This is a genomic window from Micromonospora endophytica (assembly GCF_003236305.1).
Taxonomy (GTDB): Bacteria; Actinomycetota; Actinomycetes; order Mycobacteriales; family Micromonosporaceae; genus Micromonospora; species Micromonospora endophytica.
On sequence record NZ_POTX01000009.1, the window covers coordinates 1 to 53,508 of the forward strand.

At 69.7% G+C, this 53,508-nt stretch carries 46 protein-coding genes and 1 pseudogene; 21 read left to right on the top strand and 26 right to left on the bottom strand.

The window, feature by feature from the left end; genetic code table 11:
- The first annotated feature begins 268 nt into the window (after positions 1 to 268).
- Positions 269 to 2,530 (top strand): hypothetical protein, encoded by a 2,262-nt coding sequence (locus tag C1I93_RS02525; RefSeq protein WP_146603411.1) that lies wholly within the window; start codon positions 269 to 271, stop codon positions 2,528 to 2,530.
- Positions 2,531 to 2,573: 43 nt separating this feature from the next.
- On the opposite strand, the gene C1I93_RS02530 is transcribed toward C1I93_RS02525, so the two are convergent.
- The 5 genes from C1I93_RS02530 to C1I93_RS02545 all read right to left on the bottom strand — a co-directional run bounded on the left by C1I93_RS02530 (position 2,574) and on the right by C1I93_RS02545 (position 4,960).
- Positions 2,574 to 2,969 (bottom strand): PIN domain-containing protein, encoded by a 396-nt coding sequence (locus C1I93_RS02530; protein ID WP_111241569.1) that lies wholly within the window; start codon positions 2,967 to 2,969, stop codon positions 2,574 to 2,576.
- Complete coding sequence (locus C1I93_RS02535) at positions 2,966 to 3,178, bottom strand: type II toxin-antitoxin system VapB family antitoxin (RefSeq protein WP_111241605.1); 213 nt, start codon at positions 3,176 to 3,178, stop codon at positions 2,966 to 2,968. Before C1I93_RS02535 ends, C1I93_RS02530 begins: the two co-directional genes overlap by 4 nt.
- 65 nt (positions 3,179 to 3,243) lie before the next feature.
- On the bottom strand, positions 3,244 to 3,993 hold the full coding sequence (locus C1I93_RS02540) for a YebC/PmpR family DNA-binding transcriptional regulator (protein WP_111241570.1): 750 nt from the start codon (positions 3,991 to 3,993) through the stop codon (positions 3,244 to 3,246).
- A 224-nt stretch (positions 3,994 to 4,217) separates the two neighbouring features.
- The gene (locus C1I93_RS32225) at positions 4,218 to 4,346 is read right to left on the bottom strand and encodes a hypothetical protein (RefSeq protein ID WP_258378253.1); all 129 of its coding nucleotides are present in this window, start codon (positions 4,344 to 4,346) and stop codon (positions 4,218 to 4,220) included.
- A 2-nt stretch (positions 4,347 to 4,348) separates the two neighbouring features.
- The gene (locus tag C1I93_RS02545; protein ID WP_111241571.1) at positions 4,349 to 4,960 is read right to left on the bottom strand and encodes an NADPH-dependent FMN reductase; all 612 of its coding nucleotides are present in this window, start codon (positions 4,958 to 4,960) and stop codon (positions 4,349 to 4,351) included.
- 103 nt (positions 4,961 to 5,063) lie between these two features.
- On the opposite strand from C1I93_RS02545, the gene C1I93_RS02550 reads away from it, so the two are divergent.
- Positions 5,064 to 5,912 (top strand): helix-turn-helix transcriptional regulator, encoded by an 849-nt coding sequence (locus tag C1I93_RS02550; RefSeq protein WP_223256745.1) that lies wholly within the window; start codon positions 5,064 to 5,066, stop codon positions 5,910 to 5,912.
- Between the two features lie 20 nt (positions 5,913 to 5,932).
- On the opposite strand, the gene pdxT is transcribed toward C1I93_RS02550, so the two are convergent.
- The 6 genes from pdxT to pgsA form a co-directional block, all read right to left on the bottom strand.
- On the bottom strand, positions 5,933 to 6,532 hold the full coding sequence (gene pdxT / locus C1I93_RS02555; RefSeq protein WP_111241572.1) for a pyridoxal 5'-phosphate synthase glutaminase subunit PdxT: 600 nt from the start codon (positions 6,530 to 6,532) through the stop codon (positions 5,933 to 5,935).
- Between the two features lie 5 nt (positions 6,533 to 6,537).
- Positions 6,538 to 7,455: a pyridoxal 5'-phosphate synthase lyase subunit PdxS gene (gene pdxS, locus C1I93_RS02560; RefSeq protein ID WP_111241573.1), complete on the bottom strand. Its 918-nt coding sequence runs from the start codon at positions 7,453 to 7,455 to the stop codon at positions 6,538 to 6,540.
- Between the two features lie 124 nt (positions 7,456 to 7,579).
- Complete coding sequence (locus tag C1I93_RS02565) at positions 7,580 to 8,086, bottom strand: hypothetical protein (protein ID WP_111241574.1); 507 nt, start codon at positions 8,084 to 8,086, stop codon at positions 7,580 to 7,582.
- 26 nt (positions 8,087 to 8,112) lie between these two features.
- Entirely contained in the window at positions 8,113 to 9,273 is a 1,161-nt protein-coding gene (locus C1I93_RS02570) for a glycosyltransferase family 4 protein (protein ID WP_111241575.1), read from the bottom strand.
- A gap of 13 nt (positions 9,274 to 9,286) precedes the next feature.
- On the bottom strand, positions 9,287 to 10,165 hold the full coding sequence (locus tag C1I93_RS02575; RefSeq protein WP_111241576.1) for a phosphatidylinositol mannoside acyltransferase: 879 nt from the start codon (positions 10,163 to 10,165) through the stop codon (positions 9,287 to 9,289).
- A 13-nt stretch (positions 10,166 to 10,178) separates the two neighbouring features.
- On the bottom strand, positions 10,179 to 10,811 hold the full coding sequence (gene pgsA, locus C1I93_RS02580; RefSeq protein WP_111241577.1) for a phosphatidylinositol phosphate synthase: 633 nt from the start codon (positions 10,809 to 10,811) through the stop codon (positions 10,179 to 10,181).
- Between the two features lie 242 nt (positions 10,812 to 11,053).
- Here pgsA and C1I93_RS02585 point away from each other — a divergent pair, with 242 nt between their 5' ends.
- The gene (locus C1I93_RS02585) at positions 11,054 to 13,198 is read left to right on the top strand and encodes an elongation factor G-like protein EF-G2 (protein ID WP_111241578.1); all 2,145 of its coding nucleotides are present in this window, start codon (positions 11,054 to 11,056) and stop codon (positions 13,196 to 13,198) included.
- A 54-nt stretch (positions 13,199 to 13,252) separates the two neighbouring features.
- On the opposite strand, the gene C1I93_RS02590 is transcribed toward C1I93_RS02585, so the two are convergent.
- The 4 genes from C1I93_RS02590 to C1I93_RS02605 form a co-directional block, all read right to left on the bottom strand.
- Positions 13,253 to 14,356: an IS30 family transposase gene (locus C1I93_RS02590; RefSeq protein ID WP_111241579.1), complete on the bottom strand. Its 1,104-nt coding sequence runs from the start codon at positions 14,354 to 14,356 to the stop codon at positions 13,253 to 13,255.
- 68 nt (positions 14,357 to 14,424) lie between these two features.
- Positions 14,425 to 14,904 (bottom strand): methylated-DNA--[protein]-cysteine S-methyltransferase, encoded by a 480-nt coding sequence (locus C1I93_RS02595; RefSeq protein WP_111241580.1) that lies wholly within the window; start codon positions 14,902 to 14,904, stop codon positions 14,425 to 14,427.
- A gap of 214 nt (positions 14,905 to 15,118) precedes the next feature.
- Positions 15,119 to 17,167, bottom strand: coding sequence for a S8 family serine peptidase (locus tag C1I93_RS02600; protein ID WP_111241581.1), 2,049 nt, complete (start codon positions 17,165 to 17,167; stop codon positions 15,119 to 15,121).
- A gap of 219 nt (positions 17,168 to 17,386) precedes the next feature.
- Positions 17,387 to 18,847: a CCA tRNA nucleotidyltransferase gene (locus tag C1I93_RS02605; RefSeq protein WP_111241582.1), complete on the bottom strand. Its 1,461-nt coding sequence runs from the start codon at positions 18,845 to 18,847 to the stop codon at positions 17,387 to 17,389.
- A 125-nt stretch (positions 18,848 to 18,972) separates the two neighbouring features.
- Here C1I93_RS02605 and murJ point away from each other — a divergent pair, with 125 nt between their 5' ends.
- The 7 genes from murJ to C1I93_RS02640 all read left to right on the top strand — a co-directional run bounded on the left by murJ (position 18,973) and on the right by C1I93_RS02640 (position 27,302).
- Positions 18,973 to 20,724 (top strand): murein biosynthesis integral membrane protein MurJ, encoded by a 1,752-nt coding sequence (murJ, locus tag C1I93_RS02610; RefSeq protein ID WP_111241607.1) that lies wholly within the window; start codon positions 18,973 to 18,975, stop codon positions 20,722 to 20,724.
- Positions 20,725 to 21,155: 431 nt separating this feature from the next.
- A complete protein-coding gene (locus C1I93_RS02615; protein WP_111241583.1) occupies positions 21,156 to 22,757 on the top strand; it encodes a protein kinase family protein in 1,602 nt (533 codons plus the stop codon).
- A complete protein-coding gene (gene sigM, locus C1I93_RS02620; protein WP_420811731.1) occupies positions 22,682 to 23,431 on the top strand; it encodes an RNA polymerase sigma factor SigM in 750 nt (249 codons plus the stop codon). The genes C1I93_RS02615 and sigM overlap by 76 nt, the downstream gene beginning before the upstream one ends.
- Positions 23,428 to 24,456, top strand: a complete 1,029-nt coding sequence (locus C1I93_RS02625) for an RsmA family anti-sigma factor (RefSeq protein WP_111241585.1) — start codon at positions 23,428 to 23,430, stop codon at positions 24,454 to 24,456. The genes sigM and C1I93_RS02625 overlap by 4 nt, the downstream gene beginning before the upstream one ends.
- Positions 24,457 to 24,630: 174 nt before the next feature.
- Positions 24,631 to 25,581, top strand: a complete 951-nt coding sequence (gene trxB, locus C1I93_RS02630; protein ID WP_111241608.1) for a thioredoxin-disulfide reductase — start codon at positions 24,631 to 24,633, stop codon at positions 25,579 to 25,581.
- A 31-nt stretch (positions 25,582 to 25,612) separates the two neighbouring features.
- The gene (gene trxA / locus C1I93_RS02635) at positions 25,613 to 25,936 is read left to right on the top strand and encodes a thioredoxin (RefSeq protein ID WP_111241586.1); all 324 of its coding nucleotides are present in this window, start codon (positions 25,613 to 25,615) and stop codon (positions 25,934 to 25,936) included.
- 199 nt (positions 25,937 to 26,135) lie between these two features.
- Complete coding sequence (locus tag C1I93_RS02640; protein ID WP_111241587.1) at positions 26,136 to 27,302, top strand: N-acetylmuramoyl-L-alanine amidase; 1,167 nt, start codon at positions 26,136 to 26,138, stop codon at positions 27,300 to 27,302.
- Between the two features lie 15 nt (positions 27,303 to 27,317).
- On the opposite strand, the gene C1I93_RS02645 is transcribed toward C1I93_RS02640, so the two are convergent.
- Positions 27,318 to 27,983: a GNAT family N-acetyltransferase gene (locus C1I93_RS02645; RefSeq protein WP_111241588.1), complete on the bottom strand. Its 666-nt coding sequence runs from the start codon at positions 27,981 to 27,983 to the stop codon at positions 27,318 to 27,320.
- A 319-nt stretch (positions 27,984 to 28,302) separates the two neighbouring features.
- On the opposite strand from C1I93_RS02645, the gene C1I93_RS02650 reads away from it, so the two are divergent.
- Together C1I93_RS02650 and C1I93_RS02655 are read left to right on the top strand one after the other, a co-directional pair.
- A complete protein-coding gene (locus C1I93_RS02650; RefSeq protein ID WP_111241589.1) occupies positions 28,303 to 29,616 on the top strand; it encodes an aminotransferase-like domain-containing protein in 1,314 nt (437 codons plus the stop codon).
- A gap of 8 nt (positions 29,617 to 29,624) precedes the next feature.
- Positions 29,625 to 30,614: a D-alanine--D-alanine ligase family protein gene (locus C1I93_RS02655; protein ID WP_111241609.1), complete on the top strand. Its 990-nt coding sequence runs from the start codon at positions 29,625 to 29,627 to the stop codon at positions 30,612 to 30,614.
- A 113-nt stretch (positions 30,615 to 30,727) separates the two neighbouring features.
- Here C1I93_RS02655 and C1I93_RS02660 read toward each other — a convergent pair whose 3' ends face one another.
- The gene (locus C1I93_RS02660) at positions 30,728 to 31,828 is read right to left on the bottom strand and encodes a hypothetical protein (protein WP_223256315.1); all 1,101 of its coding nucleotides are present in this window, start codon (positions 31,826 to 31,828) and stop codon (positions 30,728 to 30,730) included.
- Positions 31,829 to 32,278: 450 nt separating this feature from the next.
- On the opposite strand from C1I93_RS02660, the gene C1I93_RS02665 reads away from it, so the two are divergent.
- Positions 32,279 to 32,473, top strand: a complete 195-nt coding sequence (locus C1I93_RS02665; protein ID WP_111241590.1) for a hypothetical protein — start codon at positions 32,279 to 32,281, stop codon at positions 32,471 to 32,473.
- A 193-nt stretch (positions 32,474 to 32,666) separates the two neighbouring features.
- Here C1I93_RS02665 and C1I93_RS02670 read toward each other — a convergent pair whose 3' ends face one another.
- The 8 genes from C1I93_RS02670 to rpmH all read right to left on the bottom strand — a co-directional run bounded on the left by C1I93_RS02670 (position 32,667) and on the right by rpmH (position 38,931).
- Positions 32,667 to 33,683, bottom strand: coding sequence for a ParB/RepB/Spo0J family partition protein (locus C1I93_RS02670; protein ID WP_111241591.1), 1,017 nt, complete (start codon positions 33,681 to 33,683; stop codon positions 32,667 to 32,669).
- A gap of 27 nt (positions 33,684 to 33,710) precedes the next feature.
- Positions 33,711 to 34,775: a ParA family protein gene (locus tag C1I93_RS32880; protein ID WP_420811729.1), complete on the bottom strand. Its 1,065-nt coding sequence runs from the start codon at positions 34,773 to 34,775 to the stop codon at positions 33,711 to 33,713.
- Positions 34,776 to 35,404: 629 nt separating this feature from the next.
- Positions 35,405 to 36,118, bottom strand: a complete 714-nt coding sequence (rsmG, locus tag C1I93_RS02680) for a 16S rRNA (guanine(527)-N(7))-methyltransferase RsmG (protein WP_223256314.1) — start codon at positions 36,116 to 36,118, stop codon at positions 35,405 to 35,407.
- Between the two features lie 115 nt (positions 36,119 to 36,233).
- Positions 36,234 to 36,818, bottom strand: a complete 585-nt coding sequence (locus tag C1I93_RS02685) for a Jag family protein (protein ID WP_111241594.1) — start codon at positions 36,816 to 36,818, stop codon at positions 36,234 to 36,236.
- Positions 36,819 to 37,040: 222 nt separating this feature from the next.
- On the bottom strand, positions 37,041 to 38,027 hold the full coding sequence (yidC, locus tag C1I93_RS02690) for a membrane protein insertase YidC (protein WP_111241595.1): 987 nt from the start codon (positions 38,025 to 38,027) through the stop codon (positions 37,041 to 37,043).
- A gap of 3 nt (positions 38,028 to 38,030) precedes the next feature.
- Positions 38,031 to 38,270 (bottom strand): membrane protein insertion efficiency factor YidD, encoded by a 240-nt coding sequence (yidD, locus tag C1I93_RS02695; RefSeq protein WP_111241596.1) that lies wholly within the window; start codon positions 38,268 to 38,270, stop codon positions 38,031 to 38,033.
- 77 nt (positions 38,271 to 38,347) lie between these two features.
- Positions 38,348 to 38,758, bottom strand: coding sequence for a ribonuclease P protein component (rnpA, locus tag C1I93_RS02700; protein ID WP_111241611.1), 411 nt, complete (start codon positions 38,756 to 38,758; stop codon positions 38,348 to 38,350).
- A 35-nt stretch (positions 38,759 to 38,793) separates the two neighbouring features.
- Positions 38,794 to 38,931, bottom strand: a complete 138-nt coding sequence (gene rpmH, locus C1I93_RS02705; RefSeq protein ID WP_013736606.1) for a 50S ribosomal protein L34 — start codon at positions 38,929 to 38,931, stop codon at positions 38,794 to 38,796.
- A gap of 671 nt (positions 38,932 to 39,602) precedes the next feature.
- On the opposite strand from rpmH, the gene dnaA reads away from it, so the two are divergent.
- The 5 genes from dnaA to C1I93_RS02735 all read left to right on the top strand — a co-directional run bounded on the left by dnaA (position 39,603) and on the right by C1I93_RS02735 (position 46,019).
- Positions 39,603 to 41,468: a chromosomal replication initiator protein DnaA gene (gene dnaA, locus C1I93_RS02710; protein WP_111241612.1), complete on the top strand. Its 1,866-nt coding sequence runs from the start codon at positions 39,603 to 39,605 to the stop codon at positions 41,466 to 41,468.
- 753 nt (positions 41,469 to 42,221) lie between these two features.
- On the top strand, positions 42,222 to 43,355 hold the full coding sequence (gene dnaN / locus C1I93_RS02720; protein ID WP_111241598.1) for a DNA polymerase III subunit beta: 1,134 nt from the start codon (positions 42,222 to 42,224) through the stop codon (positions 43,353 to 43,355).
- A 43-nt stretch (positions 43,356 to 43,398) separates the two neighbouring features.
- Positions 43,399 to 44,271, top strand: a complete 873-nt coding sequence (gene gnd / locus C1I93_RS02725; RefSeq protein WP_111241599.1) for a phosphogluconate dehydrogenase (NAD(+)-dependent, decarboxylating) — start codon at positions 43,399 to 43,401, stop codon at positions 44,269 to 44,271.
- A gap of 16 nt (positions 44,272 to 44,287) precedes the next feature.
- Positions 44,288 to 45,421, top strand: coding sequence for a DNA replication/repair protein RecF (gene recF, locus C1I93_RS02730; RefSeq protein WP_111241600.1), 1,134 nt, complete (start codon positions 44,288 to 44,290; stop codon positions 45,419 to 45,421).
- Positions 45,411 to 46,019 (top strand): DciA family protein, encoded by a 609-nt coding sequence (locus tag C1I93_RS02735; RefSeq protein WP_111241601.1) that lies wholly within the window; start codon positions 45,411 to 45,413, stop codon positions 46,017 to 46,019. Before recF ends, C1I93_RS02735 begins: the two co-directional genes overlap by 11 nt.
- A gap of 35 nt (positions 46,020 to 46,054) precedes the next feature.
- Here the strand turns inward: C1I93_RS02735 and C1I93_RS02740 are convergent, their stop codons facing one another.
- Positions 46,055 to 46,636 carry a hypothetical protein gene (locus C1I93_RS02740; protein WP_111241602.1) on the bottom strand — a complete coding sequence of 194 codons (582 nt, stop codon included), beginning with the start codon at positions 46,634 to 46,636 and terminating at the stop codon, positions 46,055 to 46,057.
- A 540-nt stretch (positions 46,637 to 47,176) separates the two neighbouring features.
- Between C1I93_RS02740 and gyrB the strand changes: the two genes are divergently transcribed.
- From gyrB to C1I93_RS32230, 3 genes and pseudogenes are all read left to right on the top strand, one after another.
- Complete coding sequence (gyrB, locus tag C1I93_RS02745) at positions 47,177 to 49,123, top strand: DNA topoisomerase (ATP-hydrolyzing) subunit B (protein WP_111241603.1); 1,947 nt, start codon at positions 47,177 to 47,179, stop codon at positions 49,121 to 49,123.
- Positions 49,124 to 49,251: 128 nt separating this feature from the next.
- Positions 49,252 to 53,031: an intein-containing DNA gyrase subunit A gene (gene gyrA, locus C1I93_RS02750; RefSeq protein ID WP_111241604.1), complete on the top strand. Its 3,780-nt coding sequence runs from the start codon at positions 49,252 to 49,254 to the stop codon at positions 53,029 to 53,031.
- A 4-nt stretch (positions 53,032 to 53,035) separates the two neighbouring features.
- A pseudogene (locus tag C1I93_RS32230) lies at positions 53,036 to 53,508 on the top strand (DUF3566 domain-containing protein); the annotation flags it as partial.

A 53,508-nucleotide genomic window follows, 5' to 3' on the forward strand; every position in this document is an offset into this window, starting at 1 on the left:
ACCCTCCACCCTCTTCCCCGCCCCGCGCGCCCACGCATCGCAGACCTTGGAAAGTTCCCGTTCGCACTGAACGCCAGATTTCCAAGATCTGCGACAGGGCGGCGGAGGAGGGCAGGCGTACGGCCGGCGTGGTCACCGCCCGCGGCAGGTCGACAGATCGCGCCTACACGGCGCTGAGCTGCGGTTATTCTGCCGACAAGTCGGTTCGCCGAAGGTTCCAGCCGAGCCCGAGCCCCGCCCAGCCCGACAGTGCACCAGGAGGATGAGCGTGTGCCGTAAGGACTGGAGCGATTACCTCGGGTTCAAGCCCAGCCCGCAAGAGCACGGAGTGCTCGATCAACTTGCCGCCGGCAAGCAGGTGAATGTCAACAGCTCGCTGTCCGCCAGGCTGCTCACGACCATCTGCACTGATCCCGGCGATCGGTTCAAGGACCCGATAGTCCTGATCGGTGCTCATGTAGCAGAACGCCTGGATCTGTCCGGCCTTCGCCTCAAGCGCGCCTTGTCGTTCCGCGACTGCCGGTTCGACAACGGCGTCGACCTGTCCAGAGCGGTGTGCGGCGAGACGATCGAGTTCATCGGTTGCACGATCGACGGCCTCACCGCCGACAACATCCACAGCTGCAAGGACATCAGCGCCGTCGACTGCGACATCACCGGCGTCAGTTTCGCCGACGCCCATCTGGAAAAAGACCTGAGGCTCACCAAAAGCCGGCTGACCCACCGACCCAGCTGCGCAGCGTTCTACGGCCCCGACATGGTCATCGAGGGTGGGCTGTTCCTGAACCACACCAAGGTGACCGGCAACGTCACGCTGGATTCCAGCCACATCGAGCACGACCTCGACTGTCGGGCTGGCCACTTCGGCGACGATTCGCCCGTGGCCATCGATGCGACAAACACGTTCGTCGGCTGGGAACTGCGCTGCGACGAACGGTTCCACGCCGAGGGAGAGGTACGGCTGTGCTGGGCACGGGCCGGCTCTGTCTCTTTCCGCAACGCCACCCTGCACAACCCCAACGGGCTGGCACTGCGCGCCGACTCGCTGCGGGCCACCATTGGCTGCTACCTCGATCAGAACCTGCACGCCACGGGCGGCGTACGCCTGGTCGGCGCGCAGATCGACGGTGAGCTGAGCTGTAGTGGGGGCAGCTTCGACGGTCGCGGCGGCGTGGCGATCGAGGCGGAGCGGCTGACGGCCAAGGACGTGTACCTCGACCGGGGCTTCGTGGCGCACGGCACGGTGCGGCTGGTCGGCGCGATGCTGGCGCGCCAGCTCACCTGCACCGGGGGACGCTTCGACAACCAGTCCGGTAGTTCCCTGGACGCCACCGGACTGGCCTGTCAGGGCAGCGTCTACCTTGACAAAGATCCCAATCAGGAGACAGGTTTCCACGCCAACGGTCAGGTTCGGCTGTGTGGTGCCAGCGTCGCCGAGGCGGTCGTCTGCACGGGAGGAGTTTTCGAGTGCGAGGCGGACACCGCGCTCGCCGCAGACGGCCTGACCACCGAGGGAGACGTGATGCTCAACGGCGACTTCCGGGCGGTTGGTGGAGTCAACCTGGCCCGGGCCACCGTTGGCCGGCAACTCGACTGCAGCGGTGGGTCCTTCCAGGCCCTGGGATACGCCGCTCTCAACCTGAGCGGCGTGGTCGGGCGCGGCGACGTGCTGCTCACCAACGGCTTCCAGGCGACCAGCGAGGTATCGCTCCGGGACGCGGACATCGCCCGGAACGTCGACCTGACCAAGGGCCACTTCACCGGAATCGGCGATAAGTCGCTCGACGCGTACGGACTACGAGTGGGCGGCACACTCGTGCTGTTGCCGGCAGAAAAACCCACCCAGACCGTCGACCTACGATACGCCCGCGTAGCGCGTCTTCATGACAGCGAGGTGGCCTACCCGGAGAACCGCGTCGAGCTGGAAGGTCTCACCTATGAAAGCCTGGAGAGCGACCTCGCGTACCAACAGCGCATCCAGATACTCGGCCGTATGCACAGCTATTCACGCCAGCCGTACCTGCAACTCAGCAAAGTCTACCGAGATGCCAGCAAGGACGAAGCAGATCGCGAGGTGGCGGTCGCCGGCCTGAAGCAACTTCGCAAGCGGGACAAACTGCGACCCCATTCGAAGGCGTGGAACTTTTTCATGTGGGCGACCGTCAGATATGGCTACCGCCTTTATCAACCGCTCCTCATCGCCCTCCCTTTAGCCCTGCTCAACATAATCTTCTTCCACACCGCCGAGCACCACGGTCTTATGGAACCGGTGGGGGCGGATACCGACGACAAGCCGCACACCGATGCCACGCACTGCCCGGAGAACTACCCATGCTTCAACCCGCTCGCCTACTCCCTGCAGCTCCTGATTCCCGCGATAAACCTGTATCAGATCGATAAGTGGGTGCCCGACGCCACCAAATTCTGGGGCACACCGCTACTGTTCTGGACCTGGTTCATGATCATTGTCGGGTGGGCGCTCGGCTTCGCGCTCGTCGCCGCGATCACCCAAGCGATTCGCAAGGAATAAGGAAGACCGCGACGGGCATCTCCCGGACTCTCGCCTGTGGCGGTCAGGTGATCCGCTCTTGACTCAGTTGCGGGACGAGCCGAGATGCGGTCTCGAAGTCGGCGTCCTGGTGCAGGACCACCAGCTTCAGCCGAATGGCGGTGGCCGCCACAAGGTGGTCGGCAACGGAAAGCCCCTGGTGGGCGCTGTGGCTGGCGAGTTCCTGCCGCACCGCCCGCACGACCTGCCAGGCGTCGTCCGGCACCGGCACCCACGGGTACAGGTCGCGGAGTCCGCGCTCGACCCGGTCGTATGCCTTCGCGTCCGCGATGGTCAGAGTTTCCACGAGCACCGGGTCGCAGATGGCGATCAGGCCACGGGAGGCCAGGTCGGACCAGTGCGGTTCGACCTGACGGCGAACCATACGGACCAGCGCGCTGGTGTCGATGAGGTACTTCACTTGTCGATCTCGTCGAGTTGATCGAAGTCGAAGCCCCCCGCGTCAGCGACGTCCTGAAGGTCAGCCAGAGCCCGCTGTCGCCGCTCCCGGCTGGACTCCACCGCCTGCCGGAGCGCCTCCGTCACCGTCTCCTTCTTGGTCGTGGTGCCGAGCGCAGCAGTCGCCTCCGCCAGAAGATCCTCATCGAGGTCGAGCAGGGTTTTGGCCATGAGATACACCTCCCGGACAAGAATATATCCGGGAGGTGCGTATATCGAACGAACGAAGCCGGTCGTCAGCCGACGGCGGCCATGACCTCGTCGGAGACGTCGAAGTTGGCGAAGACGTTCTGCACGTCGTCGCTGTCCTCCAGGACGTCGATCAGCTTGAAGATCTTGCGGGCGCCTTCCTCGTCCAGCGGCACGGTGACGCTGGGGATGAGCGAGGACTCGGCCGACTCGTACTCGATGCCGGCGTCCTGGAGCGCGGTGCGGACGGCCAGCAGGTCACCCGGCTCGGAGACCACCTCGAATGCCTCGCCCAGGTCGTTGACCTCTTCGGCGCCCGCGTCCAGGACGGCGAGCATCACGTCGTCCTCGCTGGTGCCGGCCTTCGGCACGATCACCACGCCCTTGCGGGAGAACATGTACGACACCGAGCCGGCGTCGGCGAACGAGCCGCCGTTGCGGGTCAGCGCGGTGCGTACCTCGGTGGCGGCGCGGTTGCGGTTGTCGGTCAGACACTCGATGAGCAGCGCGACGCCGTTCGGGCCGTACCCCTCATACATGATCGTCTGGTAGTCGGCGCCACCGGCCTCCAGGCCGGAGCCGCGCTTGACCGCGCGGTCGATGTTGTCGTTGGGTACGGAGTTCTTCTTGGCCTTCTGGATCGCGTCGTAGAGGGTCGGGTTGCCGGCGGGGTCGCCGCCGCCGGTCCGCGCCGCGACCTCGACGTTCTTGATCAGCTTGGCGAACATCTTGCCGCGCTTGGCGTCGATGACCGCCTTCTTGTGCTTGGTCGTCGCCCACTTTGAGTGGCCGGACATCTGTTACCTCCGTTGCTACCCGCCGTCTGCATCGACCGCACCGCGCACGCCCCCGCTCCCACCGGCGCACACGGTGGTGCCGGTCAGCTCTCTGGTGGAAGCCGTGACGGCCAGATGGCCCTGCCGAATCTCGACAATCCTACCGACGTGCGGCGGGTGGCCGTCACCCGCCGCACGCCGGCAGCCATGCCGATACCCGCAGATCACCGCATAGCGGGCTAAAGTCACTCCCCCATGCCGTACGACCCCTGCACGGTGAACTCCGCGACATCGCGCTGCTCGCAGCGCTCCTCCAGGGCAGCCCGGTAGCTACGGTCCGGCCGGACCCGGTACCTGATCAGGATCCTCTCCATGCTCATGCCACCGCGGCGACGTCGCGGGCCGCGTCGAGGAGGTCGGTGACCATCGCCCGCACCGCCGCCGCCCGGTCCTCGCCGGGCGCGATCCGCCCGGTCGCCGTCGGGTCGGAGGGGTCCTCGCCGGTCCAGTCGAAGTCGGTGAAGAGCGCCAACTCGACGGACTCGCGGAGAACCTCCATGCCCACCTCGGTCAGGATGTCCCGCAGGTGCCCGGTCACCCGCTCGGCGCCGCGCACCCCATAGCTGAGCAGGCCGGCGGGCTTGCCGCGCCACTCGGCGTCGAGATAGTCGATCCCGTTCTTGAGTACGGCGGGCACCGACCTGTTGTACTCCGGTGAGACGAAGACGAAGGCGTCGCAGGCCGCCACCGTCGCCGACCAGGCTCGGGTGTGCTCGTTGCGGTAGTCGCCGAACCTCGCCGGCACCGGCTCGTCCAGCAACGGCAGGTGGTGCCGCGCGAGGTCGATCAGCGCGACGGTCGCCTCACCGTCGCGTACCGCCGGGTGTTGGGCCATCACCTCGATGGCCCAGCCGGCCACCACCGGCGCCCGCCGGCCCGGACGGCTGCTGCCCACGATCACGCCGATGACGAAGGGTTGTTCTCTCATGCCCCCATCTCATCGACGGGCCGGCGTGCCCGGGAGGCCGCCGGGAGGATAGCCCCGGCGGGGACACCCTGGCCGGCGGCGGAGAATGCAGACTGGGTACGTGATGGACGGGGAGTTGGGCGCGTTCCTGCGCAGCCGACGGGAGGCGCTGCGGCCCGAGCAGGTGGGGCTGCCGGCCGGCCCGCGACGGCGTACGCCAGGGTTGCGGCGGGCCGAGGTCGCGACGCTGGCCCAGGTCAGCGTGGAGTACCTGACCCGGCTCGAACAGGGCCGCGACAACCGACCCTCGCCGGAGATCCTCGCCGCGCTGGCGAGGGCGCTGCGGCTGGCGGAGGCCGACCGGCGGCATCTGCAACAACTGGCGTCGGTCGACCACCGCCGGCAGTTGTGCACGGGACGGCGGCCGGCGGTCTCGCGTACCGTCCGCCCCGAGGTTCGGGGGCTGCTGGACGCGGTGCGGGACCGGCCTGTGTACCTGCTCAACCGGATCGGTGACGTGCTGGCCTGGAACGATCCGTTCGACCGGCTGGCCCGCCCGCTGGGACTGCTCGATGGTGACCGGCCCAACCTCTTGTGGTTCGTCTTCACCGACGAACGTGCCCGCGCGCATTTTGCCGACTGGGCTGAGCTGGCCGACGAGCAGGTCGCCGAGCTGCACCGGCTACGCCAGGGTGATCCCGCCACTGACGCGTTCGCCGACCGGCTCGGCCGTACCGTCGGGTCGGTCTTCACCTCCCGGTGGGGGCGGCGTCCGGTCGCGGCCCAGGCCAGCGGCGTGCGCTGGTTGCGGCATCCGGAGGTCGGGCCGCTGCGCCTGGCATACGAGACCTTGGAGCTCGCCGACGACCAGCAGCGACTGGTGGTGCACCTGCCGACCGACGCGGACAGCGCGGCGGCGCTGGACCGCCTGCTGGGGCGGCGACCCGGCGGCCTGCGCTCGATAGCCAGCTGAGGTCCCCACACCGGGCACTGTCAGGTGCGGACCAGGTCGACGAAGTAGCGGTGCAGGCGGAGGTCTCGGGTGAGTTCGGGGTGGAAGGAGGTGGCGAGCAGGTTGCCCTGGCGGACCGCCACGACGCGGCCGGCGGCGGGGCCCTCGGTCACCGTGCCCAGCACCTCCACTCCCGCGCCGACCCGCTCGACCCAGGGGGCGCGGATGAAGACCGCGTGCAGCGGGCCGCCGTCGATCCCGGTGATCTCCACCGGCGCCTCGAACGAGTCGACCTGCCGGCCGAAGGCGTTGCGCCGCACGGTCATCGTGATGCCGTCGAAGCCGCGCTGGTCCGGTCGACCGTCGAGGACCTCCTGCGCCAGCATGATCATGCCGGCGCAGGAGCCGTAGACCGGCAGGCCGGCGGCGATCCGCTTGTCGATCGGTTCGCGCAGCTCGAAGATGTCCACCAGTTTGCTGATCGTGGTGGATTCGCCGCCCGGGATGACCAGGCCGTCGACCGCGTCCAGCTCCGCCGCCCGACGGACCGGGCGGGCCTGCGCGCCCACGTCGGTGAGCGCGGTGAGATGTTCGCGTACGTCGCCCTGAAGGGCGAGCACACCGATCACCGGTGCCGTCACACACCTCACCAGCCGCGGTCGGCGAGGCGGTGCGGGACGGGGATGTCGTCGACGTTGATGCCGACCATCGCCTCGCCGAGACCCCGGGAGACCTTGGCCAGCACGTCCGGGTCGTCGTGGAAGGTGGTCGCCTTGACGATCGCGGCGGCCCGCTGCGCCGGGTTGCCGGCCTTGAAGATGCCGGAGCCGACGAAGACGCCCTCGGCGCCGAGCTGCATCATCATCGCCGCGTCGGCCGGGGTGGCGATGCCACCGGCGGTGAAGAGCACCACCGGCAGCTTGCCGCTCTCGGCGACCTCCTTGACCAGCTCGTACGGCGCCTGCAGCTCCTTCGCCGCGACAAACAGCTCATCGGTCGGCAGCGTCTGGAGGCGGCGGATCTCCTGCCGGATCTTCCGCATGTGGGTGGTGGCGTTGGAGACGTCACCGGTGCCGGCCTCACCCTTGGAGCGGATCATCGCGGCGCCCTCGGTGATCCGCCGCAGCGCCTCGCCCAGGTTCGTCGCGCCGCAGACGAACGGGACGGTGAACGCCCACTTGTCGATGTGGTTGGCGTAGTCGGCCGGGGTGAGCACCTCGGACTCGTCGACGTAGTCGACGCCGAGCGCCTGGAGGATCTGCGCCTCCACGAAGTGGCCGATGCGGGCCTTTGCCATCACCGGGATGGAGACGGCGTTGATGATGCCGTCGATCATGTCGGGGTCGCTCATCCGGGACACCCCGCCCTGGGCGCGGATGTCGGCGGGCACCCGCTCCAGCGCCATCACCGCGACCGCGCCGGCGTCCTCAGCGATCTTGGCCTGCTCGGGGGTGACCACGTCCATGATCACGCCGCCCTTGAGCATCTCGGCCATGCCCCGCTTGACGCGGGCGGTGCCGACGACCGGACCGGCGTCGGGATTCGGGGAAGTCGTCTCGGACACGGATCATCGCTCCTCGGGCGGCGCGGGACGGGACGGCGAAATGCTACGTCCGGCCGACGGCCGTTCCGACAGCCAATCGGATCCGTGGTGGCCTGCGGTGTGGCCGCCGTCACCGACGGCGTGATCACCTGGTGGTGGCGTCCACCGGGGGTACGAAGAGAGTCGGATCGTCGATGTCGAAATAGCGCGGCCAGGTGTGCTGGCGGCCCATCCGCAGTAGGCGGACCAGCGGTCGGCTGCGGGCCGTACGGGCATCCCGGACCAGATCGGTGTGCACCTGCCGGGCCAGGGCCAGGCGCCGACTGGCGGCGATCACGGCGTCACAGTCGGGATCGGTGGGGTCCAACTCGACCGCGCGCAGCTGCCTGGTCAGGTCGTTCTCGGCCGCTTCCCGCTCCTCCGGGCGGGCGTCGAGCGCGATGCGCGCGGCCGCGTACAGCTCGACGCCGTAGCGGCGTTCGGCGAGCACCGCCGCCGCAGCCGCCCGGCGCAGCAGGTGCGCGTCCAGGGCACGGGCGGCAAGCTGCGCGCGGGACTGGAGCCGCTCGACCCGGCCGGCGGTCCAGATCAGGTACACCGCCACCAGGGCGACGACCACCGTCGCGCCCACCACCCACCACATGCCCGGCATCGTAGTGCTGCTCCCGTTCCTCCCGATCAGTCCGGCCCCACCCACTCCTGGTCTATCACCCGCCCGTCGGTCGCTTCGATCGCCGCTGCGTATACCTCAAGAACCCGGCGGGCAACCACGGGCCAGTCGAAATTCGCCACCACCTGGTCGCCGCAGGCGGTCAACTCCGCCCGTTGGTCCGGATCGTCCAGCAGTTCGGCGATCGTCCGTCGCAGCGCCACCGCGTCACCGGTGGGGAACAACCGCCCGGCCCGGCCGCCGTCGAGCACCCGGCGGAAAGCGTCGAGGTCGCTGGCGACGACAGTGGTGCCGGCGGCCAGCGCCTCGGTGAGGATCATGCCGAACGACTCGCCGCCGGTGTTGGGTGCGACGTACAGATGCACGCTGCGCAGCATGCGCGCCTTCTCCGGCTCGGGTACCAGACCGAGGAAGGTGACCCGGTCCCGCAGGTCGGCCGGAAACCTGTCGAACAGGTCGTCCGGGTCGCCGGGGCCGGCGACCAGCAGGCGCAGTCCGGGCCGCTGCCGGGCCAGCTCGACGAAGGCGTCGCGCAGGATCGGGAACCCCTTGCGGGGCTCGGTGAAGCGACCCAGGAAGCCGAGGGTGCCGCCGCTGCTCGCGGTCACCTCCCCCGGCCAGCCGGGCAGCGGCTCGACGCCTGCGTACTTCGCCACCGCCACCCCGTTCGGGATCTCCACCGCGCCGCCGTCGAGGTGCTCGACCTGCACCTTGCGGGCCAGCGCGCTCACCGCGATCCGTGCGGTGATCCGCTCCAGCAGGATCTGGAGCATGCCCTGGGCCGCCGACAGCACCCGGGATCGGGTCATCGCGGTGTGGAAGGTGGCCACCACCGGTCCTCGGGCGGAGAGCACGGCGAGCATGGACAGGCTCAACGTCAGCGGCTCGTGCACGTGCAGCACGTCGAAGTCGCCACGGGTGATCCAGCGGCGGACCCGGGCGGTGGAGACAGGGCCGAACGCGATCCGGGCCACCGAGCCGTTGTACGGCAGCGGCACCGCCCGCCCGGCCGGCACCACGTACGGCGGCAGCGGCGAGTCCTCGTCCGCCGGGGCGAGCACACTCACCTCGTGACCCAGCCCGATCAACGCCTCGGCGAGGTCCATGACGTGGTTCTGCACGCCGCCCGGGACGTCGAAGGAGTACGGGCAGACGATGCCGATCCGCATTACGCCCGTCCCCTCAGTCCAGCCACATCCGCTGCAACATGTGCCAGTCTTGCGGATGCCGGGCGATGCCCGCCGCGAGACCGTCGGCGATCCGCTGGGTCAGCGACCGCACCCGTGCGTCAAGCGTGCCCTCCTGCGGACCGGGCACCGGCAGCGGGCCCTCGATCGAGGCGCACGCCGCGTCCGGTTCGTACCACATCGAGGTGACGTAGAGCGGCGCGCCGGTGCGCAGGGCGAGCAGGGCCGGGCCGGCCGGCATCCGGGTCCGGCCGTCGAAGAACTCCACCTCCACGCCCCGGGCGGAGAGGTCCCGGTCGGCGAGCAGCGGCACCACCGCCCCGGCGGTCACCCGCTCGGTGAGCACGTCGAGCGGGGGCCGGACGCCTCCGGTGGTGGGCAGGATCTCCATCCCCAGCCGCTCCCGGAACGCCACGAACCGCTCGTAGACGCCCTCCGGCTTGAGCCGTTCCATGACGGTGGAGAGCGGCCACTCGTTGGCCACCACCCACGCGCCGGCCATGTCCCAGTTGCCGGCGTGCGGCAACGCCACCACCGCACCCCGTCCGGCCGCCACGTCGGCGGCGAGCAGTTCGGCGCCGTCCAGCCGGAACCCGGCGAGAACCTGTTCCCGGCTCAGCGCCGGCAGCCGGAACGCCTCCATCCAGTACCGGGCGTACGAGCGCATCCCTCGCCGGACCAGTTCGTCCAGCTCGTCCTCGGGCAATTCCGGCCCGACGACGCGCCGCAGGTTGGCCCGCAGCCGGGTGACGCCGGCGCCCCGACGCCGGTGGGCCCGGTCCGCGACCGCGTTGAACGCGGTAGCCGCGACCGGTCGGGGCAGCGCGCGGACCAGCCGCCAGCCGGCGATGAAGCCGAGTTCGGTGAGGTTCACCGGCGGGTGCCGCTCACCGCTGGCCGCCCGGCACGTCTACCTGCTGGGCCTGCTGGTACACGTGCCGCATCCGCTGACCCACCGTGAACAGCGACACCGCCGCCAACAGCCAGAGCGCGATCGGCAGCGCCGCCGGGTGGACCAGGGCGGCGAGCAGGCCACCGACGCCGACGATCAGCAGCCGTTCGGTACGTTCGGCGACGCCGACGTTGGCGCTCATGCCGAGCCCCTCGGCGCGGGCCTTGACGTACGAGACCAGTCCGCCCGCGGCCAGGCAGATCAGCGCGGCGGCCATGCCGGCCCGGTCGCCCTCGCTGGCCAGATAGAAGGCGACCGCGCCGAACACCGCGCTGTCGGCCACCCGATCCATGCTGGAGTCGAGAAATGCGCCGAACCGGGTGGAGCCGCCGCTCATCCGGGCCATCGTGCCGTCGAGCAGGTCGGTGAGCGCGAAGACCGTCACGATCAGCGCACCGGCGACCAGATGGCCGCGGGCACCGAAGCCGAGCGCACCGACGAGCACGCCGATGGTGCCCGCGACGGTGACCGCGTTGGGGGACACGCCCGCGCGCAGCAGGCTACGGGCGATCGGCTCCACGACGCGGGTCATCCCCGCGCGGGCCGACACTTGGAAGATCTTCGCCATGGCGGTCCCACGATAACGGTCGGCTGCTGGCCGACGACAGCGCCGGTCCGTGTACAGAGGGTTGTTTCGGTCCGCCATCGGGTGTGAGATCGAGCCAGCAAGTGATCCGGCTCACCCGACCGCCCGTTGATCGCCCGGTCCGGAACGTTGCACCGGAGGATATCGCCGCAGTACCCGTCCGGGCCGCATCCCCGTCGCGCGCGGCGGTCGCCACCACCACCGGCTTGAGGGAGGTGCGCCCGATGGCGCAGAGGAATCACGACAAGGGGGTCACCGGCGCACCTGCGGTGACCGATCCGGCGAAGATCCGCAACGTGGTGCTGGTCGGGCACTCCGGGGCGGGCAAGACCACACTTGTCGAGGCGCTGCTCGCGGCGACCGGCACGATCACCCGCGCCGGCTCGATCGCCGACGGCAACACCGTCTGCGACCACGACCCGGCGGCCGTACGCCAACAGCGGTCGGTCTCGCTGGCCTGCGCTCCGTTGTGGCACGACGGGTTCAAGGTCAACCTGCTGGACACGCCCGGCTACGCCGACTTCGTCGGTGAGCTGCGGGCCGGCCTACGCGCCGCGGACGCCGCACTCTTCGTGGTCTCCGCCGTCGACGGGATGGACGCGGCCACCGCCGCGCTCTGGGAGGAGTGCGCGGCTGTCGACATGCCCCGGGCGGTCGCGGTCTCCCGGCTGGACCATCCCCGCGCCGACTTCGACGAGGCGGTGGCGCTGTGCCAGCGGGTCTTCGGTGACAACGTGCTCCCGCTCTACCTGCCGATGCTCGGCGACGACGGGATCTCCACCGTCGGTCTGCTCGGTCTGATCACCCGTCGGGTCTTCGACTACACGGGTGGTCTGCCGCCGCTGGTGCGCGAGCCCGACCCGGAGCACCTGCCGGCCATCGCTGAATCCCGGGACGAGCTGATTGAGGGGATCATCGCCGAGAGCGAGGACGAGACCCTGATGGACCGCTACCTCGGTGGCGAGGAGATCGGCACCGATCTGCTGATCGAGGATCTGGAGAAGGCCGTCGCCCGGGGGCACTTCTATCCGGTGGTGCCGGTCTGTGCGGAGACCGGCGTCGGGTTGGACGCCCTGCTGGAGGTGCTCACCGCCGGCTTCCCGTCGCCGCCGGAGCACGCACTGCCCGCGGTCACCGGGGTGGATGGTTCGCCCCGCCCGCCGCTGACCTGCGACCCGGCCGGTCCGCTTGTCGCCGAGGTGGTCAAGACCACGATCGACAGGCACGTCGGGCGGGTCTGTGTGGTCCGCGTCTTCTCCGGCACCCTGCGGCCCGAGCAGACGGTGCACGTCTGTGGGCACGGTCTGGCCGACCGTGGCCACCCGGACCACGACGCCGACGAGCGGATCGCCCACCTCTACAGCCCGCTCGGGGCCACGCTGCGCGAGGTCGGTGTCGCGGTGGCCGGTGACATCTGCGCGATCACCAAGTCCGGCAGCGCGGAGACCGGCGACACCATCTCCGCCAAGGACGACCCGTTGCTCATCGCACCGTGGGAGATGCCGGAGCCACTGCTGCCGGTGGCGATCGTGGCGAAGTCCCGCTCGGACGAGGACGCTCTGGCCCGCAACCTGGCCCGGTTGGTGGCCGGTGACCCGACCATGCGGCTGGAACGCAACCCGGACACCCACCAGTTGGTGCTCTGGTGCATGGGCGAGGCCCACGCCGATGTGGTCCTCGACCGGCTGCGCGCCGGCGGGGTGGAGTTGGACACCGAGCCGGTCAAGGTGGCGTTGCGGGAGACCCTGGCCGCGCCCGCCCGTGGGCATGGCCGGCACGTCAAGCAGTCCGGCGGGCACGGTCAGTACGCCGTCTGCGACATCGAGGTGGAGCCGCTGCCGCGCGGTGCCGGTTTCGAGTTCGTCGACCGGGTGGTCGGCGGCTCGGTGCCGCACAACTACATCCCCTCCGTGGAGAAGGGGGTGCGCGCCCAGATGGAACGCGGTCTGGTCGCCGGCCATCCGGTGGTGGACCTGCGGGTGACCCTTGTCGACGGCAAGGCGCACAGCGTGGACTCCTCCGACGCGGCGTTCCAGACCGCCGGTGCGCTGGCGTTGCGCGACGCCGCCGAGCAGGGCCAGCCGACGCTGCTGGAACCGATCGACGAGGTGACCGTACGGGTGCCCGACGGCAACGTGGGCACGGTGATGGGCGACCTGTCCGGTCGGCGCGGCCGGGTGCTCGGCACCGAACCGGACCCGGACACCGAGGGACGCACCCTGATCCGCGCCGAGGTACCCGCCCTGGAACTGCTGCGCTACGCCGTCGAGCTGCGCGCGATGACCGCCGGCGCCGGCACCTTCCGCCGCCACTTCCTCCGCCACGACCCCCTCCCCGACCACCCGACCACCACCCACCAACGTGGTTGATCATGAGGTTAGCGGCAGTATCTGATCGGCCCGGTCAAGGGGTGAGTGCAATCGTTAGGCAGTGATGAGTTGTGCGAGGCGTTGGGCTGGGGTGTCCCAGCCCAACGTTTCGCGGGGTCGGGTGTTGAGTTCGTGGGCGACTTCGTCCAGGCCGGTCTGGTCGATGGTGCGGAAGTCGTAGCTGCTCTTGGGGAAGTACTGGCGTAGCAGGCCGTTGGTGTTCTCGTTGCTGCCGCGTTGCCAGGGGCTGTGGGGGTCGCAGAAGTAGACCGGGCAGCCGGTGGCGATGGTGAACACCGGGTGGGTGGCCATCTCCGCGCCTTGGTCCCAGGTCAGTGACCGGCGTAGGTGCGCCGGCATTCGGGTGGCCAGGGTGGTGAGCACGTCGATGACGGCTTCACTGTCGCGGTTGTTGGGCAGTGCGCCGAGCATGACGTATCGGGTGGTGCGTTCGACCAGGGTCACGATCGCTGAGGCGCCGGCCTTGCCGATGACCAGGTCGCCTTCCCAGTGCCCGGGCACCGCCCGGTCGGCGGCCTCGGCGGGCCGGTTGCTGATGTGCAGATCCCCGATCCAGGGCCGTCGGCTGCGGGCCGCGCCCGCGGCGCGTGACTGCGGGCGCCGCTGGGTGCGTCCGGACCGTAGCGCCACCTGCCGGGTCAGCTCTGCCCGCAGGTTGCCCCGCGACTGCACGTAGATCGCCTGGTAGATCGTCTCGTGGGACACCTGCAACTCCGGACGGTCGGCGTACGTGGCCCGTAACCACGCGGCGATCTGTTTCGGAGACCACCTACGCGCCAGTTTCCCCGCCACCGCGCCCCGCAGCCGCGTGCCCGGCCGAAGCTTCGACGCCTTCGGCCGCCGTCGGGCCGCGTCAGCCCGCCGCTGCGCCCACTGCGCCTGATACCCCCACCGATACGGCCGACGAGCCCGCCCGGGCGGCAACGACCGCCCGAGCGGATTCTTCGTCCCGTGCCGCGCACTGTTGTTCCGCGCCACCTCCCGCGACACCGTGCACACCGGCACCCCGAGGATCCCCGCGATCTGCGAGATCGTCCGCCCCGAAGCCCACAGATGCTCCAACACCTGCCGATGCCCGAACGTCAACACACCCGGCCTCGCCACCAGCACCTCCAGCCCAACCAAGATCAGTTGCACTGAAGCCTAGAAACCGCCTCTCTGGAACTGCCGCTAACCTCATGATCGACGGGGTGGGGGCGGGGGGGTTAGGACCAGGTGTGGGAGAGGGTTACTCGGGCTTCGAGTTCGAGGAGCTTGATTTTGCGGGGTAGGCCGCCGCCGAAGCCGACGAGTTTTCCGCCGGCGCCGATGATGCGATGGCACGGCACGATCACCGGAATCGGGTTGCGGTTGCAGGCCACCCCGACCGCGCGGGCCGCACCCGGGTCGCCGACCCGCCGGGCCACCTCGCCGTAGGTGAGCATTTCGCCGTACGGGATGCGGGTCATCTCCCGCCACACTGCCCGCTCGAACTCTGAGCCACGCGGCACCCTCACCGGAACACCGAACTCGGTCAGCTCACCGGCGAAGTACGCCCGCAACTCCGCCACGGCCTGCCGAGCCACCTCGTCGACCGGCTCGGCGGTGGCCTCCTCGACCTGACCAAAACGGGTTCCACACACGCTGTCACCATCGGTGGCCACGGAGAAGACCCCGATCGGCGAATCCACGAAAGTCCACCGCACACCCCATCATCCCCCACCTCCCTGACCGATGCGATCGCTCTCACCCCCAAGTCATGCGCCGATCTTGCACTTTTGGTCGCCTTTTAGTAACTTCTGCCCCGTTTTGCCGCGACCAAAAGTGCATGATCGGCGGGGAAGAGGGGGAAAGGGGGCGCCCGCCGGAGCGGTCCCTGGGTGGGAGCGCTTCGGCGGGCGCCGGGGTTGTTCAGGTGCCTCAGGTGGCGGAGAAGAAGAACCGTTCGCCGTTGCCCACGCCGACGAGAGCTCCAGTGTCAGGGTTGTAATCCCAGACCTTGCTCGCGATCAACTGCTTGGTGCCAGCGGACCCTGCGGACACCGCCTTTTGGTTAGGGCCCAGGAAGAAGACCGAGCCGTCGCGGTTGTAGTTGAGGAAGAGGAACTCCTCCCAGTAACCGGCGGACGACTTGTTGGCGATCAGGGCCTTGCTGCCGCTACCCGGTGCCGTCACGTACTTGCCGTTCGCCTGGGCCTTCAGGGCGAACCAGCCGTAACTGCGGTTGACGATCTCGAACTTCGTCGACTTGGTGACCGACTTGCTACTGGCGACCAGCGGCTTGCTGCCGGCCACGACGTACTTGCCGCTGACCTTCGACTTGATGGTGACCACCGGAGCCGGCGCGTCGATGGTGAACTTCTCCGACGTGCCGATGCTGGTCTTGCTCGCCTTCAGCGACGACGTGCCGGACGTCGGCGCGGTGACGTACTTGCCGTTGATCTTCGCCTTGAGGCTGACCGTACCGTCGGTGTGGTTGATGATCTGGAACTTGCCCGACGTGACGATCGTCTTGTGGCTGGCGATCAGCGGCTTGGTGCCATTGCTCGGCGCGACCACGTACCGGCCGGTCGACTTGGAGCGCAGCGCCACCAGGCCGCTTCCGGCGTCGACGAAGTCGTACCGCTGGGCGGTGCCCAGGCTCTTGCCGTTGTTGACGAGCGCCTTCGTGGTGCTGGCGGCGGTGACGAACTTGCCGTTCGACTTGGCCTTGAAGCCGTGCGAGTAGCGCTTCGGCGTGATCGAGCCGACGGTCAGGAGCCGGTCCATCGAGCCCTTGGTGTCGTAGACCGCGCCGGCGAGGCCGGTGGTGACGATGCGGTCGCGGACCTGCTTCGGGGTCCAGCTCGGGTTGCTCTGCAGCAGCAGCGCCGCCGCGCCCGCCACGTGCGGAGCGGCCATCGAGGTACCGCTGAACCCGACGCTGCCGGTGTTGTTGTCGTGCCGTGCCGAGACGATGCTCACGCCGGGGGCGAAGATGTCGAGGCACTTGCCGTGGTTCGAGAAGTTGGCGCGCATGTTGATCTGGTCGGTCGCACCCACGGTGATCGCGTCGGGCACCCGGGCCGGCGACACCTCGCAGGCGTTCCAGTCTTCGTTGCCGGCAGCGAGCGCGTAGGTGATGCCGGAGTCGATGGAGCGCTTGACGGCATCGTCGAGCACCGGGTCGGCCGAGCCGCCCAGGCTCATGTTGACCACGGCCGGCTGTTGCGCGTTCGCCGTCACCCAGTCGATGGCGGCGACGATACCTTCCGTGGTGCCCCCGCCATCACAGTCGAGCACCCGTACGGCGACGAGCTTGACGCCCTTGGCCACGCCGTACTTCGTGCCACCGATCGTGCCTGCCACGTGCGTGCCGTGACCGTGACAGTCCTCGGCGACGTCGTCCAGGTCGATGAAGTCGTAGCCGTGGCTGGCCCGGCCGCCGAAGTCCTGGTGGTCGATGTTGATGCCGGTGTCCAGGACGTACGCGGTGACATTGCTGCCGGTGTTCGGGTACTTGTAGGTCTGGTTCAGCTTCGGCGAGGCCTGGTCGATCCGGTCCAGACCCCAGGACGGCGGGTTGGTCTGGGTGCCGCTGGCCGAGACCCGGCGCACCGGCTCGACGCGGGCCACGGCGGCGTTCTTCGCGAGCGCCTCCGCCTGCTTGGCGTTCATGGCGACCGAGAAGCCGGTGAGCGCCTTGCCGAACACCTGTCGAACGGTGCCACCATTGCTCTTGGTCAGCGCCGCAGCGGTGGCCCGGACGCTGGTGTAGGTGGCCCGCTGGTCCTTCAGGACCACGATGTAGCGATCCGGCACCACGCTTGCGCTCGCGCTTGCGCGTGCGCTGTCGCGCGCCTCAGGACGCGACCGGTCCGACGGTTCGGCCGCGGCGGCACCGGCCGAGGCGACGGTCAGGATGGACGAGGCGGTGGCGAGGGCGAGCCCTGCCACCGCTGTGCGGCGCAGCACGCCACGGCGTTTCACTTGATGAACTCCCCGTTCGTCATCGACCAACCGCTGGCGGTCGGACGGATAGTGGATCGTCCCGCGTCGACAGTCGAGCGATTGGACGTCCCAACATCATGTGACATCGACGCAACGAGGCGCGTCAACCTTTCGGTCGAAACGTCGGCGTTTCGGCGTAGCGACCTCCGCCGAGTGACCCTCCACAGTGGGAATACCACGAGGTCAGGCGGGGGTCGGTCAGCCGAGAATGCCCTCGTCGCGGGCCCAGCGCAGCAGTTCGGCCTCGGCGGTGTCGCGGTCCAGCGGCCCGCGCTCCAGCCGCAGGTCCTTCAGGTGCTTCCAGGCCCGCCCGACGATCGGACCCGGCGGTACGCCGAGCAGCTCCATGATCGCGTTGCCGTCGAGATCGGGACGAACCCGGGCCAGATCCTCCTCGGCGGCGATCCGGGCGATCCGCTCCTCCAGGGCGTCGTAGTCCGCCGCCAACTGCGCCGCCTTGCGGCGGTTGCGGGTGGTGCAGTCCGACCTGGTCAGTTTGTGCAGCAGCGGCAGCAGGTCACCGGCGTCGGTGGCGTACCGGCGCACCGCCGAGTCGGTCCACTCGCCCCGGCCGTAGCCGTAGAAGCGCAGGTGCAACCCGACAAGAGCGGTCACCTTGGCGGTGACCTCCTTCGGATAGCGCAGCGCCTTCATCCGCGCTTTGGTCAACCGCGCGCCGACCACCTCGTGGTGGTGGAAGCTGACCCGGCCGTCGGAGCCGACCGCCTTGGTGGCCGGTTTACCGACGTCGTGCATCAAGGCTGCCATCCGGAGGATGAAGTCCGGCCCGTCCTGCTCGTACGAGATCGCGTTGCGTACCACCGTGAGGGTGTGCTCGTAGACGTCCTTGTGCTGGGCGTGCTCGTCGATCTCCAGCTTGAGCCCGGTCAACTCGGGCAGGAACCGCTCGGTGAGTCCGGTGTCGACAAGCAGGCGCAGCCCGGTGATCGGATCCGCGCCGCAGAGCAGCTTGGTGAACTCGTCGCGGATCCGCTCGGCGGTGATCCGGTCCAGGTCCGCCGCCATCCGGCTCATCGCCGCGCGGACGTCCGGATGCACCGCGAAGCGCAGTTGCGCGGCGAACCGGGCCGCCCGCAGCATCCGCAGCGGATCGTCACCGAACGACTCGGCGGGCGTGCCGGGCGTGCGGATCACCTTCGCGGCCAGGTCGGCCAGCCCGCCGTACGGGTCGGTGAAGCGGTGCTCGGGCAGGCTGACCGCCATCGCGTTGACGGTGAAGTCCCGCCGCCGCAGGTCCTCGATCAGGCTGGTGCCGTACTCGACCACCGGGTTGCGGGTGACCTGGTCGTATGACTCGGCACGGAAGGTGGTGATCTCCAGCCGCAGGCCGTCGCGCTGGCAGCCGATGGTGCCGAACTCGCGGCCGGTCTCCCAGATCGCCTCGGCCCAGCCACGCAGGATGTCCAGCGTGGCGTCGGGGTGCGCGTCGGTGCAGAAGTCAAGATCCTCGCCGAGCCGACCGAGCAGGGCGTCGCGTACCGAACCCCCCACGAGATGCAGTTCGTGGCCGGCGGCGGCGAACCTGCGGCCCAACTCGTCGGCGACCGGGGAGACCCGGAGCAGTTCGGCGACGGCGTTGCGCTGCGCGGCGGTGAGTTCGCGGCGGTCGGTGGCGTGGGATGCGGCGGCTTCGGACATGGGAGCGCCAGCCTATCGGTCCTGGCCGGCATCTCCTCCGCCGGGCGCGGGTAACGGGTCTACGTTGACTAAGGTCTGTGGCGTGTGAGCCGGTGCCGGCTCCGGCGTACCCCTTGGAGGCACAGATGAGCGGCGGGCTCTACCGCAGCGCGAACGCCGCACAGGGCGGCGCACAGGGCGGCGCGCCCGGTGACGGCGCCACGTTCATCTCCGCCGAGCCGCTGAACCAACCGGCGATGGAGTCGACCGCGCCGCCGCAGGAGCAGGTGGCGGAGGCCAGCGCCGCGACCAACAGCGCGGTCATGGCGATCGGCAGCCTGGTCAGCCGGGGTACGGGTTTCCTGCGCAACCTGGTCATCGGTGCCGCGTTGGGCGGCGCGCTGGTGGGCGACGCCTACACCACGGCGCAGATCCTGCCGGGAATGGTCTACGAGTTCCTGCTCGGCGGCATCCTGACGAGTGTCCTGATTCCGGTGCTGGTCCGCCGGCGCAAGCTGGACAGCGACGGTGGACAGGCGTACGCCCAGCGGCTGCTGACCCTGGCGGTGCTCGCGCTCGGCGTCGCCGCCGTGCTCGCGGTCGCCCTCGCCGCGCCGCTGACCTGGCTGTACGGGGCGGACGAGTCAGCGCAGGGCTACTCCAAGCTGGTCACCGCCCTGGCGCAACTCATGCTGCCGATGATCTTCTTCTCCGGCCTGAGCGCGCTGATCAGCGCCGTGCTCAACACCCGGGGCCACTTCGCCGCCCCGATGTGGGCGCCGATCCTGAACAACCTGGTGGTCATCGGCACCGCCGGCCTGTACATCGCGATCTTCGGTACCGACATCGTCGGGCCGGAGGACATGACCACCGGCCGGATCCTGCTGATCGGTGGCGGCACCCTGCTCGGGGTGGCCATCCAGGTCGGCGGCCTGTTGCCGGCCCTGCGCAAGGTCGGCTTCCGGTGGAAGCTCCGCTTCGACTTCCGCAAGCTCGGGCTGGCCGAGCTGGGGCGGCTCGGAGCCTGGATGATCTGCTACGTCGCGGTCAGCCAGGTCGGCCTCATCGTGCTGTTCAACCTGCTCAACCGGGCCGGCAAGGAGAACGCCGCCGGCCCCCTGATCTACAACAACGTGTTCCTGCTGTTGATGACCGCGCACGGCATCATCGCCGTGTCGATCATCACCGCCCTGATGCCCCGGATGAGCGCCGCCGCTGCCGACGGCCGCTTCGCCGACCTCGCCGCCGACCTGTCCCGGGGCACCCGCACGGTGTCGGCGGTGCTCGCCCCGATCGCGGTCTGCTATGCCGTGCTGGCCTCCCCGATCGCGTTCACCCTGTTCCGCTGGGGGGCGTTCAACGAGGACAACGCGACAGCCACGTCGCTGGTGCTGGTCGCCGCCGCGCTCGCGTTGGTGCCGTTCGCGATCAGCCAGCTCTTCACCTTCGCCTTCTACGCGCTGCCGGACACCCGCACCCCGGCGCTGATCAACATTCCGGTGGTGGTGCTCCGGATCGGGGTGCAGGTCGCGCTGTTCCTGATCTTCTCGGCGAGCTTCGCCGGGGCCGGGATGATGATCGGCAACGCGGTGTCCTACCTGGCCGCCGCCGTCATCTCCGCGTGGCTGCTGCGGCCCCGGGTGGGACGCATCGGGCTGGGCGCGATCCTGCGTACCCTCGGCCGGGTGGCGGTTGCCGCGCTCGGCGCCGCAGTGGCCGGCCTGCTGGTGGTGGCGCTGCTCCCCGGCGACGACACGCCGACGAGGTTGCAGGCGATCGTGCAGCTGGTGGTCGGCGGAGCGGTGATCGGTGGCAGCTACCTCGGCCTGGCCATGGTGCTGCGGATATCGGAGATCACCGAGGTGGTGGGCATGGTCCGCCGCCGGCTGGGGCGTTGATCAAACGCTTTGTACGCAGAGTGACAGAGGATCACCAGCCTGGGGACTAACCTGTGGATAACCGGGCGCGTCGCCGCTCAACTGGCGGATCATCCTGTGGATAACCATCCGTACGGCCGAGTATGGTCAGCCGATCGACGGGAACTCGGCCTGACGTCGGATCCGCAACCTGTTCCGTACCGCCCGTGCGGAGGCCGATTGTGGACAGCCTCTAGATTGGCGTGGTGCATGTGCCAGCAACACGGCGGACCGGGGCCGTAACGGGACGAGCGCGCCCAAGGTGTGAACTGCGCCCCGGTGACGGCGGGAAGATGACATGTCGGGGAGACGGCCAACCCAGGTAAGGTCGCTCTCGACGGGAACGACAGGCACCGGCGCGCGCCGTGCCGAGCCGGTCGCCCGGTGCCAGACGAAGGCGGAGCGGGAATCAGATGCCCAGCAGCGCGGGTCCATCGATCGACAAGATCACCGAGGGAGGACGGGTGACCCAGGTCGGCGAGGGTCAGGACGCGGACGAGAGCGCTCCGCCGGTCATGACCTTCGGTGCTCCGGTGGCCGGTGAGATCCTCGCCGAACGGTACGAGCTGGTCGAGCACATCAACAACGACAGCGCGGGCCGGTTGGTCTGGCGCGGTGTCGACGTCGTGTTGCGTCGGCCTGTCGCGGTCGTCATGCGCTACCCAGGCGGCGATTCCGCCACCGAGATGCTCCAGGCGGCCGTCGCGGCCAGTCGGGTGGTCCACCCCAACCTCGTCGGCGTCTACGACGCGATCGACGAGGCCGAGCGCGCCTACGTGGTGCGGGAGTGGGTCGACGGACGTTCGCTGCGGGAACTCGTCGCGGACGGGCCGCTGGACGCCGGCCGGGCCACCGCGGTCGGCAACGCGGTCGCCAGCGCACTGGCCGCCGTGCACGCCACCGGCATGGTGCACGGCAACGTGCACCCGGGCACCGTGATGATCAGCGACGACGGCCGGGTGGTGCTCGCGGACGCCCGCACCGATGGCGCCGACAGCCAGGAGAACGACGTCCGGGCGGTCGGCGGCATCCTCTACCACGCCCTGACCGGGCACTGGCCGCACGCCGAGGCACCGCTGCATGGTGCCACCGCCGGGCACGGCCGGGCCGCCATCCCCGACGCCGTACGCGACGCGAACGGCGCGGCGGCGGCGCCGCGTCAGGTCCGGGCCGGCGTGCCGGCCTATCTCGACGATCTGACGATGGACCTGCTCGACGACAGTGTCGCGCCGCCCTCGTCGGACGTGTTGGCAGCGGAACTGGCCCGGCTCGACGTGCCCGCCGACGACGACTACCTGGACAGCAACGGCCCGCTGCGCTTCGCCGCCGAGCCGGGTGAGGAGCCGTCGCCGCTGGCCGCGGCAGGTGGGCGCAAGGTCGCCTTCGGCATCGCCGGCCTGCTGGCGGTGGCCCTGATCGGCCTGATCATCGGTATCAGCACGTTGGGCGGCGAGAGCGACGACCCGAAGACCGATCCGGTGGCCGCGCCCAGCCAGAGTCCGTCGGCCAGCTCGGCACCGGCGGCACCGGCCGTCCGGGACCTGAAGATCAGTGCTGCCCGGATCATCGACCCGGACAGCCGCAACCGCAGCGAGGTCCGCGACGCCGAGAAGGTCTTCGACGGCAACCGGGACGAGGGCTGGTCGACCGAGACCTACCCGACCAGCAACTTCGGCGACTTCAAGCGGGGCATGGGCGTCTGGATCGACCTCGGCGAAGAGCGCACGATCAAGTCGGTGCAGGTCAACCTCTCCGCCCCGGGCGCCTCGGCGGAACTGCTCACCGGCACGGTCACCGGCCAGTCCAACGAGAGCGGCGACAAGCGCGTTCTGGACGAGTTCAAGAAGAACCGGATCGGGCAGCCCTTCGAGGAGCACGACGGCACCACGATGACCTTCAACGGTTTCGACGCCGATCAGAAGTACCGCTACCTGCTGTTCTGGATCACCGAGCTGCCCTCGAACGGAAACGGCTACAAGGTCGGCGTCCAGGAGATGACGGTCCAGGGGTCGTGACGGTCAGCGACCTCGACCTGTTGCACGCCCACGTGGCTGGCGACCGGGACGCGTTCGCTGAACTCTTCCACCGCCACCGCGACCGACTCTGGGCGGTCGCCCTGCGTACGCTCGGTGACCGCGAGGAGGCGGCGGACGCCCTCCAGGACGCGCTGTTGTCCGCGCACCGTGCCGCCGGACGGTTCCGAGGTGATTCCGCCGTCACCACCTGGCTGCACCGGATCGTGGTGAACGCCTGCCTGGACCGGATTCGGCGCCGGCAGGCCCACCCCACGGTGCCGCTGCCCGACGGGGCCCGTGACGCGGATGACAGCACCGGTGGCGTCGAGCCGGCCGCCCCGGTACGCGACCACGACACCGCGATGGTGGTACGCGACGCCCTGGCCACGCTTCCGGTCGAACAACGAGCCGCTCTCGTCCTGGTCGACGTGCAGGGGTATCCGGTCGCCGACGTCGCCCGGATGCTCGGCGTGGCCGAGGGAACGGTGAAGAGCCGATGCTCGCGGGGTCGGGCCCGGTTGGCGATCCTGCTCGGGCACCTGCGCACCGGCAGCGAGGACTTTCCCGGTGTCGTCGGGGTGCCGGCGGTCACCCCGGGGAACCCGGGAGCGTCCCACGGCGTCCGATCAGGGTCGGGGCGCGCCCAGCCGGGTGCCAGTCAGGAGGAAGCGTGAGTACCGGGGAGTTCAGCGGGGTCGACCTCGACCTGCTCGCCGACTACCTCGGCGGTGCGCTGGAGGGCACCCCGGAGGAGGTCGACGTCGCCCGCCTCGTCGCGGAGGACCCGGCCTGGGCACGGGCTCACGCGGCGCTCGCCCCGGCGGTCACCGACACCCGTGCCGACCTCGCCACGTTCGGCGAACCGGCGCTGGAGATGCCGGCGGAGGTCGCCGACCGCATCCTCGCCGCCCTGGCCACCGCCGAGCCGCCCGAGTCGGCGTCGAGCGAGACTCTCACGTCGGCGTCGACCGATGTGAAGCCAGCCCCGGTTCCGGCCCAGCCACTCGGTGGACCCCGGCGACCGGGCCGCACCCTGCGGCCGAGTCACGAGTGGAAGATGCCCACGCACCCGGGCCGACGCCGCCGGTGGGCCCGGGTCGCCGGCCCGGTCGCGCTCGCTGCCGCAGCCGTGGTCGGGCTGGGCGCGCTGCAACTGTCCGGGCAGCACCAGAGCAGTAGCGGGCAGGCGGACACCGCCCTGAGCGATCACGGCACCGGTCCGGTCCGGGCGGAGGAGAACGAGCCGCAGATCGCCCGCGAGGGAACGTCGGCATCCGGCGGGCTGCCCGCCTCGGGGGGCAACCACACCCCCTACCGGATCGCCGCGCCGCCGGAGCGCACCGGCACCGACTACACCGCCGACGAACTGACGAAGGCGAATGCCCTGCCGAAGATCACACAGTTCTCCAGCAGCGAGGCGCAGGCCGCTACGCCGGACGAGCGTACGGCCGACGGCGGTGACCTGGCCCGGCTCGACGACCAGACGGCGTTGAGCGCCTGCCTGGCCGAGATCGGCACCGAACACGGCGGTGGGCCGGTCACCTTCGACGTCGTCGACTACGCCCGCTTCCAGGGGCTGCCGGCGCTGGTCGTACGCTTCACCGACAGCTCCGGCGCCCGGTGGGCGTGGGTCAGCGGGCCCGAGTGCGGTGTCCCCGGGTCCGGCTCGGACACCCGTTACCGCACGCGGGTAGGGTGATTTCGTAGTCACCGGACGTTTGGCCGTCCACGTGACGTGACCCACCGGATGACCGGCTCGGGAATTCCCGGTTCGTACGATGACGTTCTGCACATCAGTTGCCGCCGCGTCGGCACTCGGATCGTCACCGGCGTGGCCGCCGGTGACGACAGTCAACACGTTTGGGAGACGGCAGTGGACGAGGTCCGCAACCTGATCATCATCGGCTCCGGGCCGGCCGGATACACCGCGGCGGTCTACGCGGCCCGAGCCAACCTCAAGCCCCTGATCATCGAAGGCGTACAGTCCGGCGGCGCGCTGATGACGACGACCGAGGTGGAGAACTTCCCCGGTTTCGCCGACGGCATCCTCGGCCCCGAACTCATGGACAACATGCGCAAGCAGGCCGAACGCTTCGGTGCCGAATTCCTGACCGACGACGTCACCCGGGTCGAGCTGGCCGACACCGGCCATCCGGGTGCCCTCAGCACGGTCTGGGTGGGCGAAACCGCGTACCAGGGCCGCGCCGTCATCCTCGCCACCGGTTCCGCCTGGCGGCCGCTGGGTGTGCCGGGCGAGCAGGAGTACCTCGGCCACGGCGTCTCCTCCTGCGCCACCTGCGACGGGTTCTTCTTCCGCAACCAGCACATCGTGGTTGTCGGCGGTGGCGACTCGGCGATGGAGGAGGCCAGCTTCCTCACCCGCTTCGCCGAGTCGGTGACCATCATCCACCGTCGGGACTCGTTCCGGGCCAGCAAGATCATGGCGGAGCGGGCCCTGGCCAACGACAAGATCAAGGTCGAGTGGAACACCGTGGTCGAGGAGGTCCTCGGCGCGGACGGCAAGGTTTCCGGCGTACGGGTGCGCAACGTGCACACCGGTGAGAGCAAGGTGCTCGACGTCACAGGCGTCTTCGTGGCGATCGGCCACGACCCGCGCAGTGAACTTTTCCGCGGGCAGGTGGAGCTGGACAACGAGGGGTACGTGAAGGTCGAGGCGCCCAGCACCCGGACCAGCATCCCCGGTGTCTTCGCCGCCGGTGACGTGGTCGACCACACCTACCGGCAGGCGATCACCGCGGCCGGTACGGGCTGTGCGGCGGCGCTGGACGCGGAGCGTTTCGTCGCCACGTTGCCGAACGACTGAACGAGACACATCTGAGGAGGAGGGGTCAACAGTGGGAACAACGAAGTCGGTAACGGATGCGAGTTTCGCGGCCGACGTACTCAAGTCCGACAAGCCGGTTCTGGTGGACTTCTGGGCTGAATGGTGCGGACCGTGCCGTAAGGTGTCGCCATTGCTGGAGGAGATCGCCGGCGAGATGGGCGACCAGGTCAGCATCGTCAAGCTCAACATCGACGAGAACCCGGAGACGGCCCGCGCCTACCGGGTGATGTCGGTGCCGACCCTCACCGTGTTCAAGAACGGCGAGCCGGTGCAGTCGATCGCGGGCGCCAAGCCCAAGGGCGAGCTGGTCAAGCTGATCCAGTCGGCGCTCTGACCGCCAGCCACGCAGTCGCCTCGACCCCGCGCCGGACCTGATCGGCGCGGGGTCGAGGCGTTTGGGCATCCCGACGGATCGCCAGCGCCTAACCTCGAACGCGGGGGCGCCGGACGCCGGTGACCACCTGGTCCCCGTCGCGGTGCCACGCGCCGCTGGCGGGCCCGACCAGCCACCGACCGTGCAGAGGGGGTCGTGCGTGCGTCCGATCCGTCCCGGCGACCGGGGACCGGCGGTGACCGAGATCCGTACGGTGCTCACCGGCCTCGACCTTCTCTCCAAAGCCACCGGCCCACACCATGACGAGTTCGACGCCGCCACGGAACGTGCCGTGCGGGCCTTCCAGCAGTCGCGCGGGCTCAGCGTCGACGGCCGGGTCGGCGCCGAGACCTGGCGGGCCCTGGACGCCGCCCGGTGGCGCCTCGGTGCCCGGACGCTCTATCACGCGGTGCCGGTCCCGCTCACCGGCGAGGACGTCCGGTCGTTGCAGGAACGGCTGCTGGAGATGGGGTACGACGTCGGCGGGGCCGACGCCGTCTACGGCGTACGCACCTCCCGGGCGGTGGCCCAGTTCCAGCGCGAGGTGGGACTGGCCCCAGACGGCACCTGCGGACCGCACACCATGGGTGCGCTGCGCCGGCTCGGACGCAAGGTGGTCGGCGGCCGGCCGCAGTGGCTGCGCGAGTCCGACGCCATCCGGCAGTCCGGTCCGACGCTTGTCGGCCGGACCGTGGTCATCGACCCCGGCCACGGCGGCACCGACCCAGGCGTGGTGGTGGCCGACGGCCCGTTGCGGTGGACCGAGGCGGACCTGGTGCACGACCTGGCCAATCGACTGGAGGGACGGCTCGCCGCGTCAGGCGTACGGGTGCAACTCACCCGGGGACCGGTGCCGGAGACCTGCCTGCCCGACATCGACCGGGCCCAGCTGGCGAACTCCCTCGGCGCGGACGTGTTCATCTCGCTGCACGCCGACGGGCACGCCAACCCGGAAGCCGAAGGCGTCGCGACCTACCACTACGGCACCGACAACGGTGTCACCTCGGCCACCGGGGAACGGCTGGCCGGCCTGGTCCAGCGGGAGATCGTGGCGCGGACCGGGCTACGGGACTGCCGGACCCATGCCAAGGCGTGGGAACTGCTCCGGCTCACCCGGATGCCGGCGGTACGCGTCGAGGTCGGCTACCTCACCTCGCCGTCGGACCGGAGCCGCCTGGTCGATCCCCGCTTCCGCGACAAGCTCGTGGAGGCGATCGTGGCGGCGGTGCAGCGGATGTACCTGCCGATCGAACGTGACGTGCCGACCGGCTCGATCGACGTCAGCGAGCTACGGGCGGCGGTGGCCGCCGGCACCGTGGTCGACTGAGCGGCCGGGCCGGTCTCAGCCGGCGGTGGAGCGGGTGGCCGGGGTCGGGCGCACAGGACGCAGCAGCGACTCCGGGCTCATCGAGCCGAGCAGCTTCTCCAACGCGTACTCGACGTCCGACTTCCAGCTCAACGCCGTCCGCAGCTCCAGCCGCAGCCGGGGAAAGCGGGGGTGCGGACGGACGGTCTTGAAGCCGACCGAGAGGAAGAAGTCGGCGGGCGCAACGCAGGTGCCGCCGGGATCGGCGGCGTCACCGAACTTCGCGTCACCGAACGCCTCGATCGCCTTGATCCCCCGCTTGGTCAGGTCGCGGGCCACCCCTTGGATCAACATCCGGCCGAGCCCGCCGCCGGCGAAGGCCGGCACCACGTTCGCGGTCATCAGCAGCGCCGCGTCGGCGGAAACCGGCGAGGTGGGGAACGCCATCGAACGCGGCACGTACGCCGGCGGGGCGTACATGACGAACCCGGCGGGCATTCCGTCGACGTAGATCAGCTTGCCGCAGGAGCCCCACTCCAGCAGCGTCTGCGAAACCCACGCCTCCTTTTCGAGGCCGGGATCGCCAGCCGCACAGGCCCGATCGGCGGAAACCGGATCAAGCTCCCAGTAGACGCACTGGCGGCACGGCCGGGGCAGATCCTCCAGGGTGTCGAGGGTCAGACTGACCAGACGTCGCGACATAAGGCGCTTCCCCACACTAGGCTCGGCAGTGGGACCGGCCCGGACGGCAACCGCCGCCGCAGCGGCCCAGACAGCACCGCCGCACTCCTGCCCCCCGACGAGCGATCGTACGCCGCCGATCGCCGCCACGGGAGAGTATGCCCGAAGGGCACCTCAGCACCGCCGCGTCGCGGCCCGGCATGTGGACGCACCGATAATCGGCAGCTCCAGGCTGCCGACTGGCGGCTAGGATCGACATCCGGCGCGCCGTGCCGCCCATGGTCGCCGGAGTCCCGGGTATCCGGGACGGAGCCGTCCGAGCAGCCACCGAGGTGATGTGATGACCGGCACGACACTCGACGACTACACCGACCGGTACGCCCGCCGGGTGCGCGGCATGACCGCCTCGGAGATCCGCGCACTGTTCGCCGTCGCCAGCCGGCCGGAGGTGGTCTCCCTCGCCGGCGGCGCGCCCTTCATCGCCGCCCTCCCGCTGGACGCCGTCGGTGAGATGCTCGGCCGCCTCGGCGCCGAACACGGGACCACCACTCTCCAGTACGGCATCGGCCAGGGCACCCTGGAGCTGCGCGAGCGGATCTGCGAGGTGATGGCCCTCTCCGGCATCGACGCCGCGTGCGGGGCCTCGCCGGAGGACGTGGTGGTGACCGTCGGCGGGCAGCAGGCGCTCGACCTGGTGGCCCGGCTCTTCCTCGACCCGGGTGACGTGGTGCTCGCCGAGGGGCCGACATACGTCGGCGCGCTCGGGGTGTTCCAGGCCGCCCAGGCACAGGTCGTGCACGTCCCCATGGACGACGACGGCCTGATCCCGGAGGCGCTGGAGACGGCCATCGCGGAGCAGGCCCGAGCCGGGCGGCGGGTGAAGTTCCTCTACACCATCCCGACCTACCAGAACCCGGCCGGCGTGACCCTGACCGAGGAGCGTCGCGAACGGGTGCTCGACATCTGCGAACGCGCCGGGCTGCTGGTGGTCGAGGACGACCCGTACGGTCAACTGGGCTTCGAGGGGGAGGCGCCGGCGCCGCTGCGGGCGCGCCGCCGCGAGGGGGTCTTCTACCTCAGCACCTTCTCCAAGACGTTCGCTCCCGGGCTGCGGGTGGGTTGGATCCTCGCTCCGCACGCCGTCCGGGACAAGCTGGTGATCGCCAGCGAGGCGCAGATCCTCTGCCCCAGCGCGTACGCGCAGTCCGCCGTCAGCACGTACCTCAGCACCATGCCGTGGCGCGAGCAGCTGAAGGTCTACCGTGAGGTCTACCGGGAGCGGCGGGACGCGATGCTCGACGCGCTTGCCGACCTGATGCCGGACGGGACCAGGTGGACCACCCCGGCCGGCGGCCTGTTCGTCTGGGCCACCCTGCCGGACGGTCTCGACGCGAAGGCGATGATGCCGCGGGCCATCGCCGCTCGGGTGGCGTACGTCCCCGGCACCGGCTTCTACGCCGACGGCACCGGCACCGGCCACATGCGGCTCAACTTCTCCTTCCCCGCGCCGGAGCGGATCCGGGAGGGCGTCCGCCGGCTGGCCGGCGTCATGGAGCAGGAGATGGCCATGCGCCGGGTGTTCGGTGCGGTCACTGGCCCGGGTCGCCGGCGTGGTGGGGCCGGCTCGGACGTCCCCGGGCCCGACTTGGCATGATGCCCGGCATGGGTGCCAACACCGCCGAAGAAACCCCCGAGTCCGGAACCACCGCCAGCGAACTGCACGTGCTCGTGCTCGCCGGTGGCCTGTCCTACGAGCGTGACGTGTCGCTGCGCTCCGGCCGCCGGGTGCTCGACGCGCTGCGGGCGGTCGGGATGCAGGCCGAACTGCGCGACGCCGACGTGGCCCTGCTGCCGGCGTTGGACGCCGATCCACCGCACGCCGTGGTGATCGCACTGCACGGCGCCACCGGTGAGGACGGCTCGCTGCGCGGAGTGCTCGATCTCTGTGGTGTACCGTACGTCGGCTGTGACGCGCGGTCCTCCCGGCTCGCCTGGGACAAGCCGTCGGCCAAGGCGGTGCTCCGCGAAGCCGGCATCGCCACCCCGGACTGGGTCGCGCTGCCGCACGACCGCTTCAGTGAGCTGGGAGCGGTGGCCGTGTTGGACCGAATCGTCGACCGCCTGGGACTACCGCTGATGGTCAAGCCCGCCCAGGGTGGTTCCGGGCTCGGCGCCGCCGTGGTCCGGGACATGACGGCGCTGCCGGCCGCCATGGTCGGTTGTTTCGCGTACGACTCGACCGCGCTTGTGGAACGCTACGTGGCCGGCATGGACGTGGCGGTCTCCGTCATCGACCTGGGCGACGGCCCGCAGGCCCTACCGCCGGTCGAGATCGTGCCCCGCAACGGCGTGTACGACTACGCCGCCCGCTACACCGCGGGCCGGACCACCTGGCACACTCCGGCCCGGCTGGATCCGGCCGTGACCGATGCGGTCTCCGCTGTCGCATTGGCCGCCCACACCGCACTCGGCCTGCGTGACCTCAGCCGAGTCGACCTGATCGTCGACGCGGCCGGCCAACCGCACGTACTCGAGGTCAACGTCTCTCCGGGGATGACCGAGACGTCGCTGCTGCCGCTCGCGGTGCAGGCCGCCGGAATGGACTTCGGCCGCGTGATCGCCGCCCTGGTCGCCCGCGCCGCCACCCGCTGACTGTGCAAGGAGGGGCCCCCTATTAACGCCTAGCGTTGTATAGGGGGCCCCTATTAACACTCTCAGGCGTGTGCGGCCGGTGCGGCCACCCCGTCAACGGACCTCGGTACGGGCTACTCGGCCTTCTGCTCATCAGACTCTGAGGTCGCGCCGGCGGCCGGCAAACCAGCCGCCGCTCGGCCGCCTGCCGCCGCCTTCTCCGGCTCCGTCGTTGCCGTGCCGGTCTCCGCAGCTTCGCCCGCGAGGCTGGACTGCCGTCCGGACACTGGGACCGCGGATTCCGCTGCGCCGGCCTGCCCCTCCGGCGACCGTCGCGGCGACGGTACGACAGCGGCGGCGGCCCCCGAATCCTCCGCGGTAGCGACCGAGGTTTCCTCGATTGCCGAAGCGTTGACCTCCGAAGCGTCGACCTCCGGCGCATCGGCCTCGGGAGCGTCGACCTCGGGAGCGTCAGCCTCGGGAGCGTCGGCCTCCTGGGCGTCAGGCGACGAGTCCTCGACCGGGAGCAGTGATTCCCTGAGAGCCACGCCATCCACATCCGGCGGCACCGCTGTCTCTCCCATGACGTCCAGGAGCGAGCCGCCCTGCGGCGCATCAGCCGCGGACGGCTCAGGCGCGGCGAAGCTGGAGGGCGCCTGCCACTGGATTCGGGGCGGCTCAGCCAGCGGCCGACCACCGAAGTCGGCGAGCCACGCCGCCACCAGCGCCAAGTTCTCCCTCCACTTGTCCTCGGAGATGGGCGGCAGGATCGAGTCCCATAGGGAGAGGAACGTGCCCCGGAGTTGGAGCCGCCCGTACGGCCGGGCGAGGAACCACATGTGCAGGTGAGCCGAGCCGTCACCCCAGCGGTTGACGTGCACCCGGGCCACTCCGTCAAGCGACCGGATCGCCCGTTCGAGACGTACCGTCATCACGCCCAGTTCGGCGGCGAGCAGGTTCGGCAGGTCGCCCAGGTCGAGATGAGACCGCGACTCCAGGATGAGAACCATTGGCAGGCCGGTGGGGCGGTCCATCGCGCGTACGCGCCACCGCTCGCCGACCCAGATGTAGGCCTCGTCGGGTGCCTGGCAGGCGGTGCATTCCCGATCGCCCTCACCCTTGCGGGGCGGTTCGACCGGAACAGGCTCGTCGAGCGGTTTGACACGCAGCTCACCCTCGAAGGGGAAGGACGGCCACTGGGTGAAGTCCGGGACTGAGGGAGAGATGTCGCGCACGAGGCTGACCCTAACCGAGTCGAGCAGCACTGTCCCTACCTCAGTGACCTTTGAGTCAGTCGGGCTTCAAGGACGTCCACAGCCAGACCTCACAGGTTGTCCCCAGAGATATCCACAGGCTCGGGCGCCTCCACACAGTGGCCGCCTTCCCGGTCTAACGAGGGATTTCGGCTCAGGTTTCACGTGAAACGAGATCTGCCTGTGGAAAACCGGTGTGGATAACTTTGGCTCACTGGAAGCCGCCCCCGCCCGGTCCCGTTTCACGTGAAACGGGACCGGGCGGGGGCGGGTCGGCTGGCGCCGCGACCGGGGGCGGCACAGCGAAGTACGGTACGGATCGACCTCGGCGGCAGATCCGACTTCCCTCCCGTCAGAGCACCTCGCGATTGCTCGACCGGCTGCGGGCTCGCCCTTGAGGGAGCCGGCAGCGGCACCGGGCCTGCTGCCTCGATGCGGGCGCCAACCCGGCCGGCGGGCCGCAACCCGCCCGTCGGCTCGACCCGGGCCGACGCGCGCTTCCTCTTCAGCCGAGGCCCGGCCAGCGTCCCGGACCTCGTCGCGATCCGGCGATCCGCCGCCGAGCAACAGATTTCGTACGCGGCGCAAAGCGAGGGTTGCCTGCGGTCGATGAGCCGCCTGGGCTGACGACCATGCCCAGCTGGTGATTTCGGAGGACGGGCGACGGTGGCGTTTCACGTGAAACGCCACCGTCAGACGCTGCCCGCAAGCAACCACGCCCTGGTACGCCATCCGGCAATACGGCCGGACCTCGGCGCTGCCGGAGCGGCGTTAAAACGGGGCCCCTTTACTACGCTAGGCGTTAACAGGGGGCCCCTCCTTACACCTCAGGTGGGGTGCGTTCGACGCCGATGATGTCGACGATCCGCTCTAGGTCGTCAACCGTGGCGAACTCAATGGTGATCTTGCCCTTGCTGCGACCGATGTCGACCTTCACCCGGGTGTCGAAGCGGTCGGAGAGCCGATCGGCAAGATCGCTCAGTGCGGGTGCGTGCGGCTTGGAGCGGCGCTTGGCCGACTCCTTCTTGGCCGGCCCCTCGGTGAGGGTGAGCGCGACGATCTCCTCGGTCGCCCGGACCGACAGGCCCTCGGCGACGATCCGGAGCGCGAGCTGCTCCTGCGTCTCCGAATCCTCCACGCTGAGCAGAGCCCGAGCGTGTCCGGCGGAGAGCACCCCGGCGGCCACCCGACGTTGCACCTGAGCTGGCAGGTTCAGCAGCCGGATGGTGTTCGAGATCTGTGGCCGGCTGCGCCCGATTCGACGGGCCAGTTCCTCGTGGGTGGCACCGAACTCCTCCAGCAACTGCTGATAGGCGGCAGCCTCTTCCAACGGGTTCAGGTTCGCCCGATGGATGTTCTCCAGCAGCGCGTCCCGCAGCATCGCGTCGTCGCGGGTGTCGCGGACGATCGCCGGAATCACCTCCCGGCCCACCGCCTGCGCCGCCCGCCATCTGCGCTCACCCATGACGAGTTCGAACTTCTCGTCATCGAGCTGCCGCACCACGATCGGCTGGAGGAAGCCAACCTCCTGGATGGAGGTCTTCAGCTCCTCAAGCGCCTCCTCGTCGAAGACCTGCCGGGGCTGCTTGGGGTTGGGCACGATCGAGTCGACCGAAATCTCGGCGAAGCGTGCCCCGGGCACGGGACTGAGAATCGGATCGGGCGCGATCGGTATGACCGGTGACGCCACCGCGACCGACATGCCGTCGCCACCGTCACCGCCGTTACCGCCACCAGCTCCACCCGGCGCCGCACCGGCGCCCGCATCCGGAGCTGGTCCGGTTGGGATGAGCGCCCCAAGGCCCCGCCCCAGACCACCCCGAGGACGGTTCTTCATGCCATGCCTCCAAGCGCCTCGTCCGCACTACGCATTCCGGCTCACCGGCTCCTTGACCCCTCGCTCAGCGATCTCCTGGGCGGCCTCGAAATAGCTCGTGGCCCCCCGTGAACCGGGATCGTAGGTCATCACCGACTGGCCGTAGCTGGGTGCCTCAGAGACCCGGACGTTACGCGGGATCACCGCCTGGAGCACCTTGTCACCGAAGTGGTTGCGCACGTCCTGTTCGACCGCGTCAGCGAGCCGAGTACGTCGGTCGTACATGGTGAGCAGGATCGTGGAGACCGCGAGCCGGGGGTTGAGGTGCTGGCGAACCAGGTTGATGTTGTTGATGAGCTGGTTCAACCCTTCGAGCGCGTAGTACTCGCACTGGATGGGGATGAGCACTTCCTGCGCGGCGACCAACGCGTTCACGGTCAACAGTCCGAGCGAGGGCGGGCAGTCGATGAAGACGTAGTCGAAGTGCCCCGGGTATGCCTCGATGGCACGGGACAGCCGCGACTCGCGCGCCACCACCGACACCAACTCGATCTCCGCGCCGGCCAGGTCGATGGTGGCCGGTACGCACCAGAGGTTGGGGATGCCCTCGACCGCCTGGGTCACTTCCTCAAGCGGCACACTGTTGATCAAGCACTCGTAGACGTCGGGCACACCGGTGTGGTGCGGGACGTTTAGTCCGGTGGAGGCGTTGCCCTGCGGGTCGAGGTCGATCACCAGGACCCGGTTGCCGTGCAGGGCGAGTGCCACCGCCAGGTTCACAGTGGTCGTGGTCTTGCCCACGCCGCCCTTCTGGTTGGCGACGCACATGACCCGGGTCCGCTCCGGCCGAGGCATGTTCACCTCGCCACTGGGATTCAGGATCTGCACGGCGCGCATCGCCTCCATAGCCAACGGTGGATCATCCTCTTCGCGCGTCGGGGTTTCATGTGAAACGTACGCGGGGTCAGTAGCGGCCGAACCGTACGACTCCGCCGGGGAGACCGACGGGTCGGCCACCGACCGGGGTTCCGGTACCCCGGTAGGGGTCTGCTGCTGCGGTGCGGCGGCCTCGAACCGAGCCGATGCCGAGGTGTTCCGGCGGATGGGGATCACCCGCGCATCAGGCGTGGCGTTCGCCGGCCGACCGGTCGGGTCGGACGCGTCACGCGTCGATGACCACGGGACGCCCGACGTCGGTGCCCGGCCCGACTCGGGAGGGCTTTGCGGCGCCTCGGCGGACCGCCAACCCGGATATTCGGTTTCACGTGAAACAGGGTCGTCCGCAGACCCGGTCACCCGTGGGTCGTCGTACCTGCCGTCGTCATGCACCTGTCATCCCTGCCCGCTTCGGATGGTCGGTCCGCACCCCGTCAACCGGGCCACTCGCGCGCTCTCCGCAGAGGTACCGCCCGGCGGAAGCGGCCGGGTCCCGGAGGACACCGCCGCCCGCTCCACACTATCGACGCGCGGTCAGCCTACGGCGGATGGGCGCGGCCGGTCCACGTCGGGTTCGCAACCCGCCGAACACACCCAGGGACCGGCACGTCCAAATCGGCCACTCACCACCGCCGGCCGGGCTCATCACCGCGGCCGGCCGGGCTCACCACCACGCCGGCTCGGCCCGCGTTACCACCGCCACCGCCGGGCCATCGGCCGGGCTCGCCACCATCGACGGCCGGGCTCGCCCCCGCCACCGGCCGGGCTCGCCGCCATCGACGGCCGGACCGCTCATCGCCCGTCGTTCACCGACGGCGGGCGCGGCTCGACCTGGACTTCTGGGATGCTGCCGTGGCCTTTGGGGTGCCGACGACCCGCTCCCGGACGATCTCCACCACCGTCGTCGGTGGGTCCACCACGCCTTCGCCGCACCGGTGCAGTACGGGTGTGCCACCACCGACGCGGTACACCGCCTCCTCGTGCTCGACGATCTCCTCCGCCGCCGAGGCGCCCTTGAGGGCGAGCAGGCGGCCGTCCGGCACCGCCAGGGGCAGGCACCAGGCGGCGAGCCGGTCCAGCGGCGCCACCGCGCGCGCCGTCACCACGTCGCCGCGTACGGGCTCCGGGCCCGCGGTCGCCTCCTCCGCCCGGCCCCGGAACACCCGGACCGCCCCGTCCAGCCCCAACGCCTGCACCGCCTCCTGGAGGAAGGCGGTACGGCGAGCCAGCGGCTCAATCAGGGTCACCGTGAGGTCGGGCCGGGCGATGGCGAGGACCAGCCCCGGCAGGCCGGCCCCGGATCCCACGTCCAGCACGGTCGCGCCGATCGGGACGAGTTCCGCGACCGCCGCGCAGTTCAGCAGGTGACGGTCCCAGATCCGCGGTGCCTCGCGCGGACCGATCAGACCACGTACCACCCCGTCGGTGGCCAGCAGTTCCGCGTACGCAGCGGCGACGTCGAGCCGGGCACCGAAGAGTTGCCGCGCCGCCTCGGCAAGTTCGGGCGGCAACACCGCCACGCCCGGATCCGCCGACCGTACCGTCGGGGGTGACCCGGGGGTTGCGGGCCGGGCAGCCACCGGCCCGGGTGGCGTGCCACCCGGGCCGGACTGCGTGTCCTCCTGCGCCACCCGTTCAGTCCGCCGGGCGGACGATGATGCGCCGGCTGGGCTCGACACCCTCGGACTCGCTCTCCACACCGTCGATCGCGTTGACCACGTCGTGCACGCACTTGCGCTCGAACGCCGACATCGGCTCCAGCCGCACCGGCTCGCCGTGCTCCTTCACCTTCTCCACGGCGTTGCGGGCCACCGCTCCGAGTTCCTTACGGCGGTTGGCCCGGTAGCCGCCGATGTCGAGCAGCAGCCGGCTGGGCGAGCCGGTCTGCCGGAAGACGGCGAGCCGGGCCAGTTCCTGGAGCGCCTCCAGGGTGGCACCGCGCTGGCCGACCAGGTTCTGTAGGCGGCCACCGACCACCTCGACCACCGGCCGACCGGCGGACACCAGTTCCTCGATGTCACCGTCGTAGTCGAGGATGTCGAGCAGTCCTTCGACATAGTCGGCAGCGATCTCGCTCTGCCGGAACAGATCGCTCTCGCCGGCGGCCTTGCCCGTCGTCGATTCCGCTTCGGTCTCCTCCGGCTCGCCGTCGGCCGCAGCCGTCGCGGCCGGCTCGTCGTCCAAAGACTGGTCAGCGCGGGGGATGCTGGTGTCGGTCACGGTGTCATCTCCGTACTCGCTCGGCTGGACCCTGTGAGGGTCCGCTGGTTTCCCGCGGCCGGCTGGACGTCGCCGGATGCCCACGGGCACGTCTTCATCAGGGGCAGTGTCGCCCGTTCGCTGCGGCAGGGGCGGCGGTTCGCGCTTCGGGCTCCGGCCTCACGGCGGTGCCGCAGTTGCGCAACGGGCCGCCACCGGCTTCCCGGTGGCGGCCCGGACGATTCAGCCCTTCCGCTTGGCTGGGCGACCCTTCTTCGGGTTGGCCGGCTTGGCGCCCGGCTTCGGCCCGGCGACCTTGGGCGCGGCCGGCGCCGGCGGCGCCGCGGCGGGCTTGTTCCGGCTGAGCAGGCCACCACTCTTCGCCGGCTGCGCACCGCTGCGGCCGGCGGTGCCCGCCTTGCTGGTCGCGGTCACCGGCGGCGGGAACTTGCGCAGCACCCACTGCTGCTGGCCGAGGGTGAAGAGGTTGTTCGTGACCCAGTAGATGATCACACCGATCGGGAAGATGGCACCGGAGATCAACAGCGACAGCGGGATGCCGTAGAGCATCAGCCGCTGGATCATCCGCTGCTGCGGGTCCTCCGCCCAGCCGGTCTTGAGGATCATCTGGCGGCTGGTGAGGTACGTGGTGCCCATCATCACCAGCACCAGGACACCCGCCATGATCTTGACCACGGTGCCGTTCGCACCGAGCTGCGCCAACTCCGCCGCCGTGGAGCCGAACTTGCTGGCGATCGGCGCGGTGAAGAGGGTGGCGTCGGAGGCGCTGTTGAACTGGTCGACGGACCAGCCGTAGATGTCCTTGTTCGTCTTGGCCGGGTCAGGGTTGAGCCGCCGAAGCACGTGGAAGAGGCCGAGGAAGACCGGGATCTGGAGGAACATCGGAAGGCAGCCCATGAGCGGGTTGGCCTTTTCCTTCCGATAGAGCTCCATCATCTCTTTCTGGAGCGTCTCCCGGTCACCCTTGTGCTTCTCCTGGAGCGCCTTGACCTGCGGCTGGAGCGCCTGCATCGCCCGCTGCGACTTGATCTGCTTGACGAAGACCGGGAACAGGATCACCCGGACGGTGACCACCAGGAAGAAGATCGCCAGGATCCAGGACCAGTTCGTGCCGAGGACCGCGCCATCCGGCACCCCGACCGCGTCCCAGGCCGAATGCCAGGCCAGCAGGATCCACGAAATCGCGTAGTAGATCCAGTCGAGACTCAATTCTCAGGCTCCAGTCACGTCGGCAGCTCGGCGGCCGCCCGGCTCTGGCACCGGGTCGTATCCACCAGGATGGAAAGGGTGGCAGCGCGACAGCCGCCGGACCGTCAGCGCGGCTCCCCGGAGCGCGCCGTGCCGCGCCACCGACTCCAGGGCGTACGCACTGCACGACGGGTAGAACCGACAACGGGCCGGCAGAGCCGGACTTATCCACCGACGGTACGCGATGACGGGCAGGACCAGCACGCGGGCACCGGCGCTGACCGGGCGGGGCGGCGGTCCGGACGAGTGTGGTGTAGCTGCCGTCGACGTCGGGTCCACGTTCACCGCCGCCGTCCCCGGTGCTGCCGGGCAGCGGAGAGCGCGGCATCCAGGTCGGTGCCGAGCCGCTGGTAGGTGGCTTCGGCGGCCGGCGGCAGGGCGCGTACGACAAGGGTGCTTCCCGCCGGCAGCGTGTCGAGCCGTTCCCGGACCAGGTGCCGCAACCGGCGACGGACCCGGTTCCGGACCACCGCGGGCCCGACGGCCTTGGAAACCACGAAGCCGGCGCGGGGTTCCGGCGCGGAGTCGGCCTCCGTGCCACCCCACGCCGGCTTTGGCGCGGTGTCGGTGGTTCCGGCTGTGCTCGGAAGGCTCAGATGGACGACGAGCGTGCCTCGGCCGGCTCGACGGCCACCGCGAACCGCTGCGGCGAAGTCGCTACTGCGCCGCAGTCGTTGCGCGGCTGCCAGCACGACTGCCACGTCCTCCGGAGCGGACCCGATCGGCCTCAGGCCGACAGGCGGGCGCGGCCCTTGGCACGACGGGTCGAGATGATGGCGCGACCGGCCCGGGTGCGCATGCGCAGCCGGAAGCCGTGGGTCTTCGCGCGCCGGCGGTTGTTCGGCTGGTAGGTGCGCTTGCTCACGTCAGGCTCTCCGTTGTCGGACGCCCCGGGCGAGGTCGCCGGGGTCGTGGCGGTCCAGGCCACCGCTGTGGTGGCCCCGATCGGTGCTGCCCAGGCGGGTGCGACGCCAGTCGAACTCAGACGCCGTTCCCGACTGCGACGCCGCCCCGAACTCCGCGATGAGCGGGGAACGGACCGCGGGCAGCAAGCACCCATCACCCTAGCAGAGGGCGTGAGAGCAGCCCCTCCAGCCTAGGTCGGGGTGCAATCAGCGTCAAACCACCCACACCCACGATCACCTGCGGCGCGGCACCGCCGTGACTGTGGTTTCGTGCGGGCCGACAAGGATCAGGTGCGTCGGCGGTTGATGAGCCGACGACATCGCTGTTACCGTGCCCGATTGCGGTAAGCGTCTCCAGGTCCGGAGATGTCGCCGGCAGGCAAGACCGGACACGGTGGTGAGTCGTTCGGCACGGTGAACCCGCTTCAGCGCCCGGCAACGGCAGGGGGCAGATCCGACCCGCGTCCGGCGGGCGGTCACAATCGGTCGGCACACAGGCTGTGGATAACTTGTGGAGGACGGCCGGTGGGACGGCCGGGTGGGTGACGAGGTGATGCCCGCTCGGCACGAGGCCATCCAGACGGCCGGCGACGGCGTCGTCCGGGAGCAGAGGCGAGGGGGTGGCACGACGGTGGCCGGTACGACCGACCTTGCCGCGGTGTGGACGGCGACCACGGAAGAACTCGCCGACGAGATCATCTCCGCGCAGCAGCGAGCGTACCTGCGGCTGACCCGACTACGCGCCATCGTCGAGGACACCGTCCTGCTCTCGGTGCCCGACGCCTTCACCCGGGACGTGATCGAGTCGCGGCTGCGGCCGGCCATCACCGAGGCGCTCACCCGCCGGCTCGGCCGGCCGGTGCAGGTCGCCGTGACTGTCCGCGTACCCGACGACGGCCGTGCCGTGGGCACCGTCTATCGCAGCGCCCCCGAAATGGCCCCCGCCGACCACGACAGCTACCCACCGGGTCCGGACCTCCCGGCCGACGGACGGCAGCAGCTCCCGCTCATACCCGAGCAGCAGCACGCAGGCCGGTTCGATCGTTCCGCACCCGACGACCAGTTCGACCCCGCCACCCCCGACGGCCGCTTCGACCGTCCCACGACCCACACCCCACCGGCGGACAACACCTCCCGTACCGGCCCTCGGGTGGCCGACGGCCAGGAACCGCTCTTCGGCACCGGGTTCGTCGAGCCGCCCGCCTCCCCTGACCGGTCGGGTGAGGCACCCCGCCCGCCCGCCGACCGACTCGGATTCGCCGACCACGGTGGCCGTCTCGACCCGACGGACACCGGGCCGCGAGGCTTCGGGGGGCGGTTCGGCGAAGGTCCCGGCGCCTCACCCCGCGACCAACACGTCATCCGGGCGCTGCCCACCGACGGCGGCACCGACAACGGACCGGGGCGCAGTGGCGCGGATCACCGGCCCCGGGACGACCGACGCCTGCCGACCGGCGCGGACAGCGGCGGCAACCGGTTGAACCCGAAGTACATGTTCGAGACGTTCGTGATCGGCTCGTCCAACCGGTTCGCCCACGCCGCCTCCGTCGCGGTGGCCGAGTCACCGGCGAAGGCGTACAACCCACTGTTCATCTACGGCAGTTCCGGGCTGGGCAAGACCCACCTGCTGCACGCCATCGGCCACTACGCCACCACGTTGGGTAACGCCCGCTCGGTCCGGTACGTCTCGACCGAGGAGTTCACCAACGACTTCATCAACTCGCTGCGTGACGACAAGACCAGCGCGTTCCAGCGCCGCTACCGCGACGTCGACATCCTGCTCATCGACGACATCCAGTTCCTGGAGAACCGCGAGCGGACCCAGGAGGAGTTCTTCCACACCTTCAACACGCTGCACAACGCCAACAAGCAGATCGTGATCACCTCGGACCGGTCACCGAAGCAGCTGGCCACGCTGGAAGACCGGCTACGTACCCGGTTCGAGTGGGGCCTGCTCGCCGACATCCAGCCGCCGGACCTGGAGACCCGGATCGCGATCCTGCAGAAGAAGGCCGCCCAGGAACGGCTGTACGCCCCGCCGGACGTGCTGGAGTTCATCGCCTCCCGGGTGTCGAACTCGATCCGGGAACTGGAGGGGGCACTGATCCGGGTCACCGCCTTCGCCAGCCTGACCCGATCGAACGTGGAGCTGGCGCTCGCCGAGGAGGTGCTGCGGGACTTCATCCCGGACGGCGCCGGCCCGGAGATCAACGCCGACCAGATCATGGTCGCCACCGCCGACTACTTCGGGGTGAGCCTGGAGGATCTGCGCGGGCACTCCCGCTCCCGGGTGCTGGTCAACGCCCGCCAGGTGGCCATGTATCTCTGTCGCGAGCTGACCGACCTGTCGCTGCCGCGAATCGGCCAGGCGTTCGGCGGCCGGGACCACACCACGGTGATGCACGCCGACCGCAAGATCCGCCAGCAGATGGCCGAGCGCCGGTCGCTCTACAACCAGATCGCCGAGCTGACCAACCGGATCAAGCAGAACACCTGAGCGGCGTACGACAGGCCCGGCCTCCGCCGGGCTTTTTTCGTGCCCCGAGCTTGACCCTCGACGAGGTGTAGACCACACCATCCGAGGCGTGTCCATCACAGCCGGCGATCGTTGTCCACAGCCAGCTATCCACAGCCTGTGGATAGCTACCCATTGTCAGCACCTAGTTACCCACAGGCTGTGGAGAAACCCTGGGGACAACCCTGTGGACGCCTGTGGACGGCTGGGGAAAACTCACCGCGTTATCCACCGATCACGCCACCCCTGTGGGCGAGCTGTTGAAGGTTCTGGGGATAACTGCCGTCCGGGCCGGTCCGGCCGTCCACAGGTCTGGGGAGAAAGTCGGTGGATAACCGGTGGATAACCGGTGGACGACTGTGGACAACCTGGGGCCACCACAGGGCCTGTGGACCGACGGCCCGGTTATACCCCGGGTTCTCCACAAGAAAAACACCTGTGCATAACGCCCTGACCTGCACCGATGCGAGTTCTCCACAGTTTGCACAGGTGCTACGAAGACGATGGGTTATCTCTTCTAAAAGAACGAAAAACCAATCATCGGCGTTGGGCTTCCTGTGGACCGAGTCGTAGCTGCCGAAGACACCCGTCAGCACCGACGCGATCCGAGGGGTCGGGCACACAGCCGATACCCTCGCGCCCTAAGGTGCGAGGGGCACCCGCACACCAGGCGGGTCGGTGGGCAGCGTCCGGCATGAGAGAGTTGACGACGTCGACGTCGACGCGGAGGCAGTGATGAAATTCCGAGTGGAGCGCGACGCGCTCGCCGAGGCCGTGGCCTGGACCGCCAAGAGCCTGCCCAACCGGCCATCCGTACCAGTGCTGGCCGGAGTGATGCTCCGCGTCACTGACGGCAGCCTGCAGGTCTCCGGCTTCGACTACGAGGTCTCCAGCCAGGTGACAGTCGAGGTGCAGGGCGACGCGGACGGTGCCGCCCTGGTCTCCGGGCGACTGCTCGCCGAGATCACCAAGGCGCTGCCCGCCAAGCCGGTGGACATCGCCGCAGTCGGGGCACACCTCGAACTGGTCTGCGGTAGCGCCCGATTCACCCTGCCCACCATGCCGGTGGAGGACTACCCGACCCTGCCCGAGATGCCGGAGAGCGCCGGCACCGTGGACGCCGCCGCCTTCGCCGCCGCCGTCGCCCAGGTGGCGGTCGCCGCCAGCCGGGACGAGACCCTGCCGATGATGACCGGCGTCCGCATCGAACTGTCCGGCGGCACCCTGTCCATGCTCGCCACCGACCGCTACCGGCTGGCGCTGCGCGAGATGGAGTGGCACCCGGACGACCCCGAACTGAGCATCAACGCACTGGTGCCGGCCCGTACGCTCAACGACACCGCCAAGACCCTCGGCCCGCTCGGTGGCCAGGTCACCCTCGCCCTCTCCCAGGGCTCCGCCGGTGAGGGAATGATCGGCTTCTCCGGCGGCACCCGGCGCACCACCAGTCGACTGCTCGACGGCGCGAACTACCCACCCGTCCGCTCACTCTTCCCGGCCACCAACAACGCCGAGGCCCGGGTGTCGGTCAGCACCCTCATCGAAGTCGTCAAGCGCGTCGCCCTGGTCGCCGAACGCACCACGCCGGTGCTGCTCAGCTTCAGCGCCGACGGCCTGGTCGTCGAGGCCGGCGGCACCGAGGAGGCCCGGGCCAGCGAAGCCATGGAGGCGACCTTCACCGGAGATTCGCTCACCATCGGTTTCAACCCGCAGTACCTCATCGACGGACTGGCCAACCTCGGCGCCCAGTTCGCCGTCCTGCACTTCGTCGACGCCTTCAAGCCCGCGGTGATTTCCCCCGCCGGCGAGGATGGCGAGCCCATCCCGGGGTACCGGTACCTCATCATGCCGATCCGCGTATCCCGCTGAGCACCGCAGTGCAGACCCGAACCCCACGAAAGGTAACCACGAGATGCAGCTCGGCCTGATAGGTCTCGGCCGAATGGGCGGCAACATGCGTGAGCGCCTGCGCACCGCCGGACACGAGGTCATCGGTCTCGACCACGACCTGGAGCGCAGCGACGTCTCGAACGTCGCCGAACTGGCCGAGAAACTGGATGCGCCGCGAGCGGTCTGGGTGATGGTGCCCGCCGCCGTCACCGACGCCACCATCGACGAGGTGGCCGAGGTCCTGACCGAGGGCGACATCATCATCGACGGCGGCAACTCGCGGTTCAGCGACGACGCACCCCGCGCCGAACGACTCAACGAACGCGGCATCGGCTACCTCGACGTCGGCGTGTCCGGCGGGGTGTGGGGCCGGCAGAACGGCTACGGCCTCATGGTCGGCGGCGCCCAGGAGCACGTCGAACGGCTCATGCCGATCTTCGACGCGCTCAAACCCGAAGGCGAGTACGGCTTCGTGCACGCCGGACCCGTCGGCGCCGGCCACTACGCCAAAATGGTGCACAACGGCATCGAGTACGGCCTGATGCACGCCTACGCCGAAGGCTACGAACTGATGACCGCCTCCGAGCTGGTCACCAACGTGCCTGGCGTGATCAAGTCCTGGCGGGAAGGCACGGTGGTCCGCTCCTGGCTGCTGGACCTGCTCGACCGGGCACTCGACGAGGACCCGGCACTCACCCAACTCAGCGACTACACCGAGGACACCGGCGAAGGGCGCTGGACGGTGGACGAGGCGATCCGCCTCGCCGTGCCGCTCAACGTCATCACCGCCTCGCTGTTCGCCCGGTTCGCCTCCCGACAGGACGAATCGCCGGCGCTCAAGGCCGTCTCCGCACTGCGCCAGCAGTTCGGTGGGCACGCCGTACGTAAGCGCTGACGGCACCCGGACCCCCGTGTACGTCCGCCGGCTCGAACTCGTCGACTTCCGCTCCTACCAGCAGGTCGCCGTCGACCTCGAACCGGGCCCGAACGTGCTGATCGGCGCCAACGGCGTCGGCAAGACCAACCTCGTCGAAGCCCTGGGCTACGTGGCGACCCTGGACTCACACCGGGTCGCCACCGACGCCCCACTGGTCCGGATGGGCGCCAGCGCCGCGGTCATCCGCTGCGCGGTGGTGCACGAGGCCCGCGAACTACTCGTCGAACTGGAGATCGTCCCCGGCAAGGCCAACCGGGCCCGACTCGGCAGATCACCCGCCCGCCGCGCCCGCGACGTGCTCGGCGCACTACGGCTGGTGCTCTTCGCCCCGGAGGACCTCGAACTCGTCCGCGGCGACCCGGCCGAACGCCGCCGATACCTCGACGACCTGCTCGTGCTGCGGCAACCCCGGTACGCCGGCGTACGCGCCGACTACGACCGGGTGGTCAAGCAACGCAACGCGCTGCTACGCACCGCGTACCTGGCCCGCAAGACCGGCGGCACCCGCGGCGGCGACCTGTCCACCCTCGCCGTCTGGGACACCCACCTGGCCCGCCACGGCGCCGAACTGCTCGCCGGCCGACTCGAACTGGTCGCCGCACTGACCCCACACGTGGCCAAGGCGTACGACGCGGTAGCCGCCGGACGCGGTGCGGCAGGCATCGCGTACCGACCCTCGGTGGAACTCGCCGAACCCACCACCGACCGGCAGGCCCTCGCCACCGCGCTCACCACCGCCCTGGAAGAGTCCCGCACCGCCGAGATCGAGCGCGGCACCACCCTGGTCGGCCCGCACCGCGACGATCTCACCCTCACCCTCGGCCCACTACCCGCCAAGGGGTACGCCAGCCACGGCGAGTCGTGGTCGTATGCGCTAGCCCTCCGGCTGGCCGGCTACGACCTGCTGCGTAACGACGGCATCGAACCGGTGCTCGTCCTCGACGACGTCTTCGCCGAACTCGACACCGGACGACGCGACCGGCTCGCCGAACTGGTCGGCGGGGCCAGCCAACTGCTGGTGACCTGCGCCGTCGCCGACGACGTACCGGCCGCCCTGCGCGGCACCCGCTACCAGGTGACCGAGGGGACGGTGCGCCGTGCCGAATGAACCCCACCGCCCGGAACGCCCCGGCACCCCCGCCGACGGGTCCGCCGTCCCGGCCGGCGGTGCCGGCGAACCGGCCGGCGGTGCCGGCGAACCGGCCGGAAAATCCGGACCCGAACTGGCCCGCGCGGTACTCGACGCGGCCAAGGCCCGTCGCGAAACCGCCAGCCGGACCCGCAAGCGCGCCACCACAGGTGCCGGCGGCGAACGACGGCTGCGCGGCTACTCCGGCCCCGGTCCGGACCCGCGCGACCCACAACTGCTCGGCGCGGTGCTGGACCGGCTGGTGAAGGCGCGCGGCTGGCAGCAGCCAGCCGCCGAAGCGACGGTCTTCGGCGCCTGGGAACGGGTGGTCGGTGCCGAGGTGGCCCAGCACAGCCGACCGGTCAAGCTGGAGAACGGCGAACTGACAGTGGAGGCCCGCTCCACCGCCTGGGCCACCCAACTTCGCCTGCTCGCCGGCTCGCTGCTGAAACAGATCGCCAGCGAGGTCGGCCACAACGTGGTCCGCAAGCTGCACATCCATGGCCCGGCCGCGCCCTCATGGTCGCGTGGCCCCCGCCGGGTACGCGGCCGTGGCCCCCGTGACACCTACGGCTGACCGGAGCGACAACCCGGCTACGGATACGGATACGGCTACGGCTGCGGTGCCCGGCGCGGCGCGGCCGACTCGGCGTAGACGGCGAACCCCCGCTCGGCGCAACGCCGGTAGAAGGCGGCCACCACGCTCAGCTCCGCGCAGGTGAAGGTCCACTGCGGTGCCGCGCCACTCTCGTCGCGCAACGCGTCCAGCCGACTGTCCAGCCACCGCAACTGCTGCTCGGCGAGGCGGCCGTCGGAGAGCAACGAACGCAGCACCGTACCGACCGACTCGAAGGTGACCGCGTCACCGTGCGGCCGGTGCGCCGCGACGAACCGTTCGATGCCGCCGGCGATCCAGGAGCACCCGTCCGGGTCGATGACCGGATCCTCGTCCTCGGCGGCGGCCTCAGTGGCGTAGAGCACACCGTCCAGGCCGAGAATGAGATCCACGACCTCCGTGTACGCGGTGGCCCGCACCGTACCTGTCTTCGCGATCAGTTCGGCGAGCGCGGCGGTCGGCGCCGAGATGCCCGGCATCTCGACGATGTCGCCGAAGTCGACGAACTCGGCCGGTGCGACCGGGTCGTAGAAGCGGCCGGTCCGCGGCCACTGGACCGCGACGTTGTCCAGCCCCATTCTGCTGTCACCTCTCAACGAGCACGCTTCGAGTCAATCGAGACGATCGTCCGGTTCCGGCCGGGAAAGATCAAGGCCGGCCGGCCCGAGCGTCGGGGAACGTCCGCCGTGCACCGTACCGTCCCCGGCGACCGTTTTCCGGACCGGTCAGGGGGGATGGCCGTCACGCGACGGATCCGACGATCATGCCCTTGCGTGTAGGGGGAGTCGCGGACAGCGCAGTTCGGCCCGCTACGTAGATCTGAGCCGCCGCGAAGGGGTGCCGAGTGGTGGTTCTATCGCCCGCGCACAGTAAGATTGCGGTGAGACGAAGACCCGGTGCGGAGCGACGGGTCACGGGCCCGCTGGCGGGGCCCGCGATCACTGTCCGACACCGGGTCGAGCCGATCGCGATCCGCGGGCATCCGCGGCGAACGGCGCGTTCGACCCGTACCCCGGAATTGTCCCCGGTGCCGGTCCGCGTGCCGACGTCGCGTCCTGTCCGCCGAACCCGCGCCCGACGTGCCTGACGGCGCGGACGGCGCGAGAAAGTGGCCGAGCGTGGCAGCGCAGGACAATCAGCAGTACGGCGCAGAATCGATCACCGTCCTCGAAGGGCTGGAGGCGGTCCGCAAGCGGCCCGGTATGTACATCGGGTCGACCGGCGAGCGCGGCCTGCACCACCTGGTGTGGGAGGTGGTCGACAACGCGGTCGACGAGGCGCTGGCCGGCTACTGCGACACCATCGACGTGGTGCTGCTCGCCGACGGCGGGGTCCGGGTCACCGACAACGGCCGGGGCTTCCCGGTCGACCTGCACCCCAAGCTCAAGAAGCCGGGTGTCGAGGTGGCACTCACCGTGCTGCACGCGGGCGGCAAGTTCGACGGCAAGGCGTACGCCGTCTCCGGCGGCCTGCACGGCGTCGGCGTCTCCGTGGTGAACGCACTCTCCACCAAGATGGCCGTGGAGATCCACAAGACCGGCTTCGTCTGGCGGCAGGAGTACCACCACTCCAAGCCGACCGAGTTGCTCAAGGGTGAGCCGACCGACCGGACCGGCTCCGCGGTCTCCTTCTGGCCCGACCCCGACGTCTTCGAGACCGTCGAGTTCGACTTCCAGACCATCTACCGCCGGCTCCAGGAGATGGCCTTCCTCACCCGCGGCCTCACCATCCACCTGCTCGACGAGCGGGTCCCGGCGGGCGAGGAGGGCAAGACCCGCGAGGTCACCTTCAAGTACGACGGCGGCATCGCCGACTTCGTCCGGCACCTCAACGCCTCGAAGAGCCCGATGCACAAGACGGTGATCGAGTTCGGTGCCGAGGAAGAGGGCATGTCCCTCGAGATCGCCATGCAGTGGAACGAGTCGTACGGCGAATCGGTCTACACCTTCGCCAACAACATCAACACCCACGAGGGTGGCACCCACGAGGAGGGCTTCCGGGCCGCGCTGACCAGCGTGGTCAACCGCTACGGCGCGGACAAGAAGCTGCTCAAGGGCGACGAGAAGCTCTCCGGCGAGGACATCCGCGAGGGCCTCGCGGCGATCATCTCCGTCAAGCTGACCAACCCGCAGTTCGAGGGCCAGACCAAGACCAAGCTGGGCAACACCCCGGTGAAGAGCTTCGTCCAGCGGGTCTGCAACGACCGGCTGGTCGACTGGCTGGACCGCAACCCGGCCGAAGCGAAGATCATTATCACCAAGGCGTCGCAGGCCGCCCGCGCCCGGATCGCCGCCCAGCAGGCCCGCAAGCTGGCCCGCCGCAAGTCGCTGCTGGAGTCCGGCTCGATGCCGGGCAAGCTGGCCGACTGCCAGTCGACCGATCCGCGCGAGTCCGAGGTCTTCATCGTCGAGGGCGACTCGGCCGGCGGCTCGGCCAAGCAGGGCCGCGACCCGCGTACCCAGGCGATCCTGCCGATCCGCGGCAAGATCCTGAACGTGGAGAAGGCCCGGATCGACCGGGTGCTCAAGAACAACGAGGTGCAGGCGCTGATCACCGCGCTGGGCACCGGCATCCACGACGACTTCGACATGGAGAAGCTGCGGTACCACAAGGTGGTGCTGATGGCCGACGCCGACGTCGACGGCCAGCACATCCAGACGCTGCTGCTCACCCTGCTGTTCCGGTTCATGCGTCCGCTCGTCGAGCTGGGGCACGTCTACCTGGCCGCCCCGCCGCTCTACAAGATCAAGTGGAACCGGAAGGGCGACGACGCGCAGTACGCGTACTCCGACCGGGAGCGCGACGGCCTGATCGCGCTGCGTCAGCAGAAGAAGCCGAACGCCAAGCCGGACGACATCCAGCGGTTCAAGGGCCTCGGCGAGATGAACTACCCGGAGCTGTGGGAGACCACGATGAACCCGGCCACCCGTACGCTGCGCCAGGTCACCCTGGACGACGCGGCCACCGCCGACGAGCTGTTCAGCGTGCTGATGGGCGAGGACGTCGAGGCCCGGCGCTCATTCATCCAGCGCAACGCCAAGGACGTGCGCTTCCTGGACATCTGACGGGCCGGCGGCCGTGCCGGGACAGCCCGATCCGGCCGCCGATCCACAGAGTTATCCACAGGACAGGCGTTATCCACAGGCGTTATCCACAGCGCAAAACCGACTCACACTCTGATAAGGGTTAACAAGTGACCGAATCCCCCGAGTCCACACCTAACGAGCCCGAGGTCCCCGAGGCGCAGGCCGCCGTCGTCTCGCACGACCGCATCGAGCCGGTCGGGCTCGAGGTGGAGATGCAGCGCTCCTACCTCGACTACGCGATGAGCGTCATCGTCGGGCGCGCGCTGCCGGACGTCCGGGACGGGCTCAAGCCGGTCCACCGCAAGATCCTCTACGCCATGTTCGACTCCGGCTACCGGCCGGACCGCGGCTACGTGAAGTGCTCCCGGGTCGTCGGCGACGTGATGGGCCAGTTCCACCCGCACGGCGACTCCGCCATCTACGACGCCCTGGTCCGGATGGCCCAGCCCTGGTCGCTGCGCTACCCCCTGGTCGACGGCAACGGCAACTTCGGTTCGCCCGGAAACGATCCAGCTGCGGCCATGAGGTACTGCGTTACGGCAAATGTCCGCATTCGTAGTGTGAATGGTAGCGTGCGGATCGGCGATGTGGTGCCAGGCGTGGCACCGAGCAGCGAGACCGACATCGAGCTGAAGGTCCGCGACCGCAACGGCGACCTGGTCCGCGCCTCCAAGTTCTTCCACTCCGGCGAGCACCCGACGCTGAGGCTGCGCACCCGCGAGGGGTACGAGCTGACCGGCACCCACAACCACCCGGTGCTCTGCCTGGTGGACGTGGCCGGCGTGCCGACCCTGCTCTGGAAGCTGCTCGCCGAGATCTCCCCCGGCGACCGGGTGGTCCTCCAGCGCAGCGTGCCGGACGAGATCGGCTACCCGATGCTCGAACACGTCGAAGCCGCCGTCCTCGCGGGCGCCTTCGTCAGCGAAGGCTGGGTCAGCGACAACCGGGCCGGTTTCAACAACGTCGACCGCGACTTCTTCGTCCGGGTGCTGGCCGCCTACGACCTCGCTGTCGGCGGTCCTCGGTACGTTGCCGAGCGCGTGATCGCCTCTGGGAGCGTTCTGCACGAACTCGACATCCAGGATCTCTCCGCGCTGCGGTCCAGCGTCCTCGGTGAGTTGGTCGGGGCGCGGAGTGCGGCGAAGTTCGTGCCGGAGTTCGTCTGGCAGGGGCCGGCGGCGATCAAGCGGGCCTTCCTTCAGGCGCTGTTCGAGGGTGACGGTTCGTCGTCGCTGCTGCCGCGCAACACCATCCAGATCTCGTACTCCACGCGCAGCGAGCGGTTGGCTCGCGAGGTGCAGCAGCTGCTGCTGGAGTTCGGTGTGATCAGCCGGCAGTGCCGGTACGACAACGGTGAGATCAAGGTCGTCATCACCAACCGCCGGGACGCGCGGATCTTCGCCGCCCACGTCGGTTTCCTCGGTCGCAAGCAGGCCAAGCTGGAGTCGGAGCTGGCGTCCGTCCCGGCGAGCAGCACCGCGCTCTCCAGCGATCACGTTCCGTTGGTCGGTGACTTCATCCGGGAGCACGGCGCGAGCCGGTGGACCGAGCGGGACTGGCTGCGCCGGCACAACGTGGACCGGATCGAGCGCTGGGAGCGGGACCGCGACGAGATCGCGGCGCGGATCACCAACGCTGAGGTGCTCGACGTGGTCGAGCCGCTTGTCGATGGCCGGTTCTACTACGCCGAGGTGGACACCGTCACCGACGCGGGGGTGCAGGCCGTCTACAGCATTCGGGTGGACACCGACGATCACTCGTTCGTCTCCGACGGGTTCGTCAGCCACAACACCGAATGCAAGCTGGACCCGCTCGCGATGGAGATGCTGCGGGACATCGACGAGGACACCGTCGACCTGCAAGACAACTACGACGGCCGGGCCAAGGAGCCCACGATCCTGCCGTCGCGGATTCCGAACCTGTTGATCAACGGTTCGGAGGGCATCGCGGTTGGTATGGCCACCAAGATCCCGCCGCACAACCTGCGGGAGATCGGCGCGGCGGTGCAGTGGTGCCTGGAGCACCCGGAGGCGGACGAGGCCACCACGCTCGAAGCGCTGTTGGAGATCGTCAAGGGTCCGGACTTCCCGACCCATGGTCTGATCGTGGGCCAGTCGGGCATCCAGGACGCGTACCGAACGGGTCGTGGGTCGATCCGGATGCGCGCGGTGGTCGAGGTCGAGGAGGACAAGCGGGGCCGGCCGGCGCTGGTGGTCAGCGAGCTGCCGTACCAGGTCAACCCGGACAACCTGGCCGAGCGGATCGCCGAGCTGATCAAGGAGGGCAAGCTCGCCGGTATCGCCGACATCCGCGACGAGTCCTCCGGGCGTACCGGTATGCGGATCGTGCTGGTGCTCAAGCGCGACGCGGTCGCGAAGGTGGTGCTGAACAACCTCTACAAGCACACCCAGCTCCAGGAGACCTTCGGCGCGAACATGTTGGCGCTGGTCGACGGGGTGCCGCGCACGCTGAACCTGGCGCAGTTCCTGCGTTACTACGTCGAGCACCAGATCGAGGTGATCCGGCGGCGGACGGCGTTCCGGCTGCGCAAGGCCGAGGAGCGGGCGCACATCCTGCGCGGTCTGGCCAAGGCGCTGGACGCCCTGGACGAGGTGATCGCCCTGATCCGGCGTTCGCCCACGGTCGAGGATGCCCGGCAGGGTCTGATCCGGCTGCTGGAGATCGACGAGATTCAGGCGACCGCGATCCTGGACATGCAGCTTCGCCGGCTCGCCGCGCTGGAGCGGCAGCGGATCCTGGACGACCTGGCCAAGCTGGAACTGGAGATCGCCGACCTCAAGGACATCCTGGCCAAGCCGGAGCGGCAGCGGCGGATCGTCTCGGAGGAGCTGAGCGAGATCGTCGCGAAGTGGGGTGACGATCGACGTACTAAGATCGTCCCGTTCGACGGTGAGGTCTCGATGGAGGACCTCATCGCGCGGGAGGACGTGGTGGTCACGATCACCCGCACGGGGTACGCGAAGCGCACCAAGGTTGACCTCTATCGTTCGCAGCGGCGTGGTGGCAAGGGCGTCAGTGGCGCCTCGCTGCGGCAGGACGACATCGTCAGCCACTTCTTCGTCTGCTCCACGCACGACTGGATCCTGTTCTTCACCAACAAGGGGCGGGTGTACCGGGCCAAGGCGTACGAGCTTCCGGAGGCCAGTAGGGTGGCCAAGGGCCAACACGTGGCCAATCTGCTTGCCTTCCAACCGGACGAGCAGATCGCACAGATCATCGAAATCCCGAATTACCAGGTGGCGCCTTACCTGGTCCTGGCGACGAAGAACGGCCTGGTGAAGAAGACGCGGCTCGAGGAGTTCGACTCCAACCGTTCCGGCGGCATCATCGCGATCAACCTGCGCGATGAGGACGAGCTGGTCGGTGCTGCGCTCGTCGGCCCGGCCGACGACCTGCTGCTGGTCTCCAAGAACGCGCAGGCGATCCGGTTCAACGCGACCGACGAGGCGCTGCGGCCGATGGGGCGGGCGACCTCGGGTGTGATCGGGATGCGGTTCAGTGAGTACGACGAGTTGCTGGCCATGGAGGTCGTCCGGGAGGGGCTGGACGTCCTGGTGGCCACGAACGGGGGATACGCGAAACGTACCCCGATCGAGGAATACCCGGTGCAGGGCCGGGGAGGTAAGGGCGTGTTGACTGCGAAGATCACCGAGCGGCGCGGTGGTCTGGTCGGCGCGGTGGTGATCGACCCGGACGACGAACTGTTCGCTATCACCAGCAACGGTGGTGTCATCCGGACTCCGGTGAAGCCTGTACGCCGTACGCGTGACCGGAACACAATGGGGGTCAAGCTGATGGACCTTCCAGACGGCGTGACTATCGTGGCGATTGCTCGCAATGCCGACGAGCCTGACGAACAGGACTAGTTGAATGACGGAGACACAGGCGAAGTCGGGGAACGCGGGGACCTCGGCCAACCCGGTCGACGAGGAGGCCGCGAAGAGCGGCGCGCCAGCGACCGGCCGCGCGGCCGTGGGCCGGGCCACGGTCCCCGCCGACGCGCCTGCCCCGAAATTCACCCGGGCCCCGGGTATGACACCGCCGCCGGACAAGCCCGCCAACGACGAGGAGGCCGCCTCCGGGGAGCAGAGCGGTGCCGAGTCCGCCGGCTCGGAGGGGACTGCCGCGACATCGGCGCCCGCCGCCGCCGGTAGTCCGTCGACCACACAGCCGGTCGGTTCCCGTCCGGGTCAGTCCTCGACGGGCGTCACGGGTCTGCTGCCGAAGTTCGGCAGTGGCGCGACCGGCACCCAGCCGAGGGTGAGCGGGGCGGGGGCGAAGCCGGAAGCCACCCGTACCTTCGGGTCGGCGCGTCCGGCGAATGGTGGGGGGCTTCCTCCGGG

Coding starts and splice junctions, on each gene's coding strand:
- C1I93_RS02535 (WP_111241605.1), bottom strand. CDS start 3,178: ATGGCCAAAACCCTGCTCGACCTCGATGAGGATCTTCTGGCGGAGGCG.
- C1I93_RS02540 (WP_111241570.1), bottom strand. CDS start 3,993: ATGTCCGGCCACTCAAAGTGGGCGACGACCAAGCACAAGAAGGCGGTC.
- C1I93_RS32225 (WP_258378253.1), bottom strand. CDS start 4,346: ATGGAGAGGATCCTGATCAGGTACCGGGTCCGGCCGGACCGTAGCTAC.
- C1I93_RS02545 (WP_111241571.1), bottom strand. CDS start 4,960: ATGAGAGAACAACCCTTCGTCATCGGCGTGATCGTGGGCAGCAGCCGT.
- C1I93_RS02550 (WP_223256745.1), top strand. CDS start 5,064: ATGGACGGGGAGTTGGGCGCGTTCCTGCGCAGCCGACGGGAGGCGCTG.
- C1I93_RS02565 (WP_111241574.1), bottom strand. CDS start 8,086: ATGCCGGGCATGTGGTGGGTGGTGGGCGCGACGGTGGTCGTCGCCCTG.
- C1I93_RS02570 (WP_111241575.1), bottom strand. CDS start 9,273: ATGCGGATCGGCATCGTCTGCCCGTACTCCTTCGACGTCCCGGGCGGC.
- pgsA (WP_111241577.1), bottom strand. CDS start 10,811: ATGGCGAAGATCTTCCAAGTGTCGGCCCGCGCGGGGATGACCCGCGTC.
- C1I93_RS02585 (WP_111241578.1), top strand. CDS start 11,054: ATGGCGCAGAGGAATCACGACAAGGGGGTCACCGGCGCACCTGCGGTG.
- C1I93_RS02605 (WP_111241582.1), bottom strand. CDS start 18,847: ATGTCCGAAGCCGCCGCATCCCACGCCACCGACCGCCGCGAACTCACC.
- murJ (WP_111241607.1), top strand. CDS start 18,973: ATGAGCGGCGGGCTCTACCGCAGCGCGAACGCCGCACAGGGCGGCGCA.
- C1I93_RS02615 (WP_111241583.1), top strand. CDS start 21,156: ATGCCCAGCAGCGCGGGTCCATCGATCGACAAGATCACCGAGGGAGGA.
- C1I93_RS02645 (WP_111241588.1), bottom strand. CDS start 27,983: ATGTCGCGACGTCTGGTCAGTCTGACCCTCGACACCCTGGAGGATCTG.
- C1I93_RS02650 (WP_111241589.1), top strand. CDS start 28,303: ATGACCGGCACGACACTCGACGACTACACCGACCGGTACGCCCGCCGG.
- C1I93_RS02655 (WP_111241609.1), top strand. CDS start 29,625: ATGGGTGCCAACACCGCCGAAGAAACCCCCGAGTCCGGAACCACCGCC.
- C1I93_RS02665 (WP_111241590.1), top strand. CDS start 32,279: ATGCGGGCGCCAACCCGGCCGGCGGGCCGCAACCCGCCCGTCGGCTCG.
- C1I93_RS02670 (WP_111241591.1), bottom strand. CDS start 33,683: ATGAAGAACCGTCCTCGGGGTGGTCTGGGGCGGGGCCTTGGGGCGCTC.
- dnaN (WP_111241598.1), top strand. CDS start 42,222: ATGAAATTCCGAGTGGAGCGCGACGCGCTCGCCGAGGCCGTGGCCTGG.
- gnd (WP_111241599.1), top strand. CDS start 43,399: ATGCAGCTCGGCCTGATAGGTCTCGGCCGAATGGGCGGCAACATGCGT.
- C1I93_RS02740 (WP_111241602.1), bottom strand. CDS start 46,636: ATGGGGCTGGACAACGTCGCGGTCCAGTGGCCGCGGACCGGCCGCTTC.